Raw genomic sequence first — 57,671 nt, 5'->3', positions numbered from 1 at the left:
AAAACCATTGATACGCTCACGCACATGATACAGAAAAAGATAAGCTAAAACAATTCCTCCAGCACCTAAAATGAGAAAGAGAAAAATAACGGCTAGAGGCACACCAGCAATAAAAAACAAACCACCCCATGTTGCACTTATTAAAAGTGTTTGTCCAATATCAGGCTGCAAAACCAGAAGCACACAACAAATGCCATAAAGTACAATCGCTAACGTATAACCTAGAATTCCCCTCCTGCGTATCTGTTCCGAAAAAAGCCAAGCGGACATAACCACAAAAGCTGGCTTCATAAACTCTGAAGCCTGTACAGAAAAACCAAAGAGCACAATCCACCGCCGTGCTCCCTTTAATTCTGGACCCCAAAATAAGGTTGCAACCATAAGAGCAAGCGTTACAATAAGCAAAAGAGCACATAAACGACGAATATTAGGAATTGAAAAAAAAGAAATGGTCACCATCGTAAAAAATGCTGAAATGCTGAAAATGATATGCCACCGAACAAAATAAAAACTATCAGCAATTCCGATTTTTTTTGCAATCGTGGGGCTGGCAGCAAAAGACAACATAATGCCAATCCCCATTAAAATTAAACAAGCTGCAAAGACAGAGCGGTCAATCGTCCACCACCAATTAGCAATTGGGTCTCTATCTGCACGCGTAACCATGATATCCGCCTTATCCGTTTTATAAATTGTTTCAAAGTGATATGGTTCCCCGCCTGTTTAACAAACACTTTAAAAACTAAATTACACAAAAAAAGATTCTGGAGTCTTAACGCAAAAATATTTTTTTATAACTGATGCTTTTTATTGTAACTGCATCACAAAAGAGACAAATGCTTCGCCCCGTTCTTCATAATTTTTAAATTGGTCATAACTTGCACAAGCAGGTGACAAAAGAACCGTCACCTCTTTTGCCTTACAACCTATTGCGTCAACAGCTGCTTCACGCACCGCATTTTTCAAAGTTAAGCTCATAGAAAAGGGAAAAGCAGATCCAATAATGCGAGCAAATTCTTCCGCCGCACTCCCAATCAAATAGGCTTTACGAATTTTAGGAAAAAATTCTCTAAGAGACTCTATTCCTCCCTTTTTCGCCTGTCCCCCAACAATCCAAAAAATATCATTAAAGGTGGAAAGAGCAGGAGCTGTTGCATCTGCATTAGTCGCCTTGCTATCATTGATAAACAAAACCGCCCCCATTTTACGCACCTGCTGCATACGATGATCCAACCCTTTATAACTTGCTAAATGCTTTTTTATAGAGGGATCTGTTATTTTTAAAGCCTGCAATGTTGCCAATGCCATAAGAGCATTTTGCGCATTATGACTCCCACGTAACACCGCCATAGGAGCAAGATCTGCAAGCATATGACGCTGTCCTTGACGAACAGAAAAAAGCTTGGTTCCATCTGCATAAAAACCATTTTCAACAAAATGATTCTTGGAAATTGCCTCAATTTGCTTCCCATCATGAAGTAACTGTTGATATAAAACCTGACAAGCTGCATCATCAACTGAAATAAAAGCCTGAGAAGCCTGAGCAATCAGATGCCTTTTGGTTTGCACATAACAGGCAAAACTTCCATGTCGATCAATATGATCAGATGTCAAATTCAATAAAAGTCCAATGGTTGGCTGAAGAGAGGGAGTAAGATCAATTTGAAATGATGAACATTCAATCACATAAATACGTTTTTTAACAAATGGCTTAAGCGTCAATATTGCCTTTCCAATATTTCCCCCCATCTGCACATCATAGCCCATTTTTTCCAATAAATGCGTAAGCAAAGCCGTTGTTGTCGACTTTCCATTCGTCCCCGTAATCGCAATAAACGGAACATCTTGGTCACAAAAACCATAATGCTGTAAAAAATCATGGCGTGCACGAACAAACAATTCAATATCACCAATAATTTCTATATTTTTTTTTCGTGCCTTTTCAACAACCCAATGCGGTTGAGGATAATTTAAAGGAACTCCAGGAGCGAGAACCAATGCAACAAATTCTGACCAGTCCTCATCGTGGAGATCTCTTGTTGGAATATTTTGCCGACAAGCCATCTGCACGCTTGAAGGACTATCATCCCACGCCACCACTTCTGCACCACCACACATTAATGCTTGTGCCGTTGCTAGTCCAGACTGCCCCAATCCAAACAGAGCAACTTTTTGACCTTTATAACACGTAACAGAAATCACATTCTCACCGCAATTTAAGTGTTGAAAGACCTATGAGAGCGAGAACAATCGAAATAATCCAAAAGCGTATCACCACTTGGCTTTCAGTCCAACCTTTTTTCTCAAAATGATGATGTATCGGTGCCATAAGAAACACGCGTTTTCTTGTTAATTTGAAATAACCAACCTGAATAACGACCGAAAAAGCTTCCACAACAAAAAGTCCACCAATAAGAACCAAAACAATTTCGTGCTTCGTAGCAACCGCAACAGTCCCTAAGAGTCCTCCAAGAGCCAACGATCCAGTATCTCCCATAAAAATAGCTGCAGGTGGTGCATTAAACCATAAAAATCCAAGCCCTGCCCCAACAACAGCTCCCAATAAAACAGCCAATTCACCTGTTCCCGATACATAATGGATTTGGAGATAATCAGCAAAATTCATATTACCAGAAAGATAAGCAATCAGAGCAAAAGATAAGGCTGCAACCATCACAGGAACAATAGCAAGCCCATCGAGTCCATCCGTCAAATTAACCGCATTACCCGTCGCGACAATGACGAAAGCAGAAAAAGGAATAAAAAACCAGCCCAAATTGATAAGATAATCTTTCAAAAAAGGCAAAGCTAATCCAGATGAGCCAATTTGCAGAATGGCAAAAGCAGCAATCGCCGCAACACAAAACTCCAAGCTTAACCGTGCTTTCCCAGAAAATCCTTTGTCTGTTTGTTTTGTGACCTTAAGATAATCATCATAAAACCCAATTACCCCAAAAGAAAGCATAACCAATAGCGATACCCAAAAGTAAATATTCGATAAATTACCCCATAAAAATGCCGATACCACAATGCCGATTAAAATCATTAATCCACCCATTGTAGGTGTTCCAGCCTTTTTAAAATGTGTTTGAGGTCCATTAGCACGAATCGGTTGCCCCTTACCTTGCCGCAATTTAAGAGAAGCAATGATGCTAGGTCCAAACAAAAAGACGATAAGCCCCGAAGTAAGCATAGCTGCTATCGTGCGAAAAGTAATATAACGAAAAACATTTACACCCGGAAGCCAATCACTAAACGAAGAAAAAAACAGCATCATGGAACAAAAAACCTCTTAAAACTATGAAGAAACTGCTTTATAGCGATCAAGCAATGCAGTCACAATATTTGATGAACAAAGGCTATTGGATGATTTAATCATAAGTAGGTCGCCAGGAGAAATTTCTGCTAAAAGAAGCGGTAAAATTTTCTCAATATTTTCAGCATAATGAACCTTAACACCAGCAGACAAATCACTGACTAAAGATTTCATCGCCTCACCAAATAGAAAAACCGGATTAGCACCGGAAAGACGTATTGGTTTTATTAAATCACGATGAAGCTTTTCACTATACTCCCCTAACTCTAGCATATCCCCTAAAATAGCAATTCGCCGCCCCCCTTTTCCTACAGGTCCTGTAGCAAGAAGCTCAAGTGCAGCACGCATAGAAGCAGGATTTGCATTATAGCTTTCATCAATGAGATAAAATTCACCCCCATTTGATAAAGACAGTCGATAACGAACACCTCGCCCCTTTTGAGAAGAAAAATGGCGAAAAGAAAGAAAAACAGGCTCTAACTCAACCCCCATAGCATCACAAGCAGCAATAACCCCTAAACTATTTTGCACAATATGGCGTCCCGGAGCCCCAATTTGAACCTCCTTATCCCGCCCCCCAATACGCACAATCATAGAAGAACTATCGGTTAGAAGACGTATATCTCGCGCTTGATAATCAGCATCTTTAGTCCCACCAAAGCTTAAGATCTTCTTTACACCGCATTTCTTTGCTTTTTGAACGAGATAAGAAAAAAAATCACTATCCGCATTTAAAATGGCAATGCCTTCTTCATCCAATCCTTCAAAAATTTCAGCTTTTGCCTTTGCTATTTCTTCAAGATCTTTGAAAAATCCCATATGTCCTGCACAAATATGCGTAATGAGAGCAATATGCGGACAAACCAGCTTGACCAGAGGGCGAATTTCATCTCTATGATTCATGCCAATTTCAAAGATACCATAATCACTCTCCATAGGCATCCGCGCTAAAGTGAGTGGAACCCCCCAGCAATTGTTTAAAGAAGCGAGATTCGCATGAACATTCCCAGCCGTTGCAAGTGCTTGTTTCAAAGCTTCTTTTGTCGTCGTTTTTCCCACCGATCCTGTTATCGCGATAATCTTAGCTCTTGAACGTTTGCGTGCAGCTTGTGCAAGTTGTTCTAAGGCTTGCAAAACATCAGGAACGACAATGAGTGGAGCCAATATCTTTTTCATATCCCTCAAACGGTGTTCCGCAACGATAAGAACGCCTGCACCTCGTTCATAAGCTTGCGCAGCAAAATCATGACCATCAAGATGGTGCCCTTTAATGCAGAAAAAAACATCCCCTTCCGCAAGAGTACGACTATCAATGGAAACCCCAGAAAAAGTTTCTGGCAAGCTTCCCATTACAACACCATTAACTGCAGCAACAAGTGCTTGCTTATCCCATAAAGCTGTCATTTCTTTCGGTCCTCTAAAGCTTCTATCGCTTTCAGACGATCTGAAAAAGGATAAGTTGTCTGCCCTATAATTTGGCCATCCTCATGACCTTTTCCAGCAATGATGAGTGTATCACCAGCTTTCAAAAGCTCCACCGCGTAAGAAATAGCTTCACCACGATCTGCTATCTCTATTGCTGTTGGCACCGCCTGTAAAATATCTTTACGTATTTTTTCTGGCATTTCTGTTCGAGGATTATCATCTGTTACAATAACAATGTCCGCTTTATCTGCCGCAATTTTTCCCATCAAAGGTCTTTTTCCTTGATCACGATCTCCTCCACAACCAAAAACAACGATCAAGCGTCCTTGCGTAAAGGGACGAACAGAAAGCAAAACCTGCTCCAAAGCTTCTGGTTTATGAGCATAATCAATATAAACAAGCGCATTATTTTCTGTCTTTCCCACAAACTCTAACCGCCCAGGAGCCCCCTGCAAAGTTTCAAGCGCAGGAAAAACCTTACGAGGTGAAACGCCCGTTGCAATGGCTAACCCCGCTGCCATAAGCGCATTAGCTACCTGAAAATCTCCAGCTAAAGGCAAATCAAATGTATAAATATTGTTTTCCACACGACACTCAATACACTGTTTGGAGCGTTGATGTTCGACACGATTAATCGTGATAAATTGCCCCTTACGTCCAATTGTCAAGACACGGCGGCGGGCTTGTGTAACAACATCAATAACCTTTTGTGAATAAACATCATCAGCAAAAATCAAAGCAGGAGCAGATACAGGCAAAAGTGTATCAAACAACCTCATTTTAGCCCGCAAATAATCCTCTACCCCCGTGTGATAATCCATGTGATCTCGCCCTAAATTAGTAAAGGCACCAGCCGTTAAACGGACTCCATCAAGTCGTCCTTGATCAAGCCCATGCGAAGAAGCTTCAAGAGCGGCATGCGTCACACCTTCATGAGAAATTTCACAAAGAAGACGGTGCAAGACGACCGGATCAGGTGTTGTGAGAGAACCATAAACATTCCGTTTAGGAGAAACAACACCAACCGTTCCTATACTCGCTGCACAAAATCCAACATGAGTCCAAATTTGCCGAAGAAAAGAGACAACAGATGTTTTACCACTTGTACCAGTCACAGCAACAACTGTTTCCGGCTGAGAACCGTAAAAACGTGCAGCTGCCAACGCTAAACTATGACGAACATTAGAAACACGTAAAATGGGAACAGATAAATCCTCAAGAACAGCATGACAGTCTGTAACGATTGCTCGTGCGCCACGCTTTATCGCGTCATCTATATAGTGTCTTCCATCACTTTTTTTCCCTTGAACAGCAACAAAAACATAGCCCGGCAAAACTTGCCGAGAATCCACACTTATTCCTGTTATTGCTATTGAAGAAAGACTTTCATCTTCAACACATTCTGTAAAAACTGTTCCCAACAACATGATAACGCACCTTTATATTTATTTTACCGTTGTTTAACGAAACTTGAATTGCTCTTTTTACTTAAAAGAGACTCATATTCTTTTTTAAAATCGGGTTTTACACCAAGAAAACTAGCTGTGCGACGAACAATATTAGCAAGCATTGGTCCAGCATTCATCGCCGCTGTTGATGAACGCTGTCCCTCTGCAGGCTTTGGTTCATCGATAATTGTTAAAACAACATAAGCAGGATCATCAATAGGAAAAGCAGCAAGAAAACTATTGAAATTTTTTGTTTTAGAATATTTTCCATTTTCAACTTTCTCAGCTGTTCCTGTCTTACCACCTACACGATAACCTTCTACTTTTGCATTACGTCCAGACCCAATCTCACTATTTAATTGATAAAGGTAACGCATATTTTGACTTGTTTTAGCATGCAAAACCCGTTTTGCATGGTGCAAAGTTTGTTCTTTTGTCCGTTTTAAAAATGTCGGAGCAATTAACCAACCACCATTCATTAAAGCAGCAGCCCCAACAGCTGTTTGCAAGGGAGTTGTTGCCATACCATGCCCAAAAGCAATCGTCATAGATTGGATATCCTTCCAATGATGTGGCACAATAGGATGAGCAACTTCAGGCAACTCTGTTACGAGTCGATCCAGTAGCCCAAGTTTTTGCAAAAAATCACGATGTTTATCAATCCCTATCGCTAATGCTTCTTTAGCAGAACCAATATTGGAAGAATAAACAAAAACCTCCCATAACGTTAAGGGACGATTTTTTCCGTGAAAATCATGAATAATATATCCACTACTTGCTTTTATGGGCTTTGAAGCATCAATAATACTGTTTAAATGAAAAATATTGGAATCAAGTGCCATGGCAGTCGTAAAACTTTTAATAATCGATCCCATTTCAAATGTTCCGGCCGTCATCCGATTGAGACGATCACTTTTTAAAGCTTCAATAGGATTTCCAGGATCAAAATCTGGTAGAGATGCCAACGCCAAAACTTCCCCCGTATGTATATTTAAAATAACAGCTCCTGCAGCAATTGCCTTATAACGCTTCATAGCCTGAATAAGTTCATCATGGACAATTGCCTGAAGTCGCACATCGATCGAAAGCTGAACTTGTTTTAATGATTCTTCCATGGCAAGACCAGCAGCACGCAGAGCACTCAAACCCGCATCATCAATATATTTTTCCATACCTGCAATACCTTGATTATCAACATTCACCATGCCGAGAATATGGGAAGTTACAGGTCCATCGGGATAAAAACGACGAATTTCAGTCCGAAAACCAATTCCTGGAATACCAAGGGCCATAATTTGTGTCTTCTGCATTGGTGTTAACCCACGCTGTATCCAAGAAAAACCAGTTTTTCTTTTTAAGCGCTTATAGGTTTCCTGCCAATTAAGATCAGGCAAAACTGTTGAGAGCAATTCAATGGTTTCATCCACATCAATAATACGTCGTGGCTCAGCAAAAAGTGAATAAGTTTTAATATCTGTTGCCAATAAACGACCATTACGATCAACAATATCAGGCCGCGCCGTCAGTTGAAGAACTCCTGGCCCCTTTGCTTCTTCAATCTGTCCACCTTCCAACCCATAAGAAATAAGGCAAGCCCCCATGATGCCATATAAAACTAAAAAGCAGAACAACGAAAAAAGCAAACGTGGACGACTAGAATAGGGACGACGAACAGAAACATTATGATTATTCAACGAATTCTTAAAGTGCTTTTTCTTCTGTAAGAATAAAAAAGTCGACTTCATCACTGCACGCCTTTTTGGACAACACCATTCATCTGAGAATCCCGACGATTTGCCAAAATATCTTGATTATCTTCCAAGATATTTTGTTTAATCAATTCTTCAATTGGATCATGTACCCGTACCGGAATGTCTTTAAATTCTACGATTTGACGCGGCTGTATAACTTCTAATCCAAGTTCTTTTTGATAACGTTTCGCAAGTTTTTGCATGCGCGAAGGCTTGATCATCACAGCCCACTCAGCATGAAGCAAACTCACCGTATTTTTTGCTGCAGCAATTTCATGCTCAAGATGAAGAACTTCATTCATTCGTTTTTGAACATCATATTTTACCTTATAAGTAAGACCTGCCATACAAATCATAATCATCACTAAAATCATATCAAATGTACGAAAAACTGTCATTTCTTGCCGCCTTCAAAACTGGCAATCTCTGCTAAACTAAATAATTTCATATCTTCTGTAAGAGCCTCTGCTTCAGTCCGTACACCAATACGCAACCGCGCAGAACGTGAACGAGGATTTTTCTGTAACTCCTCTTTAGTTGCCGTGATCCCACCTCTAAACAAAGGAAAAAATGTTGCTGGAGCAGCCTTTATTTCTGGCAGATAGCGTGATCTCATACGTTCTCCAGAACGAGTCGAAAAAAATCTTTTGACCATACGATCTTCAAGAGAATGAAAACTGACAACCCCCAAACGGCCTCCAGCTTTTAAAACGCGTTCAGCAGCAAATAAACCACGCGCCAATTCACCAATTTCATCATTAACATAGATACGAAGAGCCTGAAATACACGTGTTGCAGGATGAATACGATCTCCCGGTTTACGTCCTATCAACGTTTCGATAGCATACGCCAAATCACCCGTACGCAAAAAAGGCTGAACAACACGACGCGTTTCAATCATCCGTGCAATTCGTCCCGCATAACGCTCTTCTCCTAATACCTTAAAAATACGTGCCAAATCTCTTGCTTTTAAATGATTGACAACATCGCTAGCTGTAAAACCAGTCTGAGCCATTCGCATGTCCAATGGCCCATCTTTTTGAAAAGAAAAACCTCTTTCTGCTTCATCAAGCTGCATTGAAGAGACACCAATATCCAAAATAACTGCATCCACCTTCTCTTCAACGACACGATCAAGCTGTGAAAACGCCATATGGACCAAACGAAGGCGTGGAAAAAATTCTTCAACAAGCAATTGTCCTGCACTGATAGCATGAGGATCACGATCAAGAGCAATCACCTGTGCCCCTGCCTTTAACAAAGCGCGCGTGTAACCACCAGCACCAAAGGTGCCATCAATCACTTTTGCTCCAACCAATGGCATAAGCCCAGCCAAAACTGGCTGTAACAACACTGGAATATGGCGTTCAGCTCTTTGATCCTGCTTTATCAAAATAATCCGTCTTGAAGTTATGCTGTCTTAAATCAACAGCTCTCTCATGGCAACTGATCTTAGAATAACCTGGCCTTCAACTTTCACATTAATCACAATGAACGAAAAAACTAAAGTTATCCTAAAACAGATCCTAACGCATTATACTTAAAGAAATGTTATAATTTTTTAAAACACTCTTTGCTCAAGTGTCCATTTCAAACACATAGACTCCATAAAAGACCATATATAATTGATCTTATAAAATATCGCGTATCATCATGAAATATCAGTCGGCCTATAAGCCGGGTTCTGTAGAGTAAAGCTTACACTTTACATGGCAACCATTCATCTGGGACGGATGTTACCATCCGCCTCGTGCAACCTACCCGAATGACTCGCCCGGAAATCGGCTGCAAATTAAATTTTGCACGTCATTTCTATTTGGTCTTGCTCCCGGTGGGGTTTACCTTGCCACATTCATTACTGAATGCGCGGTGGGCTCTTACTCCACCCTTTCACCCTTACCTATAAAAATAGGCGGTTTACTTTCTGTGGCACTTTCCCTAGGGTCACCCCCGCCGGGTGTTACCCGGCACCGTCTTTCCATGGAGCCCGGACTTTCCTCACCTGCCGCCTTTCAGCATTGGACAAGCGCGGCTGCCCAGCCGACTGACATACTGTTTATAAAACATTTTTTGCTCCGTGAAAATAGCATCTTAAAATATTTTATGACAAACCTCTCTCAACAGATGTTTTTATTTTAATGAAGCCAGATAAGTCTTTACTTTTGCGCAATATTTCGCTGAAATGGAATTCATTTTTTTTGCAGCATGACCTGCGTTATATTTAAGGATTGTACCACACGTACTTCCACCACTGAGTTTATAGGCCCGTGCCAAATAACGCATACCATATTCAAGATTGGTCGCAGGATCGTACAAATCCTGTACAGAACCACTAAAGCCCAACCCTCGTGCCGTAGAGGGTTTAATTTGCATCAAACCTATTTCGCCAGCAGCCCCCTTTATACCTGCCTTATAATTACTTTCAACTTTTACAACAGCATGTGCTAAATTAACCGGAATATTATACTTATTTGCAAATTTCTGAATAAGAAACTCATAAGGACGATTAGAAATCTGAGAAGCAACACTCCCTAAGCCTTCTTTTGCTTCTGCAACATTTAAAACACTATGAGCCCAACTTATATCAAATACAAAAAATACAGCACACGCTGTATTTAACAAAATTTTCAAAAATTGCATTTTCTTTCTCTCACTCAAAAATTCTCAAATTCTAACCGCAAATAATTTTCGAATGCATTGTACAAAAAAAGAAAGCAAAAGAACGGCTTGAAAAGGGAAATATTAAGACAATTTCAAGATAAAGTTCTGTATAAAAAGAAAAACTCTTTATACAAAAATTATAGACTTCTCTATATCATCAAATAAAAAAATTAAAAGCCTATAATTAAACTTATATCATATTAACTAAAATGATATATTCTATCAAGTTCTGCTATATCTATTGTATCAATCAATTTTTATATTACAAAATAGCACTTTAAAAAGATATGATATTTTTTTATATACGATGATTAAATTTTTTATTGATATCAATCCCACAAAGCAATAGAGACGAGATCATCTTTACCAAAGATCCTCGATATCGCAAAAGTTTCACAAAAATAAAACCCGTTATTGATGCTTCTTTCTAACCAATAAACACGCGCAGCATTCTTTATGCCCCCAATAAACCATTGACTAAAATCAACCCCTACCTCCATCACTGTGCATAAGGAGTCCATAGATATACAAAAACCATCATACGCTATTTACCAATTCAAAATATTGCAACAGACTTTTAGCTCTCAAGATATCTCAAAGAAGCTTTTTAATTCCTTTTTAAAAGAGTTTTTATCCACACAAGCCTCCCACTTGTGGTATACAAGAAACTGATTTTGATTTTTTCACCATGGATAAATTTAAAATGAGAGGATTTTATAATTCTTAAGATTCTCATTCAATATAAAATGATAAATTATCATTATAAAACAATATACTAAAAAAGTTATATCCGTTTTTTTCCTACAACAAAGCTTAACAATTACTTGTGTCTATTTTTTTGAAAAATGTTAGAAAGCTCAATACCCCCAAAGCCTTTTTAAATAAAAATAGACCTCTCATCTTCATTCAAATATTTTTTCTTTGTCACAGACTATCATCTTATCAGCCTTACACCTCATTTTCAGAAATCATACAAGTGGATAAATATCCTAAAATCCGTAGAATAAAAAAGCTTAAATCCTTTAAAATTTTTTATTTTCTCATATCAAATAAAAAAAATAACCGGCATATAAAATGCGGTTAACGTGTTTTATTATAGTCAATACTGCTTTTGTCATTGTAGCGATTGATAATGCAATTAACTTGGACCAATACCCTTGATAGACTTTCTATCACTCCTGTAATGATTGCAACATTACCCTTATACTCCAATTGCTTACCTTTTGAGAGATAAATTTTGTTAATACCTTACAAATTGATTATCTCCTCGCACTTTTCAAGACTTCACGAAAAGCTCTTGCTCCTTAAAATAAAACCCAAAAGCGCGATTAAAAAAATAGCTAAAAATAAGCATTAGCAATGGAAGGACGAGAAATCGCTTTCGAGAGAGCCATAGCAACAGTTTCACCAGATTTTTGAGCCTGTTCACGACTCTGCCCACTTTTAGAAGCAAGCGCAATTACATCACGACGCAGCTGCGCAATAAACAACTCTTGCTGTTGAGGGGTCATTTTAGAAAGATGCTTGATGATATCTGGAAAAGATACGGATAATCTCTCTAATAACTCCTCCTCTGTTACATCAAGCTGCTGAGAAGACAAAGAAGAGTGACCGGGAAAAAACTGATAAACAACACCACTTTGAAAAGCAAAAAAGACAGCGCCAAAAATAAAAAACACAAATAAAATAAAAATAATACGATGCGAAAAAGATTCCATTATCTCTTACCTAAAGATCACAGAATACAAACATAGCTTCCCTTTACGATTTCCCTTATAGCATTCAACAATGCCTCAATAAAGAAAAATCAAATTATTCAAAATAAATACGCTAACACTATCCGCCTAACAAGACATCCCCCTCTACATATTTACGTACTATAGGCGAAACAATAACAGATCTTACACTTCCCCCCTATAAAACCTTACACATCCCCTAAAACAATTATAAAAAGCCTGACTGAGGAAATCCTCAGTCAGGCCAGACAATCTAGGGGATCCACGCGGGGGGGGGGGAGGAGGTTCCCCGATTGTCCTCTTACATCAACCACTAAGATAGCCGATGCAATATTCTTGCTATGGAATAAAATTCTTTAAACAACAAGAAATTCTTATCATCTTCTACGCAAAAAAACATAAAAGAATTATAAATTATTTAAAAATGTTTAAATTTAGGCAAAAAAAGTTCAAAATGACCCAATTTGAAGCAATTTTATTTCAAGAAGCATCAATTAGAATCTACGATCATTATAACTTTTAAATAGTTTCTTTCATAACTCTGATGATCATATTAAAAAACAGTAATTTCTACGTATCCACCCTATAAAAATTAAACTATGTAAAAGTAGAATCGCTTTTCCAACAGCAATCACCACAAAAAGAAAAACGTAGATTTTTAAAATCTTACACAAATAACCGTAAAAAATGGAAAACATCTTCTTGCAAGAAAGCTATGAATTATTCATATAAAACAATAAATTAGAGAAATAAAATCTTATCTATATTTATAAAAAATTTCTGTAAATGATCATTAAAATATTGTTACATCCTTCATGTAACAATCAATGAGGAACTTAAACAGCTTAATCTTATGAGAAAATGAGAACTCTGAAGGTATTTGTTTCGAATCACGCCCCATCGTCATTCCAAGTAACGATAAACCATTTTACAATAACCAACAGTCTCTAACTCATTTTAACATAACAAACCGAAATCAACGCAGACATTTTCTCTTAATCTCTATCATTTAAATGATCCCGTAAAGTAATACACACAGTAGTTTCTATGCTCAAAAATTTTTATAGTCTGTTCTTCTAACGTAAACAATTCATTGATTTACAATCAGAACTCATCATTTTACAATTTACATGAGAGATCTCAAGAACGTAAGGTTCCCTTATTTTCAATCTTCGTCTATTGAATTAATGAATAGCCATACTATCGCACATCACAAACAAGAAGAAGCATATGGATAAAAAACATAAAACGATGATGCCTACTTACAACTTTTACTTAAACTAAAGACGATGGTGCCCTATCAATTTTACGCTATACCCACGGACTGCGTCATAAGATGAGCGGCAAACATAAAAAGAAAGAAAATACTTTTGGCAAAAACAATGGACTTATTTAATAACCTTCATAACTTCTCATGATAAAGAGATACGAAACTTTAGTGTAATATCACGCTTTTTTTCCTACTTTCAGCCACAAACTATCCCTAGATCATCGCCGATCTTATTTTATGAATATAATGCATTGTCTTACCCTTTTACTTTTTCGTCTTTTTAGAGCATCTTTTTGCACCCCTCACTAAAAGTTCCAAGGTACTCCTTATCTAAAAACCTGTTTTAAAGAGACATTTTAAGATCTATTGGGCACCACCATCTTTGACATTTATAAAGGTATGAGCCTTCACTATATTATATTGTGCGGCATTATATCATATTGCAGCCGCTCTCACATTTAGAAAATGTATGAAAGATGTATTTTCTTTTACAAACGGTATCATTAAGATAAATACCTTCTTTTGTAGCAGACAAACAGACTCTTTCGGATTCTGAAACAGGAAATTTGAAATGAGACAACATTCCTGTATTCAAACCTCTTATTGAGTTTAAAAAAATCAATGATCTTTTAAAATCAATATATTGGCTAATAAAATATAATATCAGGACACCTTAAATAATGATCCTCATAGGCTTAACTCTATAGAAGGTGTTTCATTATACAGCCTACACGCCGCTATAAAACACCAATACTCCCATATAAAAACATAATACAAATGTAAAAAACAATAGCTTATCAATGATTGAATAAAGTTTTATCTCTACGCTATTCCTTGAGAAAAATCAGAGAATAAAGTGCGTTAACAAACGCGATTTATGCAAAATCTACTTGTTTATCTTTGATATCGTCAACTAATAAACGCGGATCACGAGCAAGCCAAAGTGTAACCATGCCCTCCTTACTATTTTCATTTTGTATAGGAGTAAGACAAACTGTTTGCTCTAGCATAAGTCCGGCATTTTTTAGCCACTTTTCTATTTGTAAAGTCGAAAATCCAAGACGCATATGTGCTTGATCAAAATGTGAAGAATCAGCTTTATGATAACCCAAATCCACAATCAATAAACGCCCATAGGGACGCAAAACACTTGATATCTCATGAAGAAACATTTCAGGATTTTCAAGAAAATGTAAAACCCAATGAAGAATAACTAAATCAAAAGTTGTATCTCCAACAGACAAGTGAAAAACATCGCTATCAAGCACAACTTCAACCGCATGCGTATAAAGATTAGAAAACAATTTTAAGATAGAGTCTCCACCTCTTCCAATATTCAGCATCATCTGAAATGGTTTATCGCCAATGATTTCAAGTAAAGAGTTTTCTACACCACGATCTGCCATACAGGATGACCGTAATACATCCCGTTGCAACGCATTTTGTAAGAAATGCTTCTTCCTCCTTTTTTGACGCTGCTTTTTAACATCCTTCAAACGTTCTAAATCATGCGCTAACAACACATCATTCTTTGGTAAAGACGAAAGAATACCCATCACAATGTCTTTACCCCCAAAATCATGACAAAGCTTAAAATAAAGGCTATCCCCCTTCTGATAACGCTCAATCAATTGTGCTTCGTACAATAAACGTAAATATCGTGATATACATGCTTGCGACTGATCAAGAATAAAAATAAAATCAGGGATTGTTAAATCTTCATGACGCAAGAGCGTAAGAACACGTAAATGGCTTACTTCTGCAACCGCTTTCAGCAGCTCAATTATTGCATCTAAACTTGTACTTTTTTTCATAATTATCCCCTAAACATTCCTATAAACATTTGTTTATAGGAAAAAAAGTCAAGCATACAACGCATATTCTCATCTATTTTGTGCTCTCTATTTTATCATACTATGAAAAAAATAGGCTCATGTAAAAAACGAACAGATCTTATCCATCTGTTTCTCGTTATAATGATAATACATTGATTTATAATAATAATTCATTCATTTTAACTTGAATAAAAAACCAGAACACCATAAATTTTTCTCATTTCAAATCTATTTATGATAAATCAATCCAAATCATTCTCTTACAGCACATAAACGGAGGGAACATATAGATAAAAATACCTTTTATGCCCACCTCAAAACAAGAACTGCATACCATTGAGAAAAAATAAATAATATGATAGTGTCAGCTTGCATCTTTATTAAGTAAAGACGATAATGCTCAATGACCAGAGCATTTGTAGAAGTAATACTATACTCTTCATCTCCTCCTTTTCATTGCAATTTTACAAGCAATAACCGGTTATATATCATGAGTAGAATAACCCTATTTAGGTCATAATTTCATAAGATGTCTCTTACTTTTTTCAATGAATAAAAACTTCCACAGAGCACACACACACTTTATTTATGAAATAACAAACACAATAAAATACACTATTATTCCAACAAAGTTGCGATAAAATAAAAATTCTAGCGTGTAAGAGGTTTATAATTTGCATGCTTAGGATTAAGAGATTCCGCCCCAAGACGACGAACTTTATCAGCCTCATATTCAGCAAAATTACCTTCAAACCATTCTACATGACCATCACCTTCAAAGGCTAAAATATGTGTTGCCAATCGATCAAGAAACATACGATCATGCGATATGATAACTGCACAACCAGCGAAATTTTCCAATGCATCTTCCAATGCACCCAATGTTTCAGTGTCAAGATCATTTGTCGGTTCATCAAGAAGAAGCACATTCCCCCCCTCTTTTAGAAGTTTCGCCAAATGTACGCGATTGCGCTGCCCTCCTGATAAATTTGCCACCTTCTGCTGCTGATCTGCCCCCTTGAAATTAAAAGCCCCGCAATAAGCGCGGCTATTCATCTCATATTTGCCTAATTTAATAATGTCATTTCCACCAGAAATTTCCTCCCAAACAGTTTTATCCCCCACCAAGGAATCGCGACTCTGATCCACATAACTCATGTGAACTGTTTCACCGATACGTATCTGACCTGAATCGGGATTTTCCTGTCCCGTTAACATTTTAAACAAGGTCGACTTTCCCATACCATTGGCACCAATAACGCCGACAATGCCGCCAGCAGGAAGTTTAAAAGAAAGAGAATCAATCAATACACGTTCACCATAAGCTTTAGAGAGATTATCAACCTCAATAACAACTTGTCCTAACCTTTCTCCAATAGGAATAATGATTTGCGCCTCTCCAGGACGGCGCTCACGTGCTGCTTGAACCAACTCATCATAAGCCTTAATCCGAGCTTTTGACTTTGCTTGTCGCCCTTTTGGACTAGAAGCGATCCATTCTTGCTCACGTGATAAAGCACGTTGACGCGCTGCCTCTTCACGGCCTTCCTGAGCCAAACGCTTGGCTTTAGCCCCCAAATAAGCAGAATAGTTCCCCTCATAAGGAATACCTCTACCGCGATCTAATTCTAAAATCCAACCCGTTACATTGTCGAGAAAATAACGATCATGGGTTATCAAAAGCACAGCCCCAGGATATTCACGTAGATGCCTCTCAAGCCAAGCCGTCGTTTCAGCATCTAAATGGTTTGTCGGTTCATCCAAAAGTAATAAATCAGGTTTTGACAAAAGTAATTTACAAAGCGCAACACGCCGCTTCTCACCACCAGAAAGTTTTGTGACATCCCCATTGGCTGGCGGACATCCAAGAGCAGCCATAGCCATTTCCACTTGACTTTCTAAATCCCAAAGATTCTGACTATCAATAATATCCTGAAGCTGTGCACTTTCATCAGCCGTTTCTTCGCTATAATTCATCATCAATTCGTTATAACGCTCAAGAATTGCCTGTTTATCTGCAACACCTTCCATCACATTGCCGCGCACATCTTTGCTTGCATCAAGCAAAGGCTCTTGTGGTAGATAGCCACAGCGCGCTCCTTCACAAAGCCATGCTTCTCCTGTATATTCCTTATCTAGCCCAGCCATAATACGTAAAATCGTTGATTTACCAGCACCATTTGGCCCTAAAATACCGATCTTCGCATCTGGATAGAAAGACAAATGAATATTTTCTAAGATTTTTTTATTGCCGTAAGACTTGTTGAGCCCAGCCATATGATAGATAAATTGACGTGCCATAAATTTCTCTTTATATTGCGCGATATTAAAGATTAGGGTTTGAAAAAATTGCTTTCGCTTTTTGAAACTGTACAGTAAATAGTGCTTACACCGTATCAAAAGCTTTTCGCTTTATATTGGTACATTTTTTCTAATCTCACAAGCCCCAGTATGGTTCTGAATGCAAAAAAACATCGCCTCAAAAAGCAAAAAGCAAATCTTTTTAGCTGTCCCTGAAACATGTTATCAAACATTGCCCATCTTTTCCATACCAGATATAACCTTGTATTTTTATCGTATTAAACCAACTTATCAATGTGATAGGATACCAGAAAGAAAAGCAATTCTCTACGCGCCTTCTTTTTTTGCCTTATGGGCTTTATATTACGCCGTAAAAAATCCTTCCCTTTTTTCATCGATTTTTTGTTACGGGAAACAATGGACTTCACCCCTTTCCTTGATGTGGCTTAAATTACGTTTACAAAATGACTGCCGCCTTATGGGATCTGACGTCCCAAGCCCAATGATCATGAAGGCATTGCATCAACACGTAGCAACAAATGATTACAGTGCACTCCCCATTGGTACGTGGTTACAATTCGTAAAAAACTATAAAACAAATTGTAAAAACTTATCCATTCCCCTCTTTTGGCTTGATAACTGTAAAAATAGTATCAATATTCAGCAACTCATTTCAAAACTTCAAGGCGAAATATAGCTTTTTAAAAATACGATAAAAGCGCGTCTCCTATAAGGAATATATTTATGGAAAAAAAAGCCTTAATCGTCATTGATGTTCAAAATGACTTCTTACTTGGTGGAGCACTTGCAGTACCACAAGGTGATACTATTTTACCCGCCATCAATAATCTCATAAATCATTTTGATCACGTTATCTTAACCCAAGACTGGCATCCCAAAAACCATTGCAGCTTTGCTTCCTGCTACCCTGAAAAAAAAACCTATGATACAGTCACTCTTGACTATGGTCCTCAAATACTTTGGCCTGATCATTGTATACAAGGAACACAAGGAGCAGAGTTTCATACATCTCTTAGAGTGGAAAAGGCACAACTTATCCTTAGAAAAGGCTATAATCCAAAAATGGATAGTTATTCTGCCTTTCTTGAAAATGATCAAAAAACACCAACAGGTTTACATGTTTATCTCAAAGAACATGGTTTTACCAAGCTCATTATGTGCGGCTTAGCAACTGATTTTTGTGTCGGATTCTCTGCTCTTCACGCCATACAATACGGTTTTAAAGTCAGTGTTTCATTAAATGCTTGTGCTGGTATTGATGTAAACGGATCACTAAACACTATGCTTAAAACTATGAACGAAGCAGGTATAGAACTGTTAATGCTCTCCTAAAATATTCTTTTCTCATCTACCATTATAACATTCTGATTTATAATGAATAAATTTTTTTACCTATTTAAGAAAGGAACCCAAATATCGTAAAATTCTCTCATTTCACCCCTATTTCAATACCATTCTCTTAAAACATCATAAATAGGATTGATGTATGAATAAAAATCTTGCAAAAAAAACAGCCAAAATGCTTCTTATGAATCATTAAATGCAACAGCAGTTATGATACTAAAAGCTGGTAAAAAGTATAGCGTAAACTTGCACCTTATATTGAAGTCAAAAAGCCTCTATACGTCAAAAGTTATCCAAAAGATTATACATTATTTACCTCATGGAGGAAAATCGCGCAATAGTGTCAACTTTAAAACAAAAACATCAATAAGCAATAACATGGCATTTTTTGCATAAAAAGCCTCTCTCTATTCAAAGACATGCGATAAACAAAAGCGTGATGAAAACACGAATTTTTCATTACTTAGACACGCCCTGTTTATCCAATTGACAACGCTTAAAACGAATCGAAGAATACAATGCTATTCCAATAATACAGACTCCCACAAGTCCTGTTAAAACTTCAGGAACCGATATAATCGTTTGCAGATACATAATCACTGCAAGAACTAGAATTGCATAAAAAGCACCATGCTCTAAATAACGATAATGCAATAATGTTCCTGATTCAACCAACATAATTGTCATAGAACGAACGTAAAATGCTCCGATACCAAGACCTATCGCAATAATAAAAAGGTTGTGTGAAAAGGCAAAAGCACCAACCACGCCATCGAAAGAAAAACTAGCATCAAGAACTTCTAAATAAAGAAACGCCCCTACTCCCCCGTGAGCTACTGTTGTTAAAGTCTTTTGAGGAGTATCCAAGAGATGACCGACAACTTCAACACCGATAAAGGTCAAAAGTCCATAAAGTGCTGCCAATAAAAAAGTTATTTTATTTTCTGCGTCAATCTGACCTGAAACAAATAAGATCAAAATCAAAACAATTGCAATATCAATTCCAACAAGCGCCCCAAACTTTTGAGCAGGTCTCTCTATAACATTAAGCCAATGCACTTCTTTTTTAGAATCAAAAAAATATTTTAAGCCAACCATCATAAGGAAAGTTCCTCCAAAAGCGGCAATCCCCATATGTGCATCGATTAAAACTTCGGCATATCGATGTGGTTCCCATATCGCTAATTTGACTGCCGCAATGGGATTAATCCCAACAGCAACGACAACCACCAATAACGGAAAAACAATCCGCATCCCAAATACAGCTATCAAAATGCCCCATATAAGAAAACGGCGACGCCATAACGGATCCATTCTACCAAGAATACGCGCATTGATAATAGAATTATCAAAAGATAAAGAAATTTCCAAAATCCCTAAAACACAGCAAATAAAAAAATATTTAAGAAAACCAGTAATGCTTCCCGTTTCGAACCAACCAATAGCCCCTCCTAAAAAAATACCAATAATCGTGAAAAAAAAAGCACACCCAAAATAGCGTAATAGGGCCATGATCATTCCTCAAAGTTTATTTTCTAATTCAACTACAGCACACACAGTATAAATCCAAAGCTTGCATCTCTTTAAAGTTGCATCTATTAATGCAGGGGTGTATAGAATATATATGGTAAGGTTACATGAAAATTCTCTCAAAAAAAAAGCAAGAGACAAATGTAGCAACAAGGAATTTTGTTTTGAAGTAAATATCAATTGTCAATACAATAAATGAAAGATTGCTTTTTATCTACGAAAATAAAAAAATAACAAGAAATTAAAGCTATAATATTGACATTATATCATAGAATATTAATACATAGTGTGCTTTTATTATTTAATGATTTATACCATGATGATTTACCGAGGGAGATAATTCGTGGCACGTCCTGAAACTGAATCAAAAACCATATTTGGAAAACGTTTACGTTATGTACGTCTTGCTTTAGGCGATCCATCACGTGAAACCTTAGCTAAAAGTTTTAGCATGACAAAAAATTCCATTGCTTTTTATGAGCGTGGAGAGAGAGAACCCAATCTTAGTGTCTTACAAACATACCGCACGTTATATGGTGTCAATATTAATTGGCTTTTAACTGGACAAGGAAAAATGTTTGACACCGAATATACAAAAGGTGATTTTGACTGGAATTATTTTATTAAAAAAATCGAGGGACTGGAAGAAACACTTTCCGATAGTGATCGTAACGAAAAACTAAATCAAGAAAAAATCGACAGTTCTTATGAAAAATTGCAGCAATATTTGTCAAGACAAGGTTTATCAAATGGTTTTAACCCTAAAACTACAACCTCTCTTATTGATATGAAAGCTAAAATGGCCAATTCTTATACCCTTAGCTTATTCATTGATTTACTCATTCGAAGCGTATCCCAAAAAGAGGTTATAGCTAATCAATAAACGTCTATTTAAAAAGAAAAACAAGAAATGATTAAACTCTACCAGTATGGAGAAAAGTGTTTTTTACTTTATCCGTGCTGGTGAAATTTTATATAATTTATAAACTTTGTTTCTATAACGACAGAAAAAATATTTGCGTTGTAAATAAAAGTATAGTGTCATTAAATTAAAAAAAATAATTTTATAGTATAAAATTCTCATTCATATCTTATTGACAATAATTTTTTTCTTGTTAAAAGAATAATAGCTCTCATAGAAATTATTTTTTAAGGTCAGAAAATTTAAGGGGCATATATTGACGACTTCCTAGAGAGACATAGATTAATGTTTACAAGCGGATTAGTTAAATATTTATCCTGAAAATTATCAGCTATTTTATGAGGTGGGAAGCATGTATTTTGAGGTGTTTCAAGGAGTTCACAATCAATGGTACTGGCGTTTAATCTCAGGAGATGCACAAAAAATTGCTTTTTCTAGTAAAGGTTACCCAACAAAACAAGATATCCTAATCAATATTGAGCAAATAAAAGAAATTACACATAAGGCTCTTATTAGAGAACTACAGTCCTAACGTTCTTTACCATTAAAACAAGCGTTTATTTTGTATAATGGTATGGTAGTTACTTTTGTGACAAATGAAAAGTGATGGATTTCCCCTCAATGAGAGAAAGTTCTTGTATTATTTCTAACACTCACAAATAACAGTCATATTCTTACAGATTATATGTTTATTTTTAATCATACTCAAATCTCTATAGCCTTTATCAAAAAGAAAATCTCTTAAGTTTTGTATTTTTCATAAAAAATAAACAAACATGAAGAGAAGATAAATCATCAATGATGAAATATATTTACTCTCCAAGATATTAATATCTTTTACGTTCATATTCCTCTTCTGTATCTGATAACCATAACTGACTTACCGATTTCATCTTCATAAAAAGCAAATATCTCTTTCTTTCTATTATCATGCAATTTTTTATACCTATTAGCTGAAACTATCGTGGCATTTATACCTTACATCTAAAAGGAACGCGCAAAATTGTTTCCAGCAATAATATAAAATTTCTGGATTGTATAGACACGCTTTTTAATAACCAGCCTACCTATAAACTAGTTTATCATCATAAATTCTTATTTTATGATCAACGACGCTCTGTCTTATAAAATTAAATGTTGTCATAAAATCAGAGTAAACCTGAATATCTCTTCCAATACAATCTCTCCATCAGCACCATAATTGGCTTCATTAAAGTTTATCTCTCTCGTCATTCCAATATTCCTAACACATTTCCAAACCCTTTAATGCAAAATATAAATACAATCACTCTTTATCATCTTCAGATTTAAGCATTTTTTTATATTTCTTTTCATTTTTTTCATATTGCTTAATTTGTTTTTTCAGTTTTTCAATTGCTTGGTCACGTCTTTTAATCACCATACTTTGCTCTCTAATAGCCCTATCTCGTTCTTCAGTCATCTTCATAGAATCTCTTAAAAACTCATGCTTTATTCTTCTAGATTCCTCTTTTAAAATTTTCACTTGACTGCGATAATATAAAGAAAACCGAAATATAACCCCGCTGCATAACAAAACAACAACCATTGCTCCCAATAAAATTTCGTTTACACTCATTTGGATCTCCCTTAATTGTCGCTCAAGTGATCATCTTGATCAATTTGTTTCATCCTCAATCAAAAAAAGAATGCAATAAATCGCATGTTCCAAGTGTGAACAGTCACTCTCGGCGTTCTTATTTTCTCCATTAAAGCATTGATAAATGACGCAAAAAAATCTCTGAAAGCGGCTAAATCTACACTCACACCAATTATTTACGACACATTTATTGACACAAAATACAAAAAATAAGGAACGTCAAATAAAACTAACGACGCAATCCAATCATACAAGCCTTGCCCAAATCGTTCCTATCTTCCTTTTTTACGCCATGTGGAATGCGGCTATATATGAAAGTTTTTCATTATTACAAAAATCTTCAGTGTCACAAAGCACAGCATTTCTGTAAAATTTTGCCTTCCCACAAATCTTTACATCACCACAAACTAAAGCATCATTATAAACTCGAGCCTTTCTACAATCACGAGTATCACCACAAAGTTCAATACATTGAGCATTCAAAACTTGATCAAAAAAGACCGCATTAGCATAAACATATGCATCTCCACTCATATTTAAATAACGATAAAGTTCTTATTTTTCATAAACATGCGAACTCGTACGAACGACTAAACAACCATATGTTAATGCATTGTTATAAATAACAATATCATTATAAACACAGACTTCATTATAAACCGCAGCATCATAAAAACACATTCACCCCCATAAGGGCATTGATCGAATGTGCAATTCTACCAAACAACCACCTTTGTGGATCAGATTACCTTCCTGTTTAATAAAATATCCAAGATCACTTTTTTAATATTTCCCATTTTTTTACGCATATATACGATATACCATCTGATAGTGATCTAATTTATTACAATAAAGAAGAAATCAGTATTCTTTGTCTATGCAATTTACATTTTTTCTACAGCCATTATCCTATCTCTTAAGGCTCTAAAGCTTTGTTATATTCACACACTACCTCAACGCAGAATTTTTTTTACAAATTCTGATGTTGGGGTATATCTTGATTTATAATGCTGCTACGTATACTATCATAGTGAAATCTCATAAACATACGAGTGTGTATCGCCCTTTCTGGTATACACATTTACTTTTTCACAACCGTGGAACTAAGCAACCATTTTTATTGATTCGAATCTGAAAGTGTATGGGGACATTTTGTTATTAGTTAAAAACAACTCTATATGCTTCCTTAGCGAAGAGCTACACATGGATATTTTCACGCTCCTTGTATCATATATTCTGGATTCGCAACGCAATATTAACGCTATAGCGTAAATATGTAAAGGTCTAAAAATGACAAAGACTGAAAAAGATTGGTTCCAACGCTTAGTTGAATTGATAAAAAGTGACGGACGAACAATGATTGAAATAAGCAGAGCTGCAGGCTGTGGACAAAATTACGTCCAACAAATGATAAATGGAGGCAAGAGGCCTTCTGTAGATAAACTCATGGCTATTTTGAATACACTGGGAAATGCTAGTGCCATATATGTAATAACTGGTTTCAACATTTCCGATGAAGATTTAAAACTCATAACTTTGATTTCGTCTGGAGATAAAAAGAAGATTGAAGCCTTAAATGTTCTGTTGAATGAGCAGAATCTGTAGAATTTTCTACTTTATCCAATATCGCTTGCTTTTGAGACGTCGATAAAGACTCCCATTTCACAATAATATCAGATAAAGTTGTTTCAAATTTTTTATCATTCTTCATAGTCATACTCCATGTAGTCACACTATATAACGCTAAAGCGTTTAAAATATATCTCATACCTTAGAAAAAAATATTTGCAATAGGCAGTATGGAAGCAATTGTGTACAAACTTATTTTACAAAATCAGATGAAGTTCTATTAGTCATGTACCATGGTGAAACAGAAAGCATCACACGATCCAGACCTTCTTATGAAAATTGGTATAATCTATCAAAAACGCGAATAATGTTACGCAGATCTTGCGATTCGGACCAATAAAAACTAATGTGAAAATATCCCTGAAGACACTCCTGAACTCTATATAAGAGAACACGAAAGAGCTTTTTTGAAAAAAATACATCACAATTTATTCTACATAGCACTATCTATGTTTTTTTAACAATATTGCAAAGCAAGAATATAACAATGTTATAGGAATAAATTCTTATAAACAGAGCCTCACTACCTAAAACTCTGTAACACGTTTACAGGTACCCCCCCCTCTAAACGCACCTTGTAAATACTAATATAAGTCTCTATCATAAGCAAAAATGATACTATTAAAAAATAAAACGAATCACCACGCACAATCTTTTTACGTAAATTTGATACAGATTTACAACAAGAGAGAAATTCCCTTATGCAAATGAAGAATTATATTTTCAAAGTATGACTTTGAAGAAGAAGTATACTTTTCCCAAAAAACACTCTCCCTGCCAATAATTTTTCATAAGAGAAGAAACTCATAACAAAGATCAAACTCTCCTCACAATCAATACAAGGAAGATTTTAGCAATACAAAAAAGAGCTAGGTTTATCAAAATACGATCAATCCCCGATGAGAATAAAATCAAAAAAGACCTTTGGTTCTTCAATAACAATTCGAATTACATGCTATACTTTGAGCATTAAACAGAAAATACACAAAGTCCAAAATGGTATTTTAATGAATTTTCCAATATCATAGAAAACATTTCTTACAGAATAATAAAATGCTTATTACAATAGAATCTGGATGATGCAAAGCAATAGAAACAATCACTCAATTGATTTTTCAAAGAATAATTAATAAAATTCTTTCAGAGAACACGCCACCGTCACTATGAACAATATTTCTCAAAATATCAAATAGAATTCCTTTCTTGTGAAAAAGAAAATATCAACAAATGTTATCATCGTTGCCCCCATGATACATATGAATGCCCATAGATCACATTCTCTTATACACTAACCTTTCATCACGATGATGCTATTCGAACGTCTAAAAGACATTAACATCACTTAGAAAAAAGCAAATTTACACTAAATTTTTTTGAGCCATTTGTTCTGAACAGGTACAATCTTTAAAATTGGTTTTATTGAGGTCTATTTATTTGCAGAACAAGTATAAATAAACTTATCCAATGAAGCTTTTAGCCTTCTATTTTATGAAGAACACCATACAGAAAAATTATAAAACAGTATATGAATTAAAAAAGTAAATAGGACACATATCAGTTAATCCAAATGCTAAAAGGTTGCAAGTGAGAGAACTTCTTTGATGAAACTAAGAAAACATACCATCATATTAAAGCGACTGAGAGAAAAAACTGCAACAAACAACGACTAAAAGATTCTAAAAAAACAGGAAAATAAATAAAAAACGAAAAAGGTAGAATCTCAAAACTTTTAAGCGATCTATTTTTCTATTGGACATTTCCCTATTGGTGGGCCCGGAGGGACTCGAACCCCCAACCAAGCGGTTATGAGCCGCTGGCTCTAACCAATTGAGCTACAGGCCCTACATAGGTTGTTTCTCTCTAAACTAAAATGCCCTATGATACAAGAGCTGACAAAGATTATAACCCATCTTTTTCTCTTTTTTTCTCTTTTCTATTGGTTTTTTTTCCAGTGCTCTAATTTCTTTACAAAAACTCTCAAAAATGAGAAAGTAATAAACTGATAAATATTAAAGGAATAGATATGATAAAAAAGAAAATTCAACCACTGAAGGGGTCTCTGGTTAAAACAGCTATATTAGCATTCACACTCTTAACCACTTCATTGACTGTGCATGCTGAAGCAAACAAAATAAAAAATGCAACAATCACAGTGACTGCAACCGGAGAAAGTCAAGCAGCACCGGATATGGCCATTATTAATCTAGCCGTTGTTACCTATGACAAAACTGCCCAAAAGGCATTAGCTTCTAATAATCAATCCATCAATGATATTATAAAAGCTTTTAAAAACAATGGTATCCAAGCAAATGATTTGCAAACATCAGGCTTATCCATTTATCAGTCGACCTCTGATAACCACCACGAAAAAAAGAATAATGAAAAACTCTATCATGTTTCAAATTCTTTAACCGTGCGCATTCGTGATCTTACCAATGCTGGTAAAATCTTTGATCAAGCGATGACACTAGGTGTTAATTCAGTTAACGGCATTACTTTTACCAACGCAGATACAAAGCCATTTTATCAAGAAGCACGTAAAAAAGCCATTACTGAAGCCATTGAAAAAGCGCAAACGATAGCACAAGCTGCCGATTTAAAATTAGGAAAAATTATTGAAATCAATGAAAAAGATGATTACTACCATCCAGCACCACGTCTCATGAGTAGAGCAGCAGATGCAAGCTACGCAAATACAAATTTTGCAGGTGGTGAATTAAATTATAATGTGAGTGTCACTGTAGTCTTTGCGATCGATTAAGTCACCAACTGTTGTATAAAAAATCACATTACTGGCCTTCACGTAGAAGACCAGTAATGTGATAAAGATAATCTTCCTCAGATAATAATTCGTCTTCGTAAATCTCTATCTGTTCGCGTGCAGAAATACGCGCGATATGTACCGTCTGACAATCTCCTGATACCAATGGATGCCACCAATGAAGATCTTTTCCCTCGTAAATTAATCTATAAGCACAACTTTCTGGAAGCCAACAGGCTGTTTTAACTGTTGTAATGTCTAGCGATATACAATCTGGTACAATTGATTTACGATGAGCATAATCTCGACACCTGCAGGTTTCCCCATCTAAAAGACGACAAGCAATACTGGTTGCATAAAGGTCACCCGTATCGTCGTCCTCAACTTTATGGAGACAACAACGGCCACAGCCATCACAAAGGCTCTCCCACTCAGAAATGGAAATCTCTTCTAATTTTTTTACTTTCCAAAAGGGAAGTTCTTCACTCATAAACTCAGACACACCTTTTTAAATTAAGACGATCTATAAAAAATGAAACATTTAATTTCTATAATTTCATCTATTTTTGTCTCTTAAAAAGATTAAACTCAATGTATAGTTTAAACCATGTTCTTAAAATCCATCTGAATAAAAAGAGAATATTCAAAAAATAGCGTATATAAATGAACGTAACCTATTAAAACATCTTTTTGTAAACTTAACGAAGAATAAAATGCGTCACCTAAAATGATAGAAAAATTCCGCAAAGAATATACATTTTCATCAAAAAGTCCGTATGTTGCAATATAAGTTTATTCCTAATAGATCTCATTTCTTAAAAAACGAGCCGTGCTATACGCAAGGTAATGTTTTATCGTCCATTTTTTGAAAGCCCCCCTACTCTTTACTCCATAACCACCCTTTGCCCTATATCTATTGAGATAGTATAAAGCCCCAAAGATAAGAAAAACATTAAACATCGTAAACTTTCTAGATTATTCAAATTCTTCCTATGTTTTTCTCAAAAAAGTATCCAAGTACAACATGAAGCACCTCCCCCCTTCATTAAGAAGAAGAAGAAGGAAGGCTATTAAAATGCACACGAATTCCTTTATTTAAGAATCGAGAAAACTGCGCAATTTTCGTGAACGGCTAGGATGTTTTAATTTACGAAGTGCCTTTGCTTCGATCTGACGAATACGCTCTCTTGTAACTGAAAATTGTTGTCCTACTTCTTCCAACGTGTGATCTGTATTCATCCCTATTCCAAAACGCATACGCAAAACACGCTCTTCCCGCGGTGTTAATGAAGCAAGAACGCGTGTTGTCGTATCTCGCAGATTAGCTTGGATAGCAGCATCAATTGGTAATAACGCATTCCTATCCTCAATAAAATCACCCAAATGGGAATCATCTTCATCACCAACAGGCGTTTCGAGTGAAATAGGCTCTTTTGCAATTTTAAGAACTTTTCGTACTTTTTCTAACGGCATAGAAAGCTTGCTAGACAATTCTTCTGGTGTTGGTTCTCGTCCAATTTCATGGAGAATCTGACGCGAGGTACGAACGATTTTATTAATTGTTTCAATCATATGAACAGGGATACGAATTGTACGTGCCTGATCAGCAATTGAACGTGTAATAGCCTGACGAATCCACCATGTCGCATAAGTTGAAAACTTGTAACCGCGCCGATATTCAAACTTATCCACAGCCTTCATCAAACCGATATTGCCCTCTTGAATAAGATCAAGAAACTGCAAACCACGATTGGTGTATTTTTTTGCAATTGAAATGACAAGACGCAAATTAGATTCTACCATCTCTTTTTTCGCAATTGTTGATTCGCGTTCACCTTTCTGCACCTGCATAACAATCCGACGAAATTCACCAATCGAAATAGCCGTTTCTTGCGCAAGATTTTGTATCTCACTTCGCAGTTTATGGATTTCTTTTGCTTCACGCACCGAAAACTCTTTCCAACCAGGTGTAGGCAAAGCAGCAATATAATTCATCCAATCCGCGTCCAATTCACGCCCTTGGTATTCTTTTAAAAAATCCTCATGGCCAATGCCATAGCTATTGGCAATCCGTTTCAGCTTACCTTCATTATGAATCAATCTCTTATTAATGTCATAAAGCTGTTCAACTAAAGCTTCGATACGATTTTGGTTTAAAGAAAGAGATTTTACTGCTTGAATCAACTCACCCTTTAATTGAATATATTTCTTCTTCTGAGAAGATGTAAGGGCCCCCTCTTTACGCTCTGCCAAACTGCTTTCAACATGCTGATCTTGTAATTTTCGTAATTTTACATAGGTTTGAGCAATAAAATCCAATGTTTCCATAACTTGAGGACAAAGTTCATTTTCCATTGCAGCAAGCGATAAGTTAACATCGTCCTCGTCTTCTTCATCATCGTCTTCAATGTTTCTCTCTCCTGCGCTCTCCCCCATATTACGTATACCAGAAGACATTTTTTCTTCTACTGTCTTATCAACTTCACTTCGCTCAATAACAGGAGCCTGCTTTGCTTCTGGACCAGCATAAGTCGTTTCAAGATCAATAATTTCACGAAGAAGAATACGCTGCTCTTTTAACTCGTCACGCCAGATAATAAGAGCCTGAAAAGTCAAAGGACTCTCACAAAGTCCCGCAATCATTGTCTCACGGCCTGCTTCAATACGCTTAGCAATGGCAATTTCGCCTTCCCGCGAAAGAAGCTCAACAGCTCCCATCTCACGCAAATACATACGCACCGGATCATCGGTGCGATCTGTTACTTCGCGTTTATTCGTTGTCGTTGCAATTGCGTGGCTAGAGGCTTCTACTAAATCCCCCCCCTCTACCGTAACTTCTTCTTCATAATTTTCAGACTCAACTTCATCCTCATCATCCACAACATTAACCCCCATCTCAGAGAACATCGCCAAGATATCTTCAATTTGTTCGGATGTAACCTCGTCAGAAGGAAGAACTGCATTGAGTTCATCCATCGTTACGTAACCATTTTTTTTGGCAAGTTTAATCATTTTCTTGATGGCATCATCAGAAAAATCAAGAAGAGGGCCATCTAAACTCGCTTGGCTTTTTACTTCTGCATTATCTTTCTGTTTAACCTTTGTTGCCATACCATAACTCCACTCGATCACGCCATAGTTTCTATGTGACCAGCTTTTTTGTTCTCACTTCAATCACCCAATAGTTTCTTATATATATTTCTTAAGAGATTACTATTAGAAAGAATACATTTTGTATACACCTTGTCATTCAGCCAAAAACGCGGGAAAACTCCAGAAGTTTCCCCGACACCTCTCAGTCCTTCTGAGATAATCTCTGTACCCTATCGTAAGAACCAATTTCCCGCTTTTCCTAAAATTTGCCCGCTTTTCCTAAAATTTAATTGTCATCTTTATAAGAATGTCACTCCACATAAACTTCCTCATCTAAAATTTAAGTGACTGATTCGCATTAAAAAAGCGAATCATTTTATCGTATCTTGTGTATTCCCGTCTATTTTTTCATCCAACCAACTTCCAAATCCTTCAATTAACGCTTCTGTTGCCTGCATCTGCTCCAGCTCATTTTTTACCTCACGAAGCAGATCAAAAACCTCACTCTTAGGATTTTCTACAAGTTGCTCTTCAATATCCTGTAACCTCTTATGTAGGTGGTGTTCTTGAAGATGCAAGTAGACAGCTTGTTTTAATATAGCACGTGCATCTTCTATAGGAGATCCACCAAGAATAATACGCATACCAATATTTTGCACAAGATATTTCATACGCTCTAACAGAGCCTTTTGTCCTCTTTTTTCTAAGAATGCAACCATCGTCTCTTTATCATGAAGCTGTTGGTCCCCAAGAATTTCCAACATGGCTTGATGAAAAATTATCAATTGAGTATTTTTTAATTCTAACTCAGAAAGAATTTCAAAATTTTCATACCACAACTCAGGATAGTAAGCTAAAGTAAGTAAAATCACTGCTTCACGCAAAGGGATAGATTGCGAAGAGTTTCGTACTATTTCAGAATTTGCTAACAGAGAAAAGGTTTGATCTTTAAAGGTCCTATTTGGTGAAGATTGACCATATCGCCCTTCCCCCTTTTGTTTTGAAAAAGAGGGACGAAAAAAATCAAAAAGGCGTTTTTTTATATCTTGCAAATAATAACGACGGACATCTTCATCCTTAATCGTAAAAATTTGTTGTTTTAGTTGTTTTTCTAGCGCTGCTCGTGCCTCTGGAATTTCAAAATGCTTTCCAGAGGTAGCACGCCACCATAAAAGCTCACTCAAAGGAATAGCTTTTTGCAAAAAAGAAGAAAAAAGCTGTGCTCCACCAGCACAAACAATTTCATCAGGATCTTTCCCTTGTGGCAACAAAACAAAGCGTACACAAACCCCAGCCTTTAAAAGAGGCAACACACGATCAGCAACACGAAAAGCAGCTTTTAAACCCGCATCATCACCATCAAAACACAAAATAGGCTCCTTCCCCATCTGCCATAAAAGCTCAATTTGCGCTTCCGTTAATGCTGTCCCTAAGGGTGCTACAACTCCTTCAAAACCAGCTTTAGTCAATGCAATAACATCCATATACCCCTCAACAACAAGGAGTGAATGAATTTTCTCATCGCCAACAAAGCGACTATTTTTGCGAGCTGCTGCCGCGTTATAAAGTATATTTCCTTTATGAAACAGCACTGTTTCAGGGCTATTGAGATATTTTGCTCGTGTATCTTTCTCTAATGCACGCCCTCCGAAAGCCACCACACGTCCGCGCAAATCTTCGATAGGAAACATAATGCGATTTCTAAATCGGTCATAAGAATCCACGCTCTCCTCATGCACTGAGAGAAGCCCACATTCTTCCATTTGCTTGATTGAAATGCCACGTGCACTCAAAGCTTCTTTCAAAGCTGTACGCCTTACCGGTGCAAAACCAATGCGGAAACGCTCTACAAGCTCTGGTGTAACACCACGTGCATCCAGATAACGACGTGCTTGCATACCTCCTTTATCGCGTAAATTATATTGAAAAAAATCTGTAGCAATTTTCATCACATCATAAAGGTCAGTTTTTTCCAGTTGACGCTGATGACTTTGTGAATCCAAAATAGGGAGTTTCATTCCCGCAAAATCAGCCAAACGCTCTACACTTTCTGAAAAGTGCAGTCCATCAAGCTCACACAAAAAGGTAAAAATATCTCCACTTACACCACAACCAAAACAATAATAGCGCCCTTTATGATCATCACAATGAAAACTTGGCGTTTTTTCACCATGAAATGGACAACAACACCAAAAGTCTCCCCGTGAAGGCTTACTTTTTCGAGGATCAAAATCCACCCGTTGACCAATTACTGTTGAAATTGGGAGTCTCGTACGCAGTTCATTAAGGAAATCGGGCGGAAAACGCATTATCTCTCACAGAGTTTAAAAATTCTTTTTTGCATATTTAACGACTTTAGAGCATAATTCCAATACTTCCTCTTAAAGCAGTTGTAAAATTTTAAACCCTCAACTGCATATATTTTTAGAAATGGAGAATAAAAAGTGATCGAATTTATTGCTCAATATCCGTGGTTAGAGGCTATTTCTTGGCTTGTTATTCTTACTATAGCTGCCCTTTTAGTGAACTTTCTAGGACGAAAATTACTTATTCACGGAGCAAAAAAACTCTCTTCTTTTCTCCCAAAAAATACAACGATCGATATTAATAATGCTATTCAATACATAGCGGATATCATTTCAGCTTTTATTCTTTCAATTGGTGTTAATTTTATCTCAACATTGCCCGATGCATTTAGCACTGTCATCGGTAATGTTGCCAACGCCTTCATTATCTTCTTTGTCGTCCTGACAATTTCTTCCTGTCTCAATGTCATTAACATCCTTTACGAACAACGACCAACAGCACGACTAAAACCAATAAAAGGTTATATTCAAATTGCTAAAATTGCACTTTTTGCTGTTGCAACAATTTTAATGGTCGCTACATTAATTGACCGCTCCCCTCTTATTCTCTTCTCCGGTCTTGGTGCAATGGCCGCGGTTCTCATGTTAATTTTTCAAGATACGCTTCTTTCTCTCGTTGCCGGTATTCAAATTTCATCCACTGATATGGTGCGTGTTGGGGATTGGATTGAAATCCCCAACCTCGGTGCCGATGGTGATGTTATTGAAATTGCCTTGCATACTGTTAAAGTTCAAAATTTCGACAACACCATCACCTCAGTTCCTATCCGTAAACTTGTGACCGACCCTTTTAAAAATTGGCGTGGAATGCAAGAATCGGGTGGAAGACGCATCAAACGCTCTCTTTTTATTGATCAATCAAGTATCCATTTTCTCACAAAAGAAGAACAAAAATATCTTTCCCGATTTAATTTATTAGAAAATTATTTCACGCAAAAAGTAGCAGAAATTGATCAATGGAATGCTCAATTAGATAAAAATCATGATGTCTTAGCCAATACACGCCGTTTAACCAACATTGGAACTTTTCGTGCTTATGTTTTTGCTTATCTACAACAGCATCTAAACATCAATCCTAATATGACCCTCATGGCACGACAATTACCTCCTACAGAAAATGGTTTACCTTTAGAAATCTATTGCTTTACGAACACCACCGTTTGGATAGACTATGAACAAATTCAAGGCGATATCTTTGATCACCTTTATTCCATTCTGCCCTGTTTCGGTCTAAAGGTTTTTCAAAATCCAAGCGGTTATGATTTTAATCAAGTATTAAAAGCAAAAGTAAAATAAAAACAATAAACTTCAATTTATTAATTTGAGGCAACCGCATTCACAACAACAAAGAAAGAATAAAGTATCATGAATGGTTCATTGGTACTCCTTCATCTTGCCGGCGCTATTTCTTTACTTCTCTGGGCCACACGCATGGTGCGCACAGGAGTTGAACGCGCCTATGGTGACAGACTTAAATATAAAATGTGCCACGTCGTTTCAAAACCATTGTTTGCCGTAAGTTTTGGGCTTTTTACAGCAATGATTTTACAAAGCTCTACAGCAATAACACTCCTCGTTGGCTCTTTCGTTGAATCTGGTTTTGTCTCTGGAGTAGCAGGACTTATGGCTGTACGCGGAGGAGAATTAGGATCAGCAATCGTTGTAAAAATCCTAACCTATGATCTCACACTTGTGGTGCCCCTTTGTCTTTTAATTGGCACTTGTATCTTCATGACAACAGAAAAACGTGAATGGCGTCAAATAGGACGTATTATCATCGGTATTGGTCTTTTGATTTTATCTTTAGAAATGATAAGTACAGCGACAGAGCCTTTACGTGAAAGCGAAATTTTGCCTAGCATCATTCGTTATCTTTCAACCGATCCTGTTTCCACTTTTTTGTTGGCTGCTGGCTTAACCTACCTCTTACATTCATCTATTGCAGGAATCATTTTGCTGGTCAATTTTGCCAATTACGATCTTATCCATACGCAACTCTGTGTTGTCATGGTTCTTGGTGTCAACTTTGGCTCTTCTCTTATAGCACCACTTTTAACGCGCAACGCCTCTCCTAATACTCGCCTCGTTCCCTTAGGAAATTTACTCATGCGTGGAGCAGGGTCAATCCTTATACTTATCTTATTTCTCTCCTTTCAACCACCCATCACATGGCTTGGCAATAACGCCCCTACTCAAGTGATTAATGCCCATATCATTTTTAATGTTTTCATTCTCCTTGCTGGAATACCTCTTTCAAAGTGGGTTTTAAAATTAACCACTCAGATCGTGAATATAAGTGCAAAAAAAACGCAAACCGATAAAACGCTCAATTTATCCGATCAAACAGCTCTTGATGATAGTGTTCTTGAACGCCCAACTCTCGCCCTCTCGAATGTCATGCGTGAAGTCATTCATATTTGTGATCTTGTAGACATCATGCTAGAAAAAATTATGGGACTTTATGAAAAGCCTGATCCCAATATTATTCGTGAACTCAACCAACTCAACACCATATTGGACAAAAAACATATCGCCATCAAACTTTATCTTGCACGATTAGCGGGACAAAAATTATCTGACGAAGAAGCTCTTCAAACGCAAGAACTTCTAGGTGCCTGTATAAAATTAGACCAAGCAGGCGATATCATTATTCACAATATGTTGATGCTGGTTAAAAAGAAACAACAAAAAGGTTTACAGTTCAGCAGCGAGGGCTGGAGTGACCTCCTTCGTTTCCACGCCATTGTACTAGCCAACGCGCATATAGCATTTAACGTTCTCGTCTCACGTGATACACACACTGCACACCTATTGGTACAAAAAAAAGATCAACTACGAAACTTAGAAAAAGAGATGAGTTTAAAACATTTTAAACGTCTGCGTGAAGGGGATCTCAAAAATGTAGAATCATCCAGTCTTCATCTTGACACTGTGCGCGACCTCAAACAAATCAACTCTCTTTTGACCTCAATGATCTACCCCATTTTAGAAGAACAGGGACTTCTTCAAAGTTCTCGTCTACGCAACCCTGTTGAAGAACAAACAGAAAAATCTTAAAATTTTAAAATAACTTGAATAAGAAATGCATCTCATCTATCATTAAATTTTGAACATTCAAATACCTTGATCAAAATATCAATTTAGTAAAAATATTTTATCTATTTGACATTTTAAATGAATTTTCTTCATCGTAAATTTCTTCCATTTAAAATCTACTCATGATGAATTCCTCAAAGTCATTTGCTTGCACATTACAAACAAAGTAGCATATAGAATAGAACTCTTGAAGAAAGACGTCAAAATACCTAACCATCTCAAAGCCAAGACTGTTCAAAACATAAAGAGATGGTCAAGAGCATGACAGTTGCAATCTAAACCCGCCTTGTAAAAAGGGAACCGCTTCACAGTAGCAACGAAACAGAAATACTCTATAAGGAATACAAAACCCCACAAAAATGCAACGTTTATATCAAGATTGGTAGAGGTTCAACCTATACAGCCACGCTATAACCTGTCAACGAAACAGTTTTCATTTTAAACATCATTGATATTAATTGGCAAGCTCCAAACTTTTAAATATCCATTTTACTTATTACTTTAATCACAATTGTCTTTTAAATGTAAGAGAGAGCTTAAAAAGCTTATAAATACACTTTATGAATTCTTAAAACATTTTCACTAATATTTTCTTCTTTTATTCATACTTCTCAATTAATTAATTTGTTTATAAATTAAAATGTATTATATAATTTATACTTATTAAGTATTATATATAATATAAATGTGAGTATTATTTTAATATAAAGGAAATTAATAAGTAAAATCTCTAACAGAAATATCCTTTCCACTGGGTAAAAAAAGAATAAACCTTGATTTTTACAAAGTTTACTCTAGTTACAATTTAAATTCAGGCAAAGGAGGGTATCATGGAAAATGCAAACATCGGTTGGATTGCAGCTATTATTATCGGCGGGATTGCAGGTTGGGCTGCACAGTATATTATGAAAAGCCAAACAGGAATATTATTAAATATTATCTTAGGGATTATTGGCGCTGCGCTAGCGAGCTTTCTTTTTAGTCTTTTAGGTGTAAGTTTTGCTGGTTGGCTTGGCTATCTTATTTCAGGTTTTATAGGAGCCTGTATTCTTATATGGATAGGAGAAAAAATTCGATCATAGAGTATCTATTTTTACACTTTTGGGGATTCAATACAAAACTAGGAAACAACTAGCAGAGTTTGAAATATTCCCTTGTAACTTGTTGTTACCAATTTTGATATGATGGTGAGATGCTTAAGCTGCGATTTTAGGCATACACCATCACCGTATTATAAAACCAAATGCAGTAAAGAACTTTATAACGCACCATTTCATACCTATATAAACTTACGCATATCAGGAGAGATATGTTGCGTTACTTTAACGAAATACGAACTTATTTTTGTACCACGTGCGCAAATCCAGCTTATCTCACTGTAATAACAATTCATAAGGTTACAAAAATCACTAACGATGATTAAAGATTCTACCGTATAATGCTTAATACCTATACACTTTATCAACAATACCCTTTTTACCGAAAAACTCGAAGAGCTTTTTTGCATCTTAAGAAATAAAGAGAGATGGCAAGAACAAAATGATAAATAATTTTTTCTAATCTATGAAATAATATTAATATAACTTTATTATAGAATTACTACACATTATGTGATGTAATATTTCAAAATTTTAACAATATAATATATTTTAAAGTTTATCAAAATATATGCATTAATATAAACTTCTTTATTATAAAGAATACGATCTTCTTTACATCTCAATTCAAAAGATTTGAATATCTCTTCACTTTCTAAAGTATAAAATAAAGTTTTGTTCCTCTTAAAACTTCCTCTTTATATCATCTTGCATAGATGAATTTTTAGCTCTTCTTTATATGTGTTACAAACGAATTTTAAAGCACGAAACATTTTTCCCATTGCTCTCATGCGATAAAGAAATTTCCGTAACACATTGTGAAAGCGCCTTGAACAAAACATAATACTTTATTTTACTTTTTTAAATGAAAATAATCCTATAATATATACTTCCTGCATATCTTCTTTTAAAGACCTTTGCTTTCGATTTTCCCTTTGATATCTTCCTGTTAAAATCTTGCTGCTTTTATACTCCTTGTATTACAATAGAGCTATCTATTTAACCCAACATAACATATGGAATAAGACTTTAGCTGTGGAGTAAAACGATGTCTTATCTTGAAGATTCCATCTTACCACCTCTAAAGTGGTTTTCTGATCAAAGTCCTCCAATACCAGAAAACGTTCGCAATTGGCTCATGGAATCGGGCTCAATGACGCTTCGATTAAAGAAATATTGTACCTGCCTCCAAGTTCAACCACAACGCGAATGTTTTATTACGCGAGATAAATTAACAGAAGAAGCAGAGCATATCCCCGAAAGTGCGCGTTATTGGCTACGTGAAGTCATATTAATGGGAGATAATAAGCCTTGGCTCCTTGGACGCACTGTAATTCCACAAGAAACCCTCCTACACAATCAAGCCTTAATGCATTTGGGAACTGTACCTCTAGGACATTATTTATTTAACAATGACAAATTAACCCGCGATTACATTCATATTGGTCAACAAGGTGCGCTATGGGCACGTCGTTCCCGCTTGCGGTTAACGGATAAGCCATTGTTGCTAACTGAACTATTTTTAACAGATTCACCACTGTATCCCCACAAATAGAGGTTACTCATTTTATTCTGCATAATTTATAGATTTTATATAGCTTATAAGGGATTTAATCAGAGAAAAGAATTTCAAAATTATCTCAAGAACACATTACAAACAAAGGCTTCTTTTCAAAAGATCTTTTTATTTCATAAACTCAACTTAAAAATCTCTTCCCTAGAAAAAACGTTTTAAAGTTTTGATTTTCTTACCATTAAAACCAGTACTTGAATTAAAAAGATACACACCATATTGATAAAACCATCTATATTTAAATTTCTTGCTGAATAATCACCACTCTAAAATACGGAAACTCTTTATCAAAAAAATGCTTTGAAACAGCAAAAAAGACAATAATACACTCTCCAAAATTGGAAATCTGTATCAATTAGCTTAATCATCCTATTTTGAAATTTTTAACAGTGCTGACAATAGATCTTTTTAAAAAAGTAAAAACTCTATAATATTTTTGTTTTTTAATGGTCTAACAGCTTTGAAAAACAGAAAATATAATACATAAAAGACGTTTCATTGCTCTATGAGAGCCTAAAAAGTTTAGTTGATATCAAAAAGTTATTTTTTTGATAAGAGTATGTGTGTACAAAATAAATGAAATTTATTAACATCCTACTAACTTACAAAGGCGACGCACAATAAAAAATATTTTCCAATCCCCTTGAATTAACAAGATCTATTGCAATTTCTTGCGAAGACTATTGCACACTTTAGAAAAATTCATTTGCCCCGCATACCGTTCCTTAAGCCATGCCATCACCTTACCGATATCGCGTAATTTTTCAGCCTTTGTTTGTGCCAAAGCTTCACAAAGAACTTGTTCTACTTCCATCTCCTTAAGTTGATAGGGAAGAAATTCACGAATAACTTCTATTTCTGCTTGTCCTCTCTCTGCCAATTCCAAGCAACCAGACTCTTTATAGGCTCGCATCAATTCTTCACGCTGTTGAAGCATTTTAGTGAAAACAGACTGTATCTGCTGATCATCCACTTCTAGCTTCCCTTCATCATAATAAAGGATATCACGATCCCTAACTGCAGCATTCATTAAACGAAGTGTAGCAAGACGCGCACTATCTTGCGCTTTCAAAGCAGCCCTAAGAGCCCCATCAATCTGGTTACGCAACATAAGTTTATCCAATTTTGTTCAAGAAGAAGATGCCTTTTAACCAATCTTTATCCATCTTGCAATGGAGGATAAAAAAATAATTAAGGACTCGATCTTCGAAAAGCTAAAACAAGACTTTACCTCTTCATTGAATGTACTTATACTGCCTACTTCAAGCGAAACGTTACCAGAATAATATACACAGCATCTGTTAAAGGTATGATTTTTGTGTAAAGTTGATCATTATACCTTTCAGGGAATAAATTGTGGATACATACTATGATACAAACAACTTCACCCAGCCACCCTTGGAGTATCAAAAAACCTACAGCCCTCTTAGTCTTAGCAGATGGAACCATTATTGAAGGTAAAGGAGCAGGTGCTACAGGTATCGCTGAAGCTGAAGTGTGTTTTAACACCGCCATCACAGGCTATGAAGAAATCCTCACCGACCCGTCATACACACAACAAATCGTTAATTTTACTTTTCCTCATATAGGAAATGTAGGGGCAAATAGCGAAGATATTGAAGATCTCTCTCCTCTCAATTGTCATGGTGCTGTTGGCGCTATTTTCAAGGCAGACATTACAAATCCCTCAAATTACCGTGCCAATGAAAATCTTAATCAATGGCTTAAAACGCGTAAAATTATTGCACTTTGTGGTATTGACACACGTGCGCTCACAATTCTTATTCGTGAAAAAGGTGCGCAAAATGCTGTCATTGCACATGATGCTAATGGAAATTTTGATATTCCTTCTTTAAAGAGGCGTACGCAAAAATGGCACGGTCTCGTCAATCTTGACCTTACGAAAGATGTGACATCTCAATCATCAATGCAATGGGATGAAAAAACATGGAGTTGGAATAAAGGATACGGTACAAACAATGTGCACAATCTTCATATCATTGCCATTGACTATGGTATTAAACGCAATATTCTTCGCCTTATGGCAACACAAAAAGCCCGCATTACTGTTGTACCTGCCCACACAACTGCAAAAGAAATTCTGGCAATGAATCCTGATGGCGTTTTTCTTTCTAATGGACCAGGAGACCCCGCAGCTACGGCTCAATATGCCGTTCCAACAATCAAAACATTAATTGATCATAATTTACCAGTTTTTGGAATATGTCTTGGTCATCAACTTCTCGCTCTTACGGTTGGTGCAAAGACCGTGAAAATGCACCAAGGACATCATGGTGCCAACCACCCAGTTAAAGACCTTAACACTGGAAAAGTTGAGATTGTATCGATGAATCACGGCTTTACCGTAGATTCTACCTCTTTACCACAACATGTTCAAGAAACACATATTTCTCTCTTTGATGGTTCAAACTGTGGTATTCGAATCATTGGAAAACCTGTTTTTTCTGTTCAATACCACCCCGAAGCTTCTCCGGGACCACAAGATAGCCACTACCTCTTTCAGCATTTTAGTGATCTCATTATGAATTATAAAAAAATATCTTAAAATAAAAAGCCTCACCTTTTAGCTTCTCTCCTTTAAATTATATTATCTTCCTACGCACAATTATATTATTTTTATACCTACAACTTATTGAATAAATATTCTTATTTATCATTCTGAAACTAAAAAGAGCGCACTGAATAGCTTAAATTTTTCTCATTCCTCTTCTCTTAAGGTCGTATCCATCAAAATCATTGGCTTTTCCCCCCCCAAGCAAGATAAGTGTGTCGATAAAAACTATTTTTAAAAAGAGTAAAGTGTCTAACCTTCAAATAAATATTGGATTCACAATACAATTTTAAGAATTATATTGTGCATGAGAAGTATAATTCCTACTAAAGAATAAAAAAATTAAATTGTGAGGCAATGCAACAAATCTCTACTTTTTAAAAGATATTGCCGTAGATGGTTTTGAAAACTGTAAAGCCGAATAAAAAAGTAATAGCAAAACAGAAAAAATCTTTTCAATTTTACAACTTTATATTCTTCCAAAATGAGGTTTTCTTTTGATTTTAGAAGTAATGCCAACAAATATAAGCAATATTTTACTTCCAATTTGCCCTATAAAATTTGGAATTGTTCATACAATACTGATACATCTAACTCAGATACATTTTAATCTTTGTTTTCAATATGCTGCTGCATTAGCACTGAATATTAATTTGCAAGCAATAGAAAAAATACGGGCTCCCCTATACAAACAATATGACAAAATAAAAAAAACTATTTTCACTAAATGAAAAGGATATATCGATATTTTATACAACACTTTGCAAAACAAATAACACAAAAAACTTTCTGCCTATAAAATGATACATTTTGTTTATCTTGTGCATTCTCTAGCAAAATAGTACATACCAGCCCCTCTCAACACATTAACGTACCCGCAAGGCAAAAATGACCGTTGCAATGACAAGAAGCAAAAAACCTCCTATAAAAGGAGCACCAGAAAAATAAAACAGTGCATTTTTATCTGTAAAACATTCAAAGAGAAACACATAAAAAACAGAACCAAATATTAAACTTAACGAAATAACAGATGTCATTGCTCCTTGCAGTTCTCCTTGTACATTTGTTGGTACCTGCGCTGAAGCAATAGCACGTATAGGTGCCTGAACAAGATATTCAAGCATTGTGCACGCACAAACCATATAAACCATCCACCCCTGCGTCGCAAATGTATAGCCCAGCATAGCAACGGAGGCAAACAAAAGCCCCACTATAACAATATGCCAATCACTCCATCGTTTAGAAAAATAAGGCAAAATGAGAGCGACTACAATAAATTGGCCTATTCCAAAAACACTATAGGAGATCCCAATAGAAAAAGAACTCCAATCATAGCGTTCTTTTGCAATGAACGCCCAAATGCTTAACCATACAGATTCCGCAAACCAATAAAGAAAAAAGACCAATAATACCCAAAGAACCATCGGATATTGTTTCAGGTGCCAAAAAGCACCTAAGGGATTTGCCCGCTTAATATCAAAAAAGCGCCTATTCCATAAAGAAAGAGTTTCTGGAATCATAGCCCAAGAAAAAATAAAATTAATGAGTGAAAAACCAGCAGCAAAATAAAACGGAATACGCGGACCAAACTGACCTAAAAAACCACCAATAAACGATCCTAAAATAAACCCCAATGCGGATGCAACGCCTAACAGACCAAAATTGCGCGTACGGGTTTTATCATCGGATATATCGGCAAGATAAGCTGTACAAGTTGCAAAACTAGCGCCACTTATCCCCGATAAAAGACGCCCGATAAATAACATAGAATAGCTCCATGCTATAGCACATATGAGATTATCAAGAGCAAAGCAGATAATAGAGACAAGCAAAATAGGACGACGACCATAACGATCAGAGAGATTACCAATAACAGGAGCAAACAAAAACTGCATCACTGAGTAAGCAGCAAGTAATTTTCCTCTTTCTACAAAAGATGCACTGACATCTTTTCCAGTTAACTGAGAAAAATATTCAGGCAAAACAGGACAAATGATCGCAATACAAAGAATATCTAACAATAAAGTGATGAACACTAAAATGAGCCCACGCTGAACAAATTTCGGATTGAGCATTTGGTCTTGCATAACATACACACTATTTTACGCATACAATGACTCCCCCGCTCTATTTTAACTCCCTTTTCCTTTTAAAAGTATTCTATACCGTATATTTTTCACATATAATATAATAACAAAGTAAAAATTACAAAAAGAGTCAAGATAAAAATATAAAATTATTTTTTACTTGATATATCATTATCAAAATATAAAAATATCTTTTATATTAAATGAAAAAATATTTATGAGAATAAATAATGAATAATTAATAGTAAAACACAGAGTATTAAAATAACTTTGGAGATATTATGATTAATTTTATAATACATTATTATCACTTCTCATACTGCTAATTTTTAAAACATAAACTCTATTAGATACATCAATACCATATAATAATTTAAAACTTTAATAATCATAGTAAAAATATATTAATACTGTAAAAATTGTTTATATTTATTGAATAAATCAAGATTATATGTTATTATTACATTTAAATGCTAATAAGCATAAGAAAACAGTTCTTTTAGTACGTATTGTCCATAAACTGTTAAATTCAAAAAGGTGTATAAAATGCGAAAAATATCCCTATTAATTATCACTTTAATGTTAGTGATAGGACGTGATGTCGAAAATTCTTATTCACAAGAGGGGGGGATAGAAAATAAAATAGAAACACAACAAACAACCAGCGTAGAGCTAGATCCCTATACTTTAAATAAATTAAATGCTCTTCTCAAAAAACGTTCAGAAATAAATGATCACGAAAAAGGAGCCATGATTGACTTTCTTTCTGAAGCTTTTTTAGGAACACCTTACAAAGCCCATATGTTACATGGCTCAGAAAATACACCAGAAAAACTGATTATTGATTTTAGAAGCTTAGATAACTTCATTTGTATGGATTATATTGAAGCATTGCGCAAATCAACAACCCCAAAAGAATTCATAAATAACATCATAAAAACGCGTTACATTAAGGGTAATGTTCACTTTTTAAACCGAAAACATTTTTTTACAGACTGGGCTTATAGAGAATATAAACTCGCCACTGATATTACCGCTGAAATAAGTCCTCATGCAGTCAGCGTAGAAAAATATCTCAATAAAAAAGCTGATGATAGACGCTATCTTCCTGGACTTCCAGTTGTGAAACGCACAATAACGTATATTCCAAGTAACTTTATTAATGAAGAGGTTATAAGCCGTTTAAAATCAGGGGATTTCATTGGCATTTATGCAAAACTTGCTGGATTGGATGTAACACATGTAAGTTTCTTTATCATGACAGATAAAGGGCCAATGTTACGACATGCTCCTTCACACAAAGAAAATGAAAAAGTCGTCGATACCCCTTTTATGGATTATGTTGCAAAAACACCAGGAATCGTCGTTTTAAGAGCCCTTGAATAACATCATAGCGATATGGAATATCTTCTCTATTCTTAAAATATATACTGTCGTTATTCCGGCAAACATCTAACTTCGTTCAAGCTATCCGGATACAATATATTTGTTTACAGTTTTAAGAGAAAAAAGTCGTTTTGATCTAACTTTGTTTATAGGTATGACAAAATCATTTTTGGAGAAATTACGAATTTGTAATCACTTTTACTTATTGAAAGATAAAGACAGAAAAAACTCTACTATAGTATCACGCTTTCTTTTCATATTCTCAACCAAAAGTTATCTATAGATTACAGCTAATCTGATCTTTACAAATATAACGAAAAATACACAAACGAATGTTTGTAAATATAAGTAAAAGTAAAGCCAGATATGTTTGGTTATTGTCTATAAAGTATTTTATAAAAATTCGATCTACCTCTCTAATTTATTGCGTATAAATTTTTGACTTTATAGCATTGTTTTCCTTATAAAGTCTTTTCTTTTTGTTGTTGTCTATAAATTAAAATAGCCCTGATATAGCAGCATATTTATGATCAAAATGCACCAGTACTGTACGAGTCCTTGTAAAATTTTGATGCCAGATTGAAATAAAAATATGAAAGTATCAATTAAAAACCAGTCTCTATCTTTAGCATCATTCTTTAGTCCAGCTTTGCGATTTTCTACAGCAACGACAATAATATCCTTTAAAGAGTAGAGATATGAGCATTATTTTTTGTTTTTTCATTCTTTAATGTGTCCCTATCCTTCATGTAATAAAGAACACTCAAAACAGAACACATTGTATCGATAAAACAACACATTTATTAGCAACAATAATGATGATTAATCTATGATCACAAACTTTAAAATTCTATTCATAACTTTTATATAAAATTTACAATTAAATCTCATTAAACTTATTACGAAGGCTTCACTCCTCTTCTCCCTAAGCAACGAAACATCTACTCCTGACAGTCTGTAAACAATCCGTTTTCTTAAGTAAATTTAAGCTGCTAACCATTTCATGAGATTCACTTACAAAAGAATACACCGGCAAATCCTATTTTGAATATTTACTCCATACTCTAGAAACACTTAATAGATCAAACTTTATATGCCTTATCTCACCACACCTTAAATGGCAGTGTTTTAACGACATAGAATAAATCTTGCCTTAAATACTCTGTTTAACCTTGTATACTTGATTAATGCAAAAATTAAATCAACGAAAGAGCATCATTGTATTTTCGAGAGATATGAATCACCCCATCATAAAAAAACAGTCTAACATAACAGACAATTTGAAAAATCTTTTTATATAAAAGGGATTACCGTTGTACCGGGAGGCAATTTTGCCTCATCTTCAGGCTCGACATGAATAGAAATACGTACATTATCAAATTCTTTTTGAAGAACAGCTTCGATTTTATCACAAATTTTATGTGCTTCTCCTACCTGCATTACAGCAGGCACAACCAAATGAAACTCTATAAAAGTAACCCTCCCAGCAACACGTGTCCGCAAATCATGGACCTCAAGCGCACCCGATGCATTTGCAGAAATCAGCTCCCGAATCCGCATGCTTTCATTCAATTCAACACCAACATCCATTAATCCCTGAACAGCATTTCTAATCACCTTCCAGCCCTGTAAGAGAATATTAACGGCAACGATTATCGCTAAAATTGGATCTAAAGCTCCCCATCCTCCGACAAAACCGGCAATCAAACCAATTAAAATTGCAAGCGACGTAAAAACATCTGTTATAAAATGTACTCCATCAGCTTTAAGAGCCGGTGAGCGATGGAGTTTTCCCTGCCCAATAAGAACCATTCCCCACATACAGTTTATGACAGTTGCAATAAGATGAATAGCAAGCCATATTCCAGGTTTCTGCAACAATTTAACGGTCGAAAGAGCTATCCATGCTTCTCTTAAAATAACAATTGCCGCAATAATAATGAGTACCCCTTCAAGAATTGCGGAAAAATATTCCGCTTTATGATGCCCAAAGGGATGATCATGATCTGCTGGCTTCATACTCACTTTAACAGCCCACCATGCTGCCAATGACGCAAGGATATTAACGATTGATTCCAATGCATCAGAATAAAGTGCAACCGAACCTGTGATGTGATATGCCCAATATTTCAAAGCAAAAACAATACACGCAATAAAAATAGAGTATAAAGTTAAGCTTTGTATATTGATTTTTACATCCATGAACCTCATCCTTTTCTTCACGAAATAGGGAATTAATATTTTCAACCATATCATTATACTTTTGGCATAACGACGATCTTTCCTCAATATTACAGAAGCTTCATCATACAATAAACGCTTCAGCTCACCATTATTATCGTAAAAACTGCTCAGTTACACGAACAGCACCAATAAATAAAGAAGAGAGAAAATAATAGAAAGAAGAGCTTTCCCAAGAGCAATCAAACACATAACCTTCATTATTAATCGTTTTCTGAATAACTTAAAGCCATCTCACTTCTCATAAACGAAAAACTTGTTTTTGCTCAAATCTATCATAATCATGCATTTTTTTAGTCTTATGATGTGCATTATAAGCCATCTTTGCACCTTAGAAAAAATATCTTAGCACTCTACGGTAACCTTACAGGTCAACTGGATTTTAAAATATGATTTACTAAAAAATTTAGATATAAAAAGAAGAACAATGATTACCCTCAAAAAAAAAGAATCTGGGCATTGGGGACCCAGATTCTTTTCCCTTAGAAATTAAGGGCATACAGAACTTGGGAAATAGCGGGGACCCAAGACACTGCACCCGATACAAGAAAAATATATGATTCCGTATCAGTACTTTTACTGTATACCTATGGTTGTATATTGTCAATACAAATTCTACCATAAGTTTTAAAAATATTTTTTTATCTCTTTTTTTTAAAATAAAACAAATTCAAACATCTGGAAATCATAAGAAAAAAGCACTAAAAATCTCGCCATGCATTTGAATATCATAACAATCAATGAAACAGATGATCCACGCCTAAAAGCCTATCATAATATCCGTGAAAAAGATCTTGTTGGACGGCAACATCAATTTATTGCTGAAGGCAAAGTAACATTGTCCGCATTACTACACTCAAAAGAGTTTTCTGCCATCTCACTGCTCATCGTAGCAAACCGTCTCTCTGGACTTCTACCGCTTTTAGAAAAAACACAGCCCCTATGTCCCATTTATTGCGTTCCACAAAAAGTTATGGATAATATCACCGGCTTCCATGTTCATCGTGGTGTTCTGGGTATTGGTAAACGCAAAATACTGCCATCCTTACAAAGTTTTTTACAATATCTTCCAGAAAAAGCTTTGATTCTTGTTTTATGTGGTATCTCGAATCACGATAATATGGGATCAATTTTTCGTAATGCAGCAGCCTTTGCCAGTAATGGCATTATTGTCGACAAAACCTCATGCGATCCACTTTATCGCAAATCAATAAGAGTTTCTGCCGGCGCTGCTTTAAAAGTACCCTATACGCAAAACGCTGATATAGATGACATTATAGCTGCTCTAAACGATGAAAACTTTCATCTTTATGCACTCTCCCCTTCTGCCTCACACACTCTCAAACAAGCCAACAAAACCAAAAGAATAGCACTTATTTTTGGAACAGAAGGCGATGGCTTACCACCCCATATACTACAACAATCAAACACCTTACGTATTCCCATGACTGACGGTTTTGACAGCCTTAATGTTGCCACAGCCTCAGGTATTGCACTTGCCCATTTTACTAACTTTGACCCCTAAAGATGATAACACTTCAAGTTATAGAACATATCCAATGTTGTGTGTTATCTACCAGTCTCCAATAATATTACCGTTCCCTAGCCTTTGAAAACATTGATAAAAAACATTTTCACATTTTCTTTATAATCATTTTCCACACCCTAACCCCGCTTATGAAATGCAGAAGATATAATTTTGATGGATTCAATCATAAAATAAACTTTCAATGAGAAAATTTTCCGGAAGTCTCTCATTCAAGTTTAAGATTAAAAAATATCATTATAAATCAATTCACTATGCTTTATAAAGCTGTTGTTTTTAGTTCTGAGGAAACAGAATCTTTTGTTTCAAGATTGCATAAAACGCGCTTCAACATCATTTCAGTATCGGCCGCACGTTCTGAATGTGTTACAAATCCTCCCCCAAGAATACGCGCCTCATGACCATTTCCATCATAAAGAACGCAAGCTTGCCCTGGTGCCACACCATTTTCACATTCCAATAAATCAACGGAAAAAATACCTTCTTTATAATGTAAGCGCGCAAGGTGAGGAGGACGCGTTGAACGCACCTTTACAGCCACCTCAATACCTTGAGAAGGGAAATTATCTAACGGTTCATCACCAAGCCAATTCACATCACGTAAAAAAAGCTTATGCGTTTCTAACATTTCACGCGGTCCAACAATAACACGTGCATTTTCCACATCGAGATAAATCACATACAGCGCTTCACCCGTTGACACCCCAATACCACGACGTTGACCAACAGTATAATTAACAATTCCCGAATGTTTACCTAAAATCTTTCCATCAATATGGACAATAACGCCAGGATTAGCTGCTTCTGGACGCAGTTTTGCGATAACATCTGAATATTTTCCTTGTGGAACAAAACAAATATCCTGACTATCATGCTTATTGGCAACCACAAAGCCCATTTCTGCTGCCATTTCACGAACGCGGGCTTTTGGAAGGTCACCAAGTGGAAAACGCAAATAATCAATCTGTTCTTGTGTCGTTGCAAAGAGAAAATAACTCTGATCACGATCATTATCGAGAGGACGAAAGAGTGCTCGATGCGCTCCGTGGGAACGCGAACGAATATAATGTCCCGTAGCCAAAGCATCTGCCCCCAATTCGCGTGCCGTTGCTAATAAATCAGCAAACTTAACCGTTTGATTACATGCAATACATGGTACTGGGGTCTCTCCATGAGCATAACTTTCTGCAAAAGGATCAATAACAGCTTCGCGAAAGCGCTTTTCATAATCAAGAACATAATGCGGTATTCCTAGTGTTTCTGCGACGCGGCGAGCATCTTCAATATCTTGTCCTGCACAACACGCCCCCACCCGATGCGTTGCTTCCCCATGATCATAAAGCTGCAACGTAATGCCAATAACATTATACCCTTCCTTTTTCAAAAGACCTGCAACAACCGATGAATCAACCCCCCCCGACATTGCAACAACAATGCGAGAATCCTCAGGTTGTCCTGGTAAATCAAGGCTGTTTAAAAACATGTATTCATTCTCTATTTAATGCTCTCTTTAATGGATACCCATCTATTATTAATATTCTGATGCGCGTTCTTTGCCACTTTTATACTATTAATTGCTCTTTATATTGTTTTTTTATCCTTTCCACAACCATAGCATCACATTCTAAAAAGCTGCTGCAAACAAAAAAAGAATGATGGAAATAAGGCATAATGGTAATTGTTTAGGAGAAATCCTTTTAGAAAACCTTTTTTCTCTTTTGAAAAATCCAGTAAAATATTGCAAGAATCTCTTCTAACACTTCAACTTGAGCTTCTTTTTACATACCCAATCACTTTATTAATTTTTTCTTTCAGCGCTTTTAGCTCTTTTTTAAATTTCATGCTCTATAAACGAATCAAGTCCTTGACTAAAGGTAGAGGATACGAATGAGCAACTTGATAAAAACACAAATGAAATATGTTATTGGGCCAGATGGAAGTCCGCTTACAATTGCCGACCTACCGCCGCAAACAACACGGCGCTGGGTGATTCGTCGCAAAGCTGAAGTTGTTGCGGCTGTCAGAGGTGGATTATTAAGTCTTGACGAAGCGTGCCACCGTTATACTTTGACTGTAGAAGAATTTCTTTCATGGCAAAGTTTAATCGATGAACACGGTTTAGCGGGATTACGAACGACCAAGATTCAACACTACAGGCATTAAGTTGCCATTGATTAATAACATAAAGCAATCCATAAAACAGCTAAACTTGATAAAAGTTTGGCTGTTTTATACTATATCCAAAAGATAAACCTGAAAGAATGGATTTTTCAATAATTGCTTTTATCATCCAGCCATTAAATTAGCCAACCATTGAATTAGATTGAATCAAAATATCCTTATCATCCGCAGCAATCTTCTTTTCTCGTGCTTCCAAAAGCTGTGCACGTTGCAGCTCTGTATTAGCTTCATGGAGAGCAATTTCAGCATTTGTTTTTTGAAGTTCTAAATCACGAATTGAATTGATCAGATTATCACGTCTTTGCCGCGCTGCACGCGCAAAAGCAGAATAAGCAAAATGGTGAACATCATTGTTTCCAGATTTACGTTCTTCATGAGTAATCTGTGCTTCCAACTCTAACACCATTCGTTCAAATTCTGCGATCATCATCTCAAGCTGTGCAATTTCACGGCGCTTTCCACGCACTTGAAACATCCTCAATCGCACCATATTTTCTCGTGGCTTCATACTCACTACTCCTTGATTGCGCCAACTCAAAACTCGCATTTACACCCAATAAATATCTTTTAGTTATATATCTATCCGACAAAAACAGTCTATTAACTTGAAATTATAATAATTTCTGCCTTTCATTAAAGCATCTGAAAATACAATCTGCTTTAAAGAGTAATAACTATTTCTTTAACTTTTCCCCCATTATAAACTGAAGAGGTTTAAAGCTCAGTAAATAAACACTGAAATTGTAAAAAAGTAATTTATAAAGCTCTTTTACAATTTTTTTTTAAGTTAAAGTTTATAAAAAAGTCCTCCTTTTTTATTATGTTAAAAAATATAGGATTTTTCTAAAATAATTTTGTAGCCTCTTTCAAAAATAAAAATATTTTGTTAACCACTATCATGGATAGTGGGGAATTTAGTAGTGATTGTTACGCGTACTACTGAAATGTTCATAAACGCTTTGTTATAAGTGTTTGATTTAATGAATTGTTTTTATAACAGTGGTTTTGCTAACTGATATAAAATAGAAATGCTCCTTATGATTCGTGAAGGAGCAAAGTGAGGGATCTAAAATGCGCGTATTATTAATTGAAGATGATAGAGCAATTACTCAAAGCATTGAGTTGATGTTAAAGTCGGCTAACTTTAATGTTTATATCACTGATCTGGGTGAAGAAGGTATCGATTTGGGAAAACTCTATGATTATGATATCATTTTGCTTGATCTGAATTTGCCTGACATGTCAGGGTATGATGTCTTGCGGACTCTAAGGTTGGCAAAAATAAAAACTCCTGTTCTAATCCTTTCTGGTATGAATGCCATTGAAGACAAGGTTCGTGGTTTTGGCTTTGGAGCAGACGACTATATGACGAAGCCTTTTCATAAGGATGAGCTCATTGCACGTATCCATGCAGTTGTTCGTCGTTCAAAAGGGCATGCACAATCGGTTATTGTTACCGGAGATCTCACCGTTAACCTTGACACAAAAACTGTCGAAGTTGCAGGGCGCCCTGTTCATTTAACCGGTAAAGAATACCAAATGTTAGAGCTTCTCTCTTTACGCAAAGGTACCACCCTTACCAAGGAAATGTTTCTCAATCATCTCTATGGTGGAATGGATGAACCAGAACTAAAGATTATCGATGTTTTTATCTGTAAATTGCGGAAAAAATTGGAAGCAGTCTCTTCCAGTGTAAATTACATTGATACAGTTTGGGGACGTGGTTATGTATTACGTGATCCAGTTGAAGAGAACGTACGAAAAACCGCTTAAGCAGTGAACATGCACATTGTAAAATCTCGGAGTGTAGCGGGCCGAGATTTTTTCCGAGATCTTTTCTCTTTTAAAAGTAGAGACTCGCACACAAAAAATCTCATATAGAAAGCGCTTAAAGCTTAAGAAGTAACCACACCCAATTTACACATATAACCTTATCACTCATAAGTTCAATCGAAGCCACTTTTCCCAACACAGCTTAAGCGCTTCTCTCTTATTCAAAGCTTTTTTACACTTTCTAAAACAATACAACCATCACTTTCATCAATATTTATTTTCATCTCTGTCATCTGAGCAAGCAACATTGTGTAATAAAATTGGATGACATGTGCATCAACAAGCTCTTCTTGAACTTCTCCATGATATAACGCAAGAAAGTGAGGGGGTATACGGAGAGTTCTACCGAAAATCTCAAATCGAAAAGAACGTTTATTTTCTTCTTGCAAAATCATAACAACAATTTCACCACCACGAGAAACTGTTGCGTTTGCAATCAATAATAAATTAAGCAAAAGTTTAACTTCATCTTTTGCTAACAATAAAGAAGAAGCTTGCCATTTTAAAGTTGCTTTTTCTTCTTTCATATATTGCTGAGCAACCTGCTCTGCAGCCCGTGTATCTATTTGTCCTCCACTTGCACCAGCAAAACCAAAAGCTAATCGCGCAAATTGTAGACGTGCAGCAGCACTCGCAACGGATAAACGCACCAATTGTAAAGCATCTTCTTCAGCTCCTCCTTCATCATAAAGCTCCATTGCATTTTGAATAGCCCCCACAGGTGAAATCAAATCATGGCAAATACGACTACAAAGCAAAGCAGCAAGATCCATAGGCTTCAAAAAAATATCTAACGTCATAATGATTGAAAACTCCTAGATTCAAAAAAACAAACTTTATTTTAAAGAAAAACTCTTAACATCTGATGCATAATAGGAAACATTAACAATCATGCTAAAAAATTTAGAAATAAATTCAAGAATTTAAATAACCTTATATCTTATTTTTTATTTGAATAGAATGAAAATTCTAATATTATCTTTTTGTTTATCACTAATAAAAGGAGAAAACTCTATGGCTCTCTCTCTGCTCAAATACTGGTACAAAAATATTATATCTTTAATCTTCCTTTTATTCATCACCATAAACACTACACAAGCTCGACTAAAACCAATAGAGCAAAACGAACCTCATTATTCACTCCAAGAAATTATTGATTCTGGTCATATCTTTTTTGGAAAAACAGCCAGTGGTCTGGCTGTTGCAATTCAAAATATTTTTTCAAAATACGGTTATCCCAATGCCTATATTTTAGGAGAAGAAGCTTCTGGTGCCTTTTTTGCTGGATTAACCTATGGCGAAGGAATGGTTTTTACCAAAAGCTATGGTCAACATAAAGTTTTTTGGCAAGGTCCCTCAGTAGGATGGGATTTTGGCGGACAAGGCTCCCGTTTAATGATCTTAGTTTACAATCTTAATGGCATAAATAATTTATGGAGACGCTATGGAGGTATTTCAGGTTCGGCCTATTTAATTGCAGGTGTTGGTTTTCATGTCCTCAAATACCATAATACCTTGTTAATCCCAATACGTACAGGAGTCGGCGCTCGCCTTGGTATCAATATAGGATATTTAAAATTAACACCTAAACCGACATGGAATCCGTTTTAAACGGTTTCTTATTTGAAAAGGGGTATTATGCTTATTCAATCATTTCTTTTTTTTATACTTGGAGTTGCTTTTACTTCCTGGTTACTGGTGCTTTTATCTCCTTTTATTTGGCGTAAAGCCGTTCATTTTGCGTATAAAGATGTTTGTGCGAAAATGCCATTATCACTCGCGGAAATAGAAGCAAATCACGATTTTCTTCGTGCACAACATGCTGTAGAATTAGCAAACAACCAAAAAAAGTACGAATTTTTGCAAAAAAAATATGTCCAACAAAAAATACAACTGAGCCAAGTAACAGAACAATTTTATCGGCTATGCCTCCCCACAAAAGATACTCTCACCAAAGAAGCGATAGCAATCAAACAAAATATCGCCACACTACACACTTCCAAAGGAAAGACAAATGATGCGTGAAAAAGTCGCACACTATCAGCAACGCTTACAAAAAATCCAAACTCATGAGCTGGACACGACCGCTAACCAGCAACTGCTAGAAGAACTCCGAGAAGAAACAAAAGAACTTGCAGCAACATTGGCAGCTCACATAGCACTACAAGAGGGGAATACATCACCCATCAACACATTGATTCAAAAATCCAAAAGCAAAAATGACCTAGCATCACGTATTCGCCAAAAAATAAAGCTTCTCTCCCAAGTCCCCCTTAAATAAGTTGTCTTTAAAAACACCTTAAATGAAGAGTGAAATCAACAAAGAGCTCTCATAACCGAAATATTTTTTATTAAACGTGGCTTTCTCACTAAACGAAAGAACAAATTTTCTTAAATCCACGCCGTTTTGTAAAAAAAACATCTTCTTGTCTCGCTGGTTCTCCTTGCTGATCATATCACCGCCCTAAAAGACAACATTTCATGAGTCCAGACAATTATACTTAAAAACATTTGCCACACACTCTAATAAAAATATTTTCTAAAATGGATCCATTCATAAAGCTTTTACATATTTTTAAAGATAAAAGAACTCTCTCAAGAGTAATAAAAGTCTTTTATTTTCTGAATAATCATATCCTGATCATTCTGCGTTAAATAAGGATGCATGGGTAAACTTAAAACACAATCTCCTAAAGAATCTGAAACAGAAAGAGAATCTGTGACATAAGGAAAATGTTTATAAGCAGGCTGTTTATGTAAAGGAGTTTTATAATAAACCATTGTAGGAATATAATTTTTTTGTAAAAAATCTTTTAGTTTATCACGTTCTTTTACCTTAATCGTATATTGTGCATAAGCAGAACGAATATTTTCTCCTATTTCTGGAACTGTAACAATATCTCTTAAGCCATCGGAATAACGTTGAGCAATTTCTACACGCTTTTGCATTTCATCTTCAAAGATAACAAACTTTTCTAATAAAATTGCAGCTTGAATACTATCTAAGCGCGAATTCATACCAATACGGACATTATCATATTGCGTTTCACCTTTACCATGAAACAAAATAGAACGTAAAAGTTCTGCCAAATGATCATCATTGGTCATCATAGCACCTCCATCACCATAACATCCTAATGGTTTTGCAGGATAAAAACTTGTGGCCGCTACATCACCAAAAGCACCACACATAGTATTACCGCTTCTTCCGCCCATAGATTGTGCAGCATCTTCAATCACAAAAAGATTTTCCTTTGCTGCTACTTGAGCAATTTGCACATAGTCAGCAGGCAGCCCAAACAAATCAACAGCAATAAGAGCTTTTGGCTTTAGACGTCCTTCTTTTTTTACCATTTCAATTGCATGAGAAAGTTTTTCAACATCAATATTGAATGTATCAGGTAAAACATCAACAAAAACAGGTTTAGCCCCCACCAAAGCAACCACTTCAGCCGTTGCAGAAAACGTAAAACTAGGACAAAAAACAGCATCCCCTGGACCAATATTTTTAGCCATAAGAGGCATCTTCAAAGCATCTGTTCCATTAGCACATGCAATCACATGTTTAACGCCAAGATATTCTGCCAATTTCTCTTCAAATTCTGTTACTTTTGGCCCCAAAATATACTTACCACTAGCGACTACATGCGCAATTGCAGAATTAATTTTATCTTCAATACGCGCACGCTGCGCCCCAAGGTCGATGAATTGCATATTAACTCCATTGATCATCACAAGAATGCAAAAGCGCTACCTATCTCTTTTATCTATCATAATTGATATCAGCAGCTGTTAAAATCCGTAAAACCGCAATAGCATCATCACCATTTGTACGAGGCGATTGACGCGTTTCAATACAATGAAGGAAATGCCGTAATTCGCAAGTAAGCGGCAAATCTTCACAAACATCAATGTAATTCAGCTCATCCATGCTAAAAGCCCACTCTTGATTTTCTTTCCAAACGGCAAAATGGTGCATTGCCAATTTACGACTCCACGGTTCCATATCATCAAAAACGAGTATAGCCTTTGTTCCAACAACAATTAAACGCCTCTCACGATAAGAACTCAAGCGTGAAGTAAAAAGATGACTACGCACACCATTTGGAAAAGTCATATGAATATGAGAAAAATCAGAAATCTGATCAACGACAGCAGCGCCCTCACCACGAATTTCGGAAGGCTCACATCCTGTCAACGCCAAAATCATTGAGAGATCATGAGGGGCAAGATCCCATAAAGCATCACTGTGTGTGTGAAATTTTCCAAAGCCTAATCTATGAGAATAAATATATCGCACATCTCCCACATCTCCGTTTTTCACCAATTCACACATTTTTTCAAAAGCTGGATGAAAACGCAAAATATGGCCCACCATAAAAACTCGCTCATAGGCCTCAGCCTCCTGAACTTGGCGTTTAGCATCAGAAACATTCAAGGCTATTGGTTTTTCCACCAAAACATCTTTACCATTTTTAACAGCACGCAGCACATTTTGCGTGTGAAATTGTGGAGGCAGCGCCAACACCAGTGCATCAATATCTCTATGAGCAAAAAGATCATCTGGTTTAATAATCTCCACACCATACAGTGTTGCAAAACTGGCAGCACGATCACTATCAATATCAGAAACTGCTGCTAAAGCCCCAAGAGAGTGAAGTGTCTTTATATGATTTCCACCCCAATGACCGCATCCTAAAACCGCTACACGTGGCACCATTTTTACGCCTTACCTTACTTTATCATATAAAACTACACTTACATATCGAGGATAAAATAAAATAACAAGAAAAAAGCTTCAAAACGATGCTTGACATCTTACTATTCTACCCCTTATATCCGCAAAAGATGAAATAGTTTACAGTAATATATCTGTTTTGGCGGAGTAGCTCAGTAGGTTAGAGCAGAGGAATCATAATCCTTGTGTCGGGGGTTCAAATCCCTCCTCCGCTACCATTGTAGCTTGCCAGCGGGTTTTGTATATTTTGCCACTAGGTTTTGTACCAATTCATTTTTTTTCAAAGAGTTTTAA

46 protein-coding genes, 2 tRNA genes and 1 other RNA gene (1 of these 49 running past the window's edge) are annotated in these 57,671 nt (G+C 36.0%); 19 read left to right on the top strand and 30 right to left on the bottom strand.

The window, feature by feature from the left end:
- The 14 genes from ACFIML_RS04970 to ettA form a co-directional block, all read right to left on the bottom strand.
- Positions 1 to 666 carry the 5' portion of an FtsW/RodA/SpoVE family cell cycle protein gene (locus ACFIML_RS04970; RefSeq protein WP_375606967.1) on the bottom strand. The gene continues 489 nt to the left of window position 1, outside the view, so only the first 666 of its 1,155 coding nucleotides appear in the window; the start codon lies at positions 664 to 666; its stop codon lies beyond the left edge, outside the window.
- Positions 667 to 807: 141 nt separating this feature from the next.
- Complete coding sequence (gene murD / locus ACFIML_RS04965; protein ID WP_375608232.1) at positions 808 to 2,202, bottom strand: UDP-N-acetylmuramoyl-L-alanine--D-glutamate ligase; 1,395 nt, start codon at positions 2,200 to 2,202, stop codon at positions 808 to 810.
- A 4-nt stretch (positions 2,203 to 2,206) separates the two neighbouring features.
- Positions 2,207 to 3,277, bottom strand: coding sequence for a phospho-N-acetylmuramoyl-pentapeptide-transferase (gene mraY, locus ACFIML_RS04960; protein WP_375606965.1), 1,071 nt, complete (start codon positions 3,275 to 3,277; stop codon positions 2,207 to 2,209).
- A gap of 21 nt (positions 3,278 to 3,298) precedes the next feature.
- Positions 3,299 to 4,720, bottom strand: a complete 1,422-nt coding sequence (gene murF / locus ACFIML_RS04955; RefSeq protein WP_375608231.1) for a UDP-N-acetylmuramoyl-tripeptide--D-alanyl-D-alanine ligase — start codon at positions 4,718 to 4,720, stop codon at positions 3,299 to 3,301.
- The gene (locus ACFIML_RS04950) at positions 4,717 to 6,168 is read right to left on the bottom strand and encodes a UDP-N-acetylmuramoyl-L-alanyl-D-glutamate--2,6-diaminopimelate ligase (protein WP_375608230.1); all 1,452 of its coding nucleotides are present in this window, start codon (positions 6,166 to 6,168) and stop codon (positions 4,717 to 4,719) included. Before ACFIML_RS04950 ends, murF begins: the two co-directional genes overlap by 4 nt.
- A gap of 23 nt (positions 6,169 to 6,191) precedes the next feature.
- Positions 6,192 to 7,934 carry a peptidoglycan D,D-transpeptidase FtsI family protein gene (locus ACFIML_RS04945; RefSeq protein ID WP_375608229.1) on the bottom strand — a complete coding sequence of 581 codons (1,743 nt, stop codon included), beginning with the start codon at positions 7,932 to 7,934 and terminating at the stop codon, positions 6,192 to 6,194.
- The gene (locus ACFIML_RS04940) at positions 7,934 to 8,338 is read right to left on the bottom strand and encodes a hypothetical protein (protein WP_375606961.1); all 405 of its coding nucleotides are present in this window, start codon (positions 8,336 to 8,338) and stop codon (positions 7,934 to 7,936) included. Before ACFIML_RS04940 ends, ACFIML_RS04945 begins: the two co-directional genes overlap by 1 nt.
- On the bottom strand, positions 8,335 to 9,333 hold the full coding sequence (rsmH, locus tag ACFIML_RS04935; RefSeq protein WP_375609263.1) for a 16S rRNA (cytosine(1402)-N(4))-methyltransferase RsmH: 999 nt from the start codon (positions 9,331 to 9,333) through the stop codon (positions 8,335 to 8,337). The genes ACFIML_RS04940 and rsmH overlap by 4 nt, the downstream gene beginning before the upstream one ends.
- A 264-nt stretch (positions 9,334 to 9,597) precedes the next feature.
- Positions 9,598 to 9,988, bottom strand: an RNA gene (gene rnpB, locus ACFIML_RS04930) — RNase P RNA component class A.
- 82 nt (positions 9,989 to 10,070) lie between these two features.
- Entirely contained in the window at positions 10,071 to 10,580 is a 510-nt protein-coding gene (locus ACFIML_RS04925; protein ID WP_375606959.1) for a lytic transglycosylase domain-containing protein, read from the bottom strand.
- 350 nt (positions 10,581 to 10,930) lie between these two features.
- Complete coding sequence (locus tag ACFIML_RS04920) at positions 10,931 to 11,122, bottom strand: hypothetical protein (protein ID WP_375687521.1); 192 nt, start codon at positions 11,120 to 11,122, stop codon at positions 10,931 to 10,933.
- Between the two features lie 819 nt (positions 11,123 to 11,941).
- Positions 11,942 to 12,319 (bottom strand): hypothetical protein, encoded by a 378-nt coding sequence (locus ACFIML_RS04915; RefSeq protein WP_375615072.1) that lies wholly within the window; start codon positions 12,317 to 12,319, stop codon positions 11,942 to 11,944.
- Positions 12,320 to 14,482: 2,163 nt separating this feature from the next.
- A complete protein-coding gene (locus ACFIML_RS04910) occupies positions 14,483 to 15,421 on the bottom strand; it encodes an ArsR/SmtB family transcription factor (protein ID WP_375687519.1) in 939 nt (312 codons plus the stop codon).
- A gap of 672 nt (positions 15,422 to 16,093) precedes the next feature.
- Positions 16,094 to 17,743 (bottom strand): energy-dependent translational throttle protein EttA, encoded by a 1,650-nt coding sequence (gene ettA, locus ACFIML_RS04905; RefSeq protein ID WP_375606955.1) that lies wholly within the window; start codon positions 17,741 to 17,743, stop codon positions 16,094 to 16,096.
- Positions 17,744 to 17,903: 160 nt separating this feature from the next.
- On the opposite strand from ettA, the gene ACFIML_RS04900 reads away from it, so the two are divergent.
- Positions 17,904 to 18,440, top strand: a complete 537-nt coding sequence (locus ACFIML_RS04900; protein WP_375606954.1) for a hypothetical protein — start codon at positions 17,904 to 17,906, stop codon at positions 18,438 to 18,440.
- Positions 18,441 to 18,487: 47 nt separating this feature from the next.
- Complete coding sequence (gene pncA / locus ACFIML_RS04895) at positions 18,488 to 19,096, top strand: bifunctional nicotinamidase/pyrazinamidase (protein ID WP_375606953.1); 609 nt, start codon at positions 18,488 to 18,490, stop codon at positions 19,094 to 19,096.
- Between the two features lie 471 nt (positions 19,097 to 19,567).
- On the opposite strand, the gene ACFIML_RS04890 is transcribed toward pncA, so the two are convergent.
- The gene (locus tag ACFIML_RS04890) at positions 19,568 to 20,620 is read right to left on the bottom strand and encodes a DUF475 domain-containing protein (RefSeq protein ID WP_375606951.1); all 1,053 of its coding nucleotides are present in this window, start codon (positions 20,618 to 20,620) and stop codon (positions 19,568 to 19,570) included.
- Positions 20,621 to 20,981: 361 nt separating this feature from the next.
- Between ACFIML_RS04890 and ACFIML_RS04885 the strand changes: the two genes are divergently transcribed.
- Positions 20,982 to 21,521, top strand: coding sequence for a helix-turn-helix domain-containing protein (locus ACFIML_RS04885; RefSeq protein ID WP_375606950.1), 540 nt, complete (start codon positions 20,982 to 20,984; stop codon positions 21,519 to 21,521).
- A gap of 391 nt (positions 21,522 to 21,912) precedes the next feature.
- Positions 21,913 to 22,092, top strand: coding sequence for a DUF1508 domain-containing protein (locus ACFIML_RS04880; protein ID WP_142416545.1), 180 nt, complete (start codon positions 21,913 to 21,915; stop codon positions 22,090 to 22,092).
- 753 nt (positions 22,093 to 22,845) lie between these two features.
- Here the strand turns inward: ACFIML_RS04880 and ACFIML_RS04875 are convergent.
- Positions 22,846 to 23,157: a hypothetical protein gene (locus ACFIML_RS04875; RefSeq protein WP_273790799.1), complete on the bottom strand. Its 312-nt coding sequence runs from the start codon at positions 23,155 to 23,157 to the stop codon at positions 22,846 to 22,848.
- Positions 23,158 to 23,733: 576 nt separating this feature from the next.
- Positions 23,734 to 23,859 (bottom strand): hypothetical protein, encoded by a 126-nt coding sequence (locus ACFIML_RS04870; protein ID WP_375606949.1) that lies wholly within the window; start codon positions 23,857 to 23,859, stop codon positions 23,734 to 23,736.
- A gap of 609 nt (positions 23,860 to 24,468) precedes the next feature.
- Here ACFIML_RS04870 and ACFIML_RS04865 point away from each other — a divergent pair.
- Positions 24,469 to 24,783 carry a helix-turn-helix domain-containing protein gene (locus tag ACFIML_RS04865; RefSeq protein WP_007347852.1) on the top strand — a complete coding sequence of 105 codons (315 nt, stop codon included), beginning with the start codon at positions 24,469 to 24,471 and terminating at the stop codon, positions 24,781 to 24,783.
- On the opposite strand, the gene ACFIML_RS04860 is transcribed toward ACFIML_RS04865, so the two are convergent.
- Positions 24,707 to 24,889 (bottom strand): hypothetical protein, encoded by a 183-nt coding sequence (locus tag ACFIML_RS04860; protein ID WP_273790801.1) that lies wholly within the window; start codon positions 24,887 to 24,889, stop codon positions 24,707 to 24,709. The genes ACFIML_RS04865 and ACFIML_RS04860 overlap by 77 nt on opposite strands.
- 1,683 nt (positions 24,890 to 26,572) lie before the next feature.
- Positions 26,573 to 26,649: transfer RNA gene (locus ACFIML_RS04855), tRNA-Ile, on the bottom strand.
- Positions 26,650 to 26,830: 181 nt separating this feature from the next.
- Here ACFIML_RS04855 and ACFIML_RS04850 point away from each other — a divergent pair.
- Complete coding sequence (locus ACFIML_RS04850; protein WP_375606948.1) at positions 26,831 to 27,568, top strand: SIMPL domain-containing protein; 738 nt, start codon at positions 26,831 to 26,833, stop codon at positions 27,566 to 27,568.
- A 28-nt stretch (positions 27,569 to 27,596) separates the two neighbouring features.
- Here ACFIML_RS04850 and ACFIML_RS04845 read toward each other — a convergent pair whose 3' ends face one another.
- From ACFIML_RS04845 to dnaG, 3 genes are all read right to left on the bottom strand, one after another.
- Positions 27,597 to 28,058, bottom strand: coding sequence for a YcgN family cysteine cluster protein (locus ACFIML_RS04845; RefSeq protein ID WP_375606947.1), 462 nt, complete (start codon positions 28,056 to 28,058; stop codon positions 27,597 to 27,599).
- A gap of 605 nt (positions 28,059 to 28,663) precedes the next feature.
- Positions 28,664 to 30,679 carry an RNA polymerase sigma factor RpoD gene (gene rpoD / locus ACFIML_RS04840; protein WP_375606946.1) on the bottom strand — a complete coding sequence of 672 codons (2,016 nt, stop codon included), beginning with the start codon at positions 30,677 to 30,679 and terminating at the stop codon, positions 28,664 to 28,666.
- A 353-nt stretch (positions 30,680 to 31,032) separates the two neighbouring features.
- The gene (dnaG, locus tag ACFIML_RS04835; protein ID WP_375687517.1) at positions 31,033 to 32,970 is read right to left on the bottom strand and encodes a DNA primase; all 1,938 of its coding nucleotides are present in this window, start codon (positions 32,968 to 32,970) and stop codon (positions 31,033 to 31,035) included.
- A gap of 135 nt (positions 32,971 to 33,105) precedes the next feature.
- On the opposite strand from dnaG, the gene ACFIML_RS04830 reads away from it, so the two are divergent.
- From ACFIML_RS04830 to ubiC, 4 genes are all read left to right on the top strand, one after another.
- The gene (locus ACFIML_RS04830) at positions 33,106 to 34,323 is read left to right on the top strand and encodes a mechanosensitive ion channel family protein (RefSeq protein WP_375606944.1); all 1,218 of its coding nucleotides are present in this window, start codon (positions 33,106 to 33,108) and stop codon (positions 34,321 to 34,323) included.
- Positions 34,324 to 34,392: 69 nt separating this feature from the next.
- Complete coding sequence (locus ACFIML_RS04825) at positions 34,393 to 36,084, top strand: Na/Pi cotransporter family protein (RefSeq protein WP_375608216.1); 1,692 nt, start codon at positions 34,393 to 34,395, stop codon at positions 36,082 to 36,084.
- An 869-nt stretch (positions 36,085 to 36,953) separates the two neighbouring features.
- Positions 36,954 to 37,205: a GlsB/YeaQ/YmgE family stress response membrane protein gene (locus tag ACFIML_RS04820; RefSeq protein WP_375606942.1), complete on the top strand. Its 252-nt coding sequence runs from the start codon at positions 36,954 to 36,956 to the stop codon at positions 37,203 to 37,205.
- Between the two features lie 1,063 nt (positions 37,206 to 38,268).
- Positions 38,269 to 38,775, top strand: coding sequence for a chorismate lyase (ubiC, locus tag ACFIML_RS04815; protein WP_375606941.1), 507 nt, complete (start codon positions 38,269 to 38,271; stop codon positions 38,773 to 38,775).
- 676 nt (positions 38,776 to 39,451) lie between these two features.
- Here the strand turns inward: ubiC and ACFIML_RS04810 are convergent.
- Positions 39,452 to 39,904, bottom strand: a complete 453-nt coding sequence (locus ACFIML_RS04810; protein ID WP_375609255.1) for a GatB/YqeY domain-containing protein — start codon at positions 39,902 to 39,904, stop codon at positions 39,452 to 39,454.
- Positions 39,905 to 40,162: 258 nt separating this feature from the next.
- Here ACFIML_RS04810 and carA point away from each other — a divergent pair, with 258 nt between their 5' ends.
- Positions 40,163 to 41,359, top strand: a complete 1,197-nt coding sequence (gene carA, locus ACFIML_RS04805) for a glutamine-hydrolyzing carbamoyl-phosphate synthase small subunit (RefSeq protein ID WP_375687514.1) — start codon at positions 40,163 to 40,165, stop codon at positions 41,357 to 41,359.
- 872 nt (positions 41,360 to 42,231) lie between these two features.
- On the opposite strand, the gene ACFIML_RS04800 is transcribed toward carA, so the two are convergent.
- The gene (locus tag ACFIML_RS04800) at positions 42,232 to 43,452 is read right to left on the bottom strand and encodes an MFS transporter (RefSeq protein ID WP_375606938.1); all 1,221 of its coding nucleotides are present in this window, start codon (positions 43,450 to 43,452) and stop codon (positions 42,232 to 42,234) included.
- A gap of 546 nt (positions 43,453 to 43,998) precedes the next feature.
- Here ACFIML_RS04800 and ACFIML_RS04795 point away from each other — a divergent pair.
- Entirely contained in the window at positions 43,999 to 44,838 is an 840-nt protein-coding gene (locus tag ACFIML_RS04795; protein ID WP_375606937.1) for an N-acetylmuramoyl-L-alanine amidase-like domain-containing protein, read from the top strand.
- A 1,293-nt stretch (positions 44,839 to 46,131) separates the two neighbouring features.
- Here the strand turns inward: ACFIML_RS04795 and ACFIML_RS04790 are convergent.
- Positions 46,132 to 47,040 carry a cation diffusion facilitator family transporter gene (locus tag ACFIML_RS04790; RefSeq protein WP_375606936.1) on the bottom strand — a complete coding sequence of 303 codons (909 nt, stop codon included), beginning with the start codon at positions 47,038 to 47,040 and terminating at the stop codon, positions 46,132 to 46,134.
- Positions 47,041 to 47,794: 754 nt separating this feature from the next.
- On the opposite strand from ACFIML_RS04790, the gene ACFIML_RS04785 reads away from it, so the two are divergent.
- On the top strand, positions 47,795 to 48,604 hold the full coding sequence (locus ACFIML_RS04785; RefSeq protein ID WP_375606935.1) for a TrmH family RNA methyltransferase: 810 nt from the start codon (positions 47,795 to 47,797) through the stop codon (positions 48,602 to 48,604).
- Positions 48,605 to 48,884: 280 nt separating this feature from the next.
- Here the strand turns inward: ACFIML_RS04785 and mnmA are convergent, their stop codons facing one another.
- A complete protein-coding gene (mnmA, locus tag ACFIML_RS04780; protein WP_375606934.1) occupies positions 48,885 to 50,108 on the bottom strand; it encodes a tRNA 2-thiouridine(34) synthase MnmA in 1,224 nt (407 codons plus the stop codon).
- Between the two features lie 404 nt (positions 50,109 to 50,512).
- Between mnmA and ACFIML_RS04775 the strand changes: the two genes are divergently transcribed.
- On the top strand, positions 50,513 to 50,788 hold the full coding sequence (locus ACFIML_RS04775; RefSeq protein ID WP_273790817.1) for a DUF1153 domain-containing protein: 276 nt from the start codon (positions 50,513 to 50,515) through the stop codon (positions 50,786 to 50,788).
- Between the two features lie 139 nt (positions 50,789 to 50,927).
- Here ACFIML_RS04775 and ACFIML_RS04770 read toward each other — a convergent pair whose 3' ends face one another.
- Positions 50,928 to 51,314 (bottom strand): flagellar export protein FliJ, encoded by a 387-nt coding sequence (locus ACFIML_RS04770; protein ID WP_375606932.1) that lies wholly within the window; start codon positions 51,312 to 51,314, stop codon positions 50,928 to 50,930.
- Positions 51,315 to 51,877: 563 nt separating this feature from the next.
- On the opposite strand from ACFIML_RS04770, the gene ctrA reads away from it, so the two are divergent.
- On the top strand, positions 51,878 to 52,579 hold the full coding sequence (gene ctrA, locus ACFIML_RS04765) for a response regulator transcription factor CtrA (RefSeq protein WP_375606931.1): 702 nt from the start codon (positions 51,878 to 51,880) through the stop codon (positions 52,577 to 52,579).
- A 221-nt stretch (positions 52,580 to 52,800) separates the two neighbouring features.
- Here ctrA and chpT read toward each other — a convergent pair whose 3' ends face one another.
- A complete protein-coding gene (gene chpT / locus ACFIML_RS04760) occupies positions 52,801 to 53,439 on the bottom strand; it encodes a histidine phosphotransferase ChpT (protein WP_375687512.1) in 639 nt (212 codons plus the stop codon).
- A gap of 214 nt (positions 53,440 to 53,653) precedes the next feature.
- On the opposite strand from chpT, the gene ACFIML_RS04755 reads away from it, so the two are divergent.
- From ACFIML_RS04755 to ACFIML_RS04745, 3 genes are read left to right on the top strand one after another with little or no spacing between them, the layout of a single operon-like run.
- Positions 53,654 to 54,250 (top strand): DUF1134 domain-containing protein, encoded by a 597-nt coding sequence (locus ACFIML_RS04755; RefSeq protein WP_375606929.1) that lies wholly within the window; start codon positions 53,654 to 53,656, stop codon positions 54,248 to 54,250.
- 27 nt (positions 54,251 to 54,277) lie between these two features.
- The gene (locus ACFIML_RS04750; RefSeq protein ID WP_375606928.1) at positions 54,278 to 54,664 is read left to right on the top strand and encodes a hypothetical protein; all 387 of its coding nucleotides are present in this window, start codon (positions 54,278 to 54,280) and stop codon (positions 54,662 to 54,664) included.
- Positions 54,654 to 54,920 carry a hypothetical protein gene (locus ACFIML_RS04745; protein ID WP_375608211.1) on the top strand — a complete coding sequence of 89 codons (267 nt, stop codon included), beginning with the start codon at positions 54,654 to 54,656 and terminating at the stop codon, positions 54,918 to 54,920. The genes ACFIML_RS04750 and ACFIML_RS04745 overlap by 11 nt, the downstream gene beginning before the upstream one ends.
- Positions 54,921 to 55,234: 314 nt before the next feature.
- On the opposite strand, the gene ACFIML_RS04740 is transcribed toward ACFIML_RS04745, so the two are convergent.
- Both ACFIML_RS04740 and ACFIML_RS04735 read right to left on the bottom strand, forming a co-directional pair.
- Positions 55,235 to 56,353 (bottom strand): DegT/DnrJ/EryC1/StrS family aminotransferase, encoded by a 1,119-nt coding sequence (locus ACFIML_RS04740; RefSeq protein WP_375687510.1) that lies wholly within the window; start codon positions 56,351 to 56,353, stop codon positions 55,235 to 55,237.
- Between the two features lie 49 nt (positions 56,354 to 56,402).
- Positions 56,403 to 57,359 (bottom strand): Gfo/Idh/MocA family protein, encoded by a 957-nt coding sequence (locus ACFIML_RS04735; protein WP_375606925.1) that lies wholly within the window; start codon positions 57,357 to 57,359, stop codon positions 56,403 to 56,405.
- A gap of 159 nt (positions 57,360 to 57,518) precedes the next feature.
- Here ACFIML_RS04735 and ACFIML_RS04730 point away from each other — a divergent pair.
- A tRNA-Met gene (locus ACFIML_RS04730) sits at positions 57,519 to 57,595 on the top strand.
- The last annotated feature ends 76 nt before the right edge of the window (positions 57,596 to 57,671 follow it).

The organism is Bartonella sp. AC62GZZY, assembly GCF_042196525.1.
Taxonomy (GTDB): domain Bacteria; phylum Pseudomonadota; class Alphaproteobacteria; order Rhizobiales; family Rhizobiaceae; genus Bartonella.
This window is presented reverse-complemented; position numbering and strand designations above follow the sequence as displayed.

What these genes read in the sequence shown, in the direction of transcription:
- mraY (WP_375606965.1), bottom strand. Translation starts at nt 3,277, where the DNA reads ATGATGCTGTTTTTTTCTTCGTTTAGTGATTGGCTTCCGGGTGTAAAT.
- murF (WP_375608231.1), bottom strand. Translation starts at nt 4,720, where the DNA reads ATGACAGCTTTATGGGATAAGCAAGCACTTGTTGCTGCAGTTAATGGT.
- ACFIML_RS04950 (WP_375608230.1), bottom strand. Translation starts at nt 6,168, where the DNA reads ATGTTGTTGGGAACAGTTTTTACAGAATGTGTTGAAGATGAAAGTCTT.
- ACFIML_RS04945 (WP_375608229.1), bottom strand. Translation starts at nt 7,934, where the DNA reads ATGAAGTCGACTTTTTTATTCTTACAGAAGAAAAAGCACTTTAAGAAT.
- ACFIML_RS04940 (WP_375606961.1), bottom strand. Translation starts at nt 8,338, where the DNA reads ATGACAGTTTTTCGTACATTTGATATGATTTTAGTGATGATTATGATT.
- ACFIML_RS04925 (WP_375606959.1), bottom strand. Translation starts at nt 10,580, where the DNA reads ATGCAATTTTTGAAAATTTTGTTAAATACAGCGTGTGCTGTATTTTTT.
- ACFIML_RS04920 (WP_375687521.1), bottom strand. Translation starts at nt 11,122, where the DNA reads ATGGACTCCTTATGCACAGTGATGGAGGTAGGGGTTGATTTTAGTCAA.
- ACFIML_RS04915 (WP_375615072.1), bottom strand. Translation starts at nt 12,319, where the DNA reads ATGGAATCTTTTTCGCATCGTATTATTTTTATTTTATTTGTGTTTTTT.
- ACFIML_RS04910 (WP_375687519.1), bottom strand. Translation starts at nt 15,421, where the DNA reads ATGAAAAAAAGTACAAGTTTAGATGCAATAATTGAGCTGCTGAAAGCG.
- ettA (WP_375606955.1), bottom strand. Translation starts at nt 17,743, where the DNA reads ATGGCACGTCAATTTATCTATCATATGGCTGGGCTCAACAAGTCTTAC.
- ACFIML_RS04900 (WP_375606954.1), top strand. Translation starts at nt 17,904, where the DNA reads ATGCAAAAAAACATCGCCTCAAAAAGCAAAAAGCAAATCTTTTTAGCT.
- pncA (WP_375606953.1), top strand. Translation starts at nt 18,488, where the DNA reads ATGGAAAAAAAAGCCTTAATCGTCATTGATGTTCAAAATGACTTCTTA.
- ACFIML_RS04890 (WP_375606951.1), bottom strand. Translation starts at nt 20,620, where the DNA reads ATGGCCCTATTACGCTATTTTGGGTGTGCTTTTTTTTTCACGATTATT.
- ACFIML_RS04880 (WP_142416545.1), top strand. Translation starts at nt 21,913, where the DNA reads ATGTATTTTGAGGTGTTTCAAGGAGTTCACAATCAATGGTACTGGCGT.
- ACFIML_RS04875 (WP_273790799.1), bottom strand. Translation starts at nt 23,157, where the DNA reads ATGAGTGTAAACGAAATTTTATTGGGAGCAATGGTTGTTGTTTTGTTA.
- ACFIML_RS04870 (WP_375606949.1), bottom strand. Translation starts at nt 23,859, where the DNA reads ATGTGTTTTTATGATGCTGCGGTTTATAATGAAGTCTGTGTTTATAAT.
- ACFIML_RS04865 (WP_007347852.1), top strand. Translation starts at nt 24,469, where the DNA reads ATGACAAAGACTGAAAAAGATTGGTTCCAACGCTTAGTTGAATTGATA.
- ACFIML_RS04860 (WP_273790801.1), bottom strand. Translation starts at nt 24,889, where the DNA reads ATGAAGAATGATAAAAAATTTGAAACAACTTTATCTGATATTATTGTG.
- ACFIML_RS04850 (WP_375606948.1), top strand. Translation starts at nt 26,831, where the DNA reads ATGATAAAAAAGAAAATTCAACCACTGAAGGGGTCTCTGGTTAAAACA.
- ACFIML_RS04845 (WP_375606947.1), bottom strand. Translation starts at nt 28,058, where the DNA reads ATGAGTGAAGAACTTCCCTTTTGGAAAGTAAAAAAATTAGAAGAGATT.
- rpoD (WP_375606946.1), bottom strand. Translation starts at nt 30,679, where the DNA reads ATGGCAACAAAGGTTAAACAGAAAGATAATGCAGAAGTAAAAAGCCAA.
- dnaG (WP_375687517.1), bottom strand. Translation starts at nt 32,970, where the DNA reads ATGCGTTTTCCGCCCGATTTCCTTAATGAACTGCGTACGAGACTCCCA.
- ACFIML_RS04825 (WP_375608216.1), top strand. Translation starts at nt 34,393, where the DNA reads ATGAATGGTTCATTGGTACTCCTTCATCTTGCCGGCGCTATTTCTTTA.
- ACFIML_RS04820 (WP_375606942.1), top strand. Translation starts at nt 36,954, where the DNA reads ATGGAAAATGCAAACATCGGTTGGATTGCAGCTATTATTATCGGCGGG.
- ubiC (WP_375606941.1), top strand. Translation starts at nt 38,269, where the DNA reads ATGTCTTATCTTGAAGATTCCATCTTACCACCTCTAAAGTGGTTTTCT.
- ACFIML_RS04810 (WP_375609255.1), bottom strand. Translation starts at nt 39,904, where the DNA reads ATGTTGCGTAACCAGATTGATGGGGCTCTTAGGGCTGCTTTGAAAGCG.
- carA (WP_375687514.1), top strand. Translation starts at nt 40,163, where the DNA reads ATGATACAAACAACTTCACCCAGCCACCCTTGGAGTATCAAAAAACCT.
- ACFIML_RS04800 (WP_375606938.1), bottom strand. Translation starts at nt 43,452, where the DNA reads ATGCAAGACCAAATGCTCAATCCGAAATTTGTTCAGCGTGGGCTCATT.
- ACFIML_RS04795 (WP_375606937.1), top strand. Translation starts at nt 43,999, where the DNA reads ATGCGAAAAATATCCCTATTAATTATCACTTTAATGTTAGTGATAGGA.
- ACFIML_RS04790 (WP_375606936.1), bottom strand. Translation starts at nt 47,040, where the DNA reads ATGGATGTAAAAATCAATATACAAAGCTTAACTTTATACTCTATTTTT.
- ACFIML_RS04785 (WP_375606935.1), top strand. Translation starts at nt 47,795, where the DNA reads ATGCATTTGAATATCATAACAATCAATGAAACAGATGATCCACGCCTA.
- mnmA (WP_375606934.1), bottom strand. Translation starts at nt 50,108, where the DNA reads ATGTTTTTAAACAGCCTTGATTTACCAGGACAACCTGAGGATTCTCGC.
- ACFIML_RS04775 (WP_273790817.1), top strand. Translation starts at nt 50,513, where the DNA reads ATGAGCAACTTGATAAAAACACAAATGAAATATGTTATTGGGCCAGAT.
- ACFIML_RS04770 (WP_375606932.1), bottom strand. Translation starts at nt 51,314, where the DNA reads ATGAAGCCACGAGAAAATATGGTGCGATTGAGGATGTTTCAAGTGCGT.
- ctrA (WP_375606931.1), top strand. Translation starts at nt 51,878, where the DNA reads ATGCGCGTATTATTAATTGAAGATGATAGAGCAATTACTCAAAGCATT.
- chpT (WP_375687512.1), bottom strand. Translation starts at nt 53,439, where the DNA reads ATGACGTTAGATATTTTTTTGAAGCCTATGGATCTTGCTGCTTTGCTT.
- ACFIML_RS04755 (WP_375606929.1), top strand. Translation starts at nt 53,654, where the DNA reads ATGGCTCTCTCTCTGCTCAAATACTGGTACAAAAATATTATATCTTTA.
- ACFIML_RS04750 (WP_375606928.1), top strand. Translation starts at nt 54,278, where the DNA reads ATGCTTATTCAATCATTTCTTTTTTTTATACTTGGAGTTGCTTTTACT.
- ACFIML_RS04745 (WP_375608211.1), top strand. Translation starts at nt 54,654, where the DNA reads ATGATGCGTGAAAAAGTCGCACACTATCAGCAACGCTTACAAAAAATC.
- ACFIML_RS04740 (WP_375687510.1), bottom strand. Translation starts at nt 56,353, where the DNA reads ATGCAATTCATCGACCTTGGGGCGCAGCGTGCGCGTATTGAAGATAAA.
- ACFIML_RS04735 (WP_375606925.1), bottom strand. Translation starts at nt 57,359, where the DNA reads ATGGTGCCACGTGTAGCGGTTTTAGGATGCGGTCATTGGGGTGGAAAT.